Consider the following 56,170-nt stretch of genomic DNA (forward strand, 5'->3'; position numbering starts at 1 on the left):
GTGGGGCTTCCCCATGTGAGAGTAGGTCATCGTCAAGATTCATTTCGCAAAACCCCTATCTGCGCGAGCAGGTAGGGGTTTTGTCTTTTCCGCGTTCCAGGCGCGAATGCCGCGCTCCCTGTAGGAGCGGCCTTGCCGAGGCGTCGGACCGGTCGGAAAGGCCGTTCCTACAGGGGCCGCACAGGTCTTTACGCGAGTTGTGTCGCCAGTTCGTTGAAAGATGGACGGGCCAGTACATCGGGTTGCTGGCAGCGTTCAGCCAGTTCCCCTAACACTGTATCGGGCTTGTCGCAGCGCACCAGCAGTTCCTCGACAAGAATGCCGAAAGCCCTTGTTTCCAGGCGTTCGAGCGCGCGTGCGGGGAGACTGTCGTCCTGTGGATGGAACGAGGCGGCGCCGAAGTCGCCCAGCAGGCACTGGCCATTCGCATCGAACAGGATGTTGTGGGCATACAGGTCGCCGTGATTCAAGCCTCGACTGTGCAGGTGGGCGCAGACCGAGGCAATACCGGCAACGAGGTGTCGCAATGCTGGCAAGGTCAGTTCTCGTGTGCCGGGGTAACGGTCACGGGTGCAGCTGTCTAGGCTGGGTGGGCCGGCCAGGTTCGACCAGTGTGCATCGATCAATTGCATCACCAGCGCCGGAAGCTGCTGCGGGTGGTCGTCGATGCGCCCGGCCAGGCGTACCAACTGGGGGTGGTCACCGGCGGCGATACAGGCGCTCATCTCCGCCAGCGGCGAACCATCGCTGGTAATCGCGCCTTTGTACAGCTTGACCGCCACCGGTGCCGCCTGGCCGTTCCAGTGCGCACGGTGGATCACTCCAGAGGCACCACGGCCAAGCTCTTCTTCCAGGCGGATATCCTTCCAGTGAAGGGAGGGGCAGTTCTCCTGCGTTACAGGGGCGACAAAACCTGGCGGCAGGGGATTGTCGGCGTAGGCCAACCAAGCCAGGCGCGGCATGCGCAGCAGCCAGTCGGGCAGGGTGTCCAGCCGGTTGCTGGCCACGCGCAGCAACTCCAGCCGTACGCAATTGGCCAGGCCCTCAGGCAGGGTGGTGAGCCGGTTGCCGGCGAGCATCAGCTTCTGCAGCTGTGGGCAATTGCCCAAGGCCTCGGGCAATTGCTCCAGTGCGTTTTCTGTCAGCACCAATGAGCGCAGCGAGCGCGGCAGCGCCTGGGCGTCGACCCGGGTGATGCGGTTGTTCCTGAAACCCACTGTCTGCAGGGCTTGGCAACGGCCAATGGCGTGAGGCAGGTGGGTGAATCGGTTGTTGGAGCAGAACAACACCTTGAGGCGAGTCAGGCGGTGCACGTCTTCGGGCAGTTCGCTCAGCCTGTTGCCGGAGAGGTCCAGTACCTCGAGGCTGTCGGCCAGGTCAAAGATCTCCCGAGGGAAATCGATCAAGTCCTGGCAGAGATTGAGGCGGGTGATGCCGCGCAGGCGGCCGGCGCGTAGGTCGTCGAGGGTATGCATAGGCTGTTCTGTCTTGATGAGTGGCCATTGTAAGCAGACAGGTGCGGCAAATCTGCATATGGGTTGCGACTTAAGTCCGATGGCGGGCGGGCCGCGCCGGTCCATACTCAGGGTTCGCCCTTCAATAACAACAAGTACCGGGTTGCGAACAAATGACTTATCAGCACAGCTACGCCCATTCCATCACCGATCCCGCCACCTTCTGGCAGGCCCAGGCCGAACAGCTGGCCTGGCAGCGCAAGCCTACCCTGACCCTGCAGCAGAACGCCGACGGCACCCACAGCTGGTTCGCTGATGGGCGCCTCAACAGCTGTCACCTGGCCCTCGATCATCAGATCGAGCAGGGCCGCGGCGAACAGATGGCGTTGATCTACGATTCGCCCGTGACCGGCGTGCAGCAGACCTTCACCTACCACCAGCTGCGCGACGAGGTGGCGCGCCTGGCCGGGCTACTGCGCTCGCTGGGCGTGGGCAAGGGGGACGGGGTGATCATCTACATGCCAATGGTGCCCCAGGCGGCGATGGCCATGCTCGCCTGCGCCCGCATCGGCGCGGTGCACTCGGTGGTGTTCGGCGGTTTTGCCGCCAACGAGCTCGCCCTGCGCATCGACGATGCTCGACCGACGCTGCTGCTGACGGCATCCTGCGGCCTGGAATTCGACCGGGTGATTGAATACAAGCCCCTGGTCGATCGCGCCCTGCAGTTGGCCCGTCATCAGCCGCGGCATGTACTGGTGCTGCAGCGTCCGCAGGCGCGCGCCGAGCTGCAGGCCGGGCGCGACCTGGACTGGCAGCAAGCGCTGGTTGGCGTCGAGCCGGTAGCGCCGGTGGCGCTCGACGCGGGTGACCCGCTGTACATCATGTACACCTCCGGCACCACCGGCAAACCCAAGGGCATCGTGCGCGAGAATGGCGGCAACGCAGTCGCCCTGTGCTACGCCATGCGTCATGTCTACGGCATGCAGGCGGGTGATGTGTGGTGGGGGATTTCCGATGTGGGTTGGGTGGTGGGTCATTCACTGATTGTCTACGGGCCGCTGATGAGCGGCTGCACCACGGTGTTTTATGAGGGCAAGCCGATTCGTACTCCGGATGCCTCGGCCTACTGGCGGGTGGTCGAGCAGTACAAGGTCAACGGCTTGTTCTGTGCGCCCACCGCCATGCGCGCGATTCGCAAAGAAGACCCGGAAGGCGAGTTGATCCGTCGCCATGACCTGGGCTCGTTGCGCCAACTGTTCCTGGCCGGGGAAAAGCTCGATTCGAGTACCCATGAATGGCTCGAGCGGGTCAGCGGCAAGCCGGTGCACGACCATTGGTGGCAGACCGAGACCGGTTGGCCGGTGACCGCGCCTTGCGTTGGCCTTGAAGGCAGCGCGGCGCGGCCTGGGTCGAGCAACCGTGCGGTACCGGGTTATCACGTGCAGGTGCTGGACGACGACGGCAAGCCGCTGGGGCCCAACCAGCAGGGCGCGATCGTCATCGCCCTGCCGCTGCCGCCGGGGTGCAGCCAGACGCTGTGGGGCGATCACGAGCGCTACCTGCAGGCGTACCTGCACAGCTACCCGGGCTATTACCACACTGGCGACGGCGGTTATCTGGACGAGGACGGCTTCGTTTACATCATGGGACGCACCGATGACGTGATCAACGTCTCCGGGCATCGGCTGTCGACTGGCGAAATGGAGGACCTGGTGGCGCGTCATCCGGCGGTGGCCGAGTGCGCGGTGATCGGTGTGCACGACGAGATCAAGGGCCAGGTGCCGTTGGCGCTGGTGGTGCTCAAGGACGGCCAGGGCATTGGCGAGACGCAGTTGCAGGGTGAGCTGGTGGCCAGCGTGCGCGAGCAGATCGGCGCGCTGGCTTGCTTCAACCGAGTGCGCTTGGTGAAACGCCTGCCCAAGACCCGCTCGGGCAAGATCCTGCGGGCGGTACTGCGCAAGATCGCTGATGGGCAGGACTACGTGCCGCCCTCGACCTTGGACGATCCGGCGGTGCTGGCGGAGATCGAGGGGGTGCTGTCTGATCTGCCCAGGGCGAGTTGAAGTCATCGCGGCGCAAGCCCGCTCTCACGCAATCCTCAGGGGCAGAACATGACGTGGGAGTGGGTTTGTCGGAGCGCAGGGTCAGGTCGGACCGGCCTGGTGCAACTGCCCCAGCCGGCTGCGGGTGCGCATGAGGTCGGCCAGCGCCCCACCCAGGCTTTGTTCCAGTGACCGCTTGGCGATCACCGTCACTTGGCGATCTTGGTCGTACAGCACGTCCACCAGGTTGACGAAGCGCTGCTGCGCCGCCAGCGAGCACTCGGCCAGATCGTCCAGGCCCTCGATGATCCAGTGGTCGTAGCGCTCGGCCAGGGCTAGGTAGTCGATCACCGCGGTAGGCTGTTCGCACAGGTCGTGGAAGCTGAACACGACCTGGCGTCCGTTGCTGGCCAGGACGCGCAATGGGCGCTGGTTGACCTCCAGTTGCAGCGGCTGCGGCATGGGTAGCCGCAAGCGCTCGCGCTGCTGCGCATCGCCCGGCCAGACATAATGCCCTTGGGTAAATCGCTGATGCGCGCGGTTGGCCGGCAGGCTGCGAAAATCCGTGTCCCCGTCCACCTCCAGCACCTGCATGCGGCGGTTGATCAGGCGGATCACCGGCAGGAAGCGTTGGTGGTACAGCGGGTTGGGCAGCAGTCCCTCAGGGGCGTAGTTGGAGGTGACCAGCAGGAGCACGCCACGGGCGAACAGGGCATCGAACAGCCGGGTGAGCAGCATGGCGTTGCCGATGTCGTGGACGTGGAACTCGTCGAAGCACAACACCTGGCAATCCCCCAGCAGCTCGTCGAGGGTTGCCCCTAGGGCGTTGTCCAGCGCTCGATAGCGATGCATTCCCTGGTGCAGGCGGGCGAAAAAGTCGTGAAAGTGCAGGCGACGCTTGGCTGCAGTCGGCACGGCCTGGAAGAAACCATCGAGCAGCCAGCTCTTGCCGCGCCCGACCGCGCCGTACAGGTACAGGCTGCGTGCCTGGCCTGTCGCGAATGCGGCCAGCTGCGCGGCCATCGCCGTGATCACCCGGCGTTGCCCGTCACTCAGGGTGTAGCCGCGTTCGGTCGCGCGGTCCTGGAAATTGTCCGCAAGGGTGGTATCCGCAGGCGGTTCGTGGCGCAAACGCTGGCCGAGCAGGCGCAAGGGTGCGGGAATCCAGGTGGGCAAGTGGCAGGCTCCTCGGAGCGGAACTGGGGCAGGGCATAGCTTGCGCGACGCCGTGCATTTTGACCAATCGAGAATCCACCGGGCAATGATCGTGAAATGCGATAGGTCATGCCTTGTGCTCCAGCTGGCGTTCGATCATGTACTTGATCGCCAGGCGACGCTCCTTGAGATGGCGCAAGTCGTCGTCCTGGAAGTTGCCCGCCGAGATCGACTCGGCGGCCAGGACCTGGTTGTCGATGTCCATGTACTCGTCGAGCAGGCGGTCGAGCTGCGGGTCGCGTTGGCGTCGCTGCTGGACGATCTCGCGAGGGTAGTGCAAGTCCTGGTAGAGGTCGTGGGAAACGGGCATGGCGTCCTCCTTGTGATGCGCCGACGGGGTCTATCTGATTGGAAGGGAGGAACGTAATTGTGTTGAAGCGAGGCGGGGGAATTACGACGAATGGTCGTCCTGGTCGCTCACGGGCAGAAACCCCGCGAAAAGGTTCGCTACAAGTAACCTGCTGTTTTTCTGCGATTTTTTTAAAAAAAAGCTTTCCACTTCGAAAAAAGGTTGTTAAAGTGCCGGCCATTCCCAAGCAGCAACTCACGGTGCTGCAAGGAGTTGTCAGTGAGGCGGTGATTGATTCACTTGCCAGATCCGATACAGGGGCGTCGCCAAGCGGTAAGGCAGCAGGTTTTGATCCTGCCATGCGTTGGTTCGAATCCAGCCGCCCCTGCCATTTTCAAGCTGTACACTCTCCCCAAATCGCCTTTCGGCGATTTTTTCGTTTCTGCCTATCTATTTTCCAGAAGCTCGGCCAGTGCCTGGGCAAGAGCCTGCTCGCTTACCGGTTTCTGAATCACCAGGCTGCCGGGCAGTTCCAGCCCCTGCAACTCGGCATACCCCGTCAGGAATACCACGGGCAGGTCAGGGAAGCGCTGACGCGCAGCCAGCGCCAGTTGCGCACCATTGAATTCCGGCATGGCAAAATCGGTGAGTAGCACCTCTATTTCATCGTTCAGCAGTGCCAATGCCTGCTCGCTGCTGTGCGCCTGACGCACCTGATAGCCATGGCGCAGCAGAACGTCGCTCATCATCTCGCGTACCAGATGGTCGTCATCCACCAGCAGCACACTGCGCCTGCCGGCAGGCCGCGCCGGCAAAGCCTGCGTACTTTGTTCCTGGGTTGCCGGCGCCTCCGGTTGATGCACCGCGGGCAGGTAGACACTGACCTGTGTGCCGCGCCCCAGCGCGGTATCGATGCGCACGCCACCGCCTGACTGCTTGGCGAAGCCGAACACCTGGGCCAGCCCCAGGCCTGAGCCCTTGCCGATGTCCTTGGTGGTGAAGAAGGGCTCGAACACCTTGGCCAGCACTTCTTCACTCATGCCGCAGCCGGTATCGCGAATCGACAGTACAACGTATTCGCCCGGATCCGGGTCTTCCGGGCGCAGAGGGCGGGCACTGATCCGGCCGTTGCGGGTGGCCAGCGTCAGTTGACCGCCGTCGGGCATCGCGTCACGGGCATTGATGGCAAGGTTGAGGATGATCATTTCGGTCTGGGTAATATCGGTCAACGCCCGCCAAAGGCGGGTATCCAGGTCCAGCCGCACCGAAATGTTGCCGCCCAGTGTGCGTCGCAACAGCTCCTCCAACCCGGACAGGGTGCGGTTGAGGTTCACTGGCACCGGTTCGAGTCGCTGTTTGCGGGAGAATGCCAGCAATTGCGCAGTCAGCTTGGCTCCGCGCTCACCGGCTTCGCGGATGTGCTGAAGGCGGGTGAGGGCCTTGTCCAGTGAGCCTTTGTCCAGATCGCGTTGGAGAAAGCTGGCGCCGGTGAGAATGACCGTCAGCAGATTGTTGAAGTCGTGCGCCACGCCTGCGGTGAGCTGGCCGACAGCTTCCAGGCGCTGCATCTGTTGCAGTGTTGCCTCTATGCGTTCGCGTTCGGCAATTTGTTCGCGCAGGTTCTCGTTGGCCTTGGCCAGTTCCAGCGTAGCTTCGCGTTCGCTGGTTATGTCCCGGGCGACCACGTACAGCAGGCTGTCATCAGGAACCACCACCCAGGACAGCCAGCGTGGTTGGCCATTGGCATGCAGGATACGCCCGACGAAGCGGGCGCTGGTGTTACCCGAGGACAACGCGGCCAGTTCTGCGAGTAGTGCCTGCTGGTCGCTTTCGAGCACCAGTTGCAGAAGCGAAGTCTGGCCCAGGCGTTCGCGGGTGAAGCCCAGGCTGGCTTCCCAGGCCGGGTTCAGGGTGACCGGCGTCAGGTCCTTGTTCAGTACTGCCAGCAGGTCCTGGGACAACTCCCATGCGCGGTCGCGTTCCCGGGTACGCTGCTCGACCCGCTCACCCAGCATTTCGTTGAGCTGTTCCAAGGCGCGCGTGGCCTGGCGTTGCTGGTGAATATCCTGCAATACTCCGGAGAAGCGAACGCATCGGTTGTCGACGAACTGGCTCTGGCCGCTGGAAAGCAGCCAGCGAGGCTCCAGGCCATTGGGCTGGGCGATACGGAACTCTGCGCGGTACAGGCCGTCACTGTCCGGGCGCATGGCCTGCTCGACGGCTGCGCGGACCCTTGCCAGGTCTTCGTGGAAGATACCGTCGTAGAACACCTCGAGGGTCATTTGCGTCTCGGTGGGAAGGCCGAACAGCGTCTTGCAACGGTCATCCCACAGCAGCAGGTTCTCCTGCGGGCGGAAATCCCAGCTGCCCATGCCTGCCGCGTCGATGGCGATGCGCGCCCGGGCCTCGACGTCGGCCAGTGCCTCCTCGGCACGGCGCCGACGCTGGCGCTCGTGTACCTCTGTCAATGCCCGATGCACTGCCTTGGGCAGCAGGGGCAGGTTCTTCTTCAGTACGTAGTCGGTGGCGCCCAGGCGGATCATCTCGACCGCATGCTCTTCGCCATAGATGCCGGAAAGGAAGATGAACGGTATGTCCGGTGCCAGGCGCTGGACAATGGCCAGTACATCAGTGCCCGATGAGCCCGGTAGCACACAGTCGCACAGGATCAGGTCGTAGCTGTCTTCGCGCAGGGCATGCTCGACGCCGACATGGTCGAACACCAGCCGTGACTGGACCTGCAGCCCGCTGCGTTCCAGGCACAAAAGCGTCAGCTCGGCGTCCATCGAGCTGTCTTCGACCAGCAGCAGGCTGAGTGGTGCGCCTTGCATTGCCAGCTGACTCAATTGCTGCCGCGCCTGTTCAGGCGCAGCGAGCCGGGCGGCGGTTCGTTGAGTACCGCCCAGAACACGCCCAGATCGGAGATCGCTGCCACGAACTCCTTGAACTCCACGGGCTTGACCACGTAGGCATTGACGCCCAGTTCGTAGGCGCGCAATAGGTCGGGTTCTTCTCGCGAGGAGGTCAGCATGACCGTCGGGATGCTGCGCAACTCGGCGGTATCGCGCACTTGCTTGAGTACCTCAAGGCCATCAACCTTGGGCAGCTTCAGATCAAGCAGCAGCACCGCCGGGTTGCCATCGTCACGCTCGGCGTAGGTGTTGCGTCGCAACAGGTAGTCCAGGGCTTCGGCGCCATCGCGCAGCACGATGACCTCATTGGCCAGTTGGCTGCGCTCCAGTGCCAGGAGGGTCAACTCCAGGTCCCTGGGGTTATCTTCGACCAGCAGAATGGGTTTGAGCATGATAGGTGCAGACGCCTCAGGAATGCGGTTGATGGCGAGGAAGGGTGAAATGGAAGCTGGCGCCCTGGCCGACCTGGCCTTCAGCCCAGACCCGGCCGTCGTGGCGCTCGATGATGCGACGCACGCTGGCCAGGCCGATGCCGGTCCCTTCGAATTCTTCCATGCGATGCAGGCGCTGGAACACACCGAAAAGCTTGTTGGCATAGGCCATGTCGAAGCCCACGCCGTTGTCGCGCACGTACACCTCGGTCTCCAGTTCGTGCTGCACGGCGCCGATTTCGATACGCGCGGGGCGGCGTCCACGGCTGTATTTGATGGCATTGGCGATGAGATTGTACAGGGCCATGTTGATGAACGCCGGATCCGCGATGACTTTGGGCATGGAGGCGACCATCCAGATGATTTCGCGCCCCTGGTAATCGGGCTCGAACTCCTGGCGGATGGTATCGACCAGGGTGTTGAGGTCGACGTCCGCCAAGCGCAGCGCCGAGCGTCCCATTTGCGAGAAGTTTAGAAGGTTGTCCACCAGTGAACCGGCAAAATGTGCGGCCTCATCGATGTGGGACAGGAAGCGTCGACCGCGTTCGCTCAAGTGTTCGCCCTCGATTTCGCTCAGCAGCTCGGTATAGCCGGCGATATGCCGCAACGGTGCGCGCAGGTCGTGGGAGACGCTATAGGAGAAGGCTTCGAGTTCCTTGTTGGAGCGTTTGAGCTCTCCGGCCAGTTGCGCCAGTTCCTCGGCCTTGCGCAGGACGATGCCCAATACGGCCATGCGCAGTTCGAGCACGCCATCGACGATGAGGGGACTCCAGGGGGCGCTGAAACCACGCACTTCCTCCTCCCAGCGTTCGAAGCTGTGGCGTGGATTGAGGTGTCCTTGGGGGCTGATCGCTTTGTCCGGCCGTCCGGCCCAGTTGACCAGGCGGGTTTGCTCAGGGCGAAACCACACCAGGTAATGCGAGTGCAACTGCGAGATCGCAACGGCCAGTACTCCGCCGACACAGCTGGCGAGCTCCGGCAGAGCTTCGATGTCACGGCTCACGTTATCGGTATGGAACACCTCCTCTTCGCCGCGCTCGCCCAGCCAGTGCACCAGGGCATTGACCTGCGCCGCAGAAGGTGTGTCTCCGATCAGGTCGCAGCGCTCGGCGCTGATGATGGCTGCGCCACTGGCTCCGGCGAAGGCCAGCAGCACTTCGGGCTGGTCGAGCAGGCCTTCGCTCACGCTGTCACGATCGGCCATCGCCGCCAGCATGCGTACGATGCGCTCACGCAGCTCGAGCAGGGTACGGGTGCGGTCGTGGGATTCGCGTGACTCGATCTGCAGCGACAGGACACTGGCAAGCAATTCGCACGCGGTGCGCGTCTGGAAGTCCACCGGTCGGGGGCGCTCGTGGTGGCAGGACACCAGCCCCCATAGTCGACCGTCGACCACGATGGACAGCGACATGGAGGCCAGGGTGCCCATGTTTCGCATGTATTGCAGATGCACGGGCGACACGCTGCGCAGGGCCGCAAAGCTCATGTCCAGCGGCTTGCCGGTCATCGGGTTCAGCGGCGGCAACAAGGGAGAGGGCTGATAGTTGGCATCTTCGATCAGGCGGATGCGATTGACCCGGTACAACTCCCGGGCCTGGCGAGGAATGTCAGACGCAGGGAAGCTCAGCCCCAGATAGCTTGGATAGCCAGGGTCGGCCTCTTCGGCCAATACCGTGCCGTTGCCCTCGGGATCGAAACTGTAGGCCTTGACCCGTCCGAAGGCGGTGAGGCGTTTGATCTGCCGCACCGAATGCTGCAGCAGTTCCTCGACGCTGGTGGCTTTGTGCACGGTGCTGACGAAAGCGCGCACCAACGGATAGTAGTCCCCCTGATAAACGCCCTCGGACTTATGGCTCGATTCGAATTCGAGAATCAGCACCTGATCATGCCGATGGGCGAGCACGCGCAGCAATGACTGGCTGGGTGCGTCCTGGCGCAAGTGCACGTCGCCAATGTGAAAAGGGAAGACGTCTCCTTGCGGCAAATAGCCCAGCTGGCCGCTCAGGTCGAAGTCAGCGCTGACCAGATCCGGGAAGGCCTGGCCGAGCAGTTCGCCTGCGGGTATGCCGAACCATCGCTCGGCGTTCTCGCTCGCCTGCAGGACGCGCAACGTGCTCTCGTCAACAGCCAGCAGGAAACCCTGGGGCTGAATGCTGCCCGGAACCTGGATCGGCTCCTGGGCGCAGCGCTCGATCGCCTGGTCGAGCGGGGTCTGGTCGGTCGTCACGGGACTCTCCTGTAGGTTCCGTCCATGCATGAGTCATGCGCTAGCACAAAATATTGCGGATGAACGGTACCAGAATGGTGGCCGCCATGCCGGAGTCTGGTCATTGGAAAGTGGGCGGGCGCCGAGGTTTCGTTCCAGACCGGAAAATTTCCTTCTGAGCCCTGCCGGTGATGGGCTGCGCGGCAGCCCCGGTGACACAAACCGGCAAGCACAGGTCCAGCCCTGCCATTTTCATTAATGCCAAAGAGGGGTAGGCCTTCCCCAGCTCGGATCCAATCGCGCTGCTACGCTCAAGCTCAATCCATACGCACAAGGATCGACCGGTGACGGAGCGCTTTGTGGCCCTGCTGTTGGGCCTGTGGTTGAGTGGCAACGCCATGGCAGCGGATTTCCTCGTCGAAGTGCAGGTGCGCGTGCAGCGTGGTTGCATGCTGGTCAACCAGCAACGCGACGCCGGTTCGCAGGCGTTGGGGCGCATCGACCTGGGCAGCGCGGCGCGCCTGGATGGCCCGGCTGCGCCGGTCAGTGGCGTGCTGCTTGCACAGCGCCCGCCGCGGTTGGAGTGCAACCCGGACACCCCGTACCAAGTGCGTGTCGATGGCGGCCAGCACGGCGGCGTCGGCGAAGTGCGCTACCTCGTAAGCCCCGATGCCCAGGCCCGGCCGATACCTTACCGCCTGTACCGGGATGCCGCCTGGCATCAGCCGCTGGCGGTGGACGTGGCGCAATCGGCGCGGGTACCGGACAGCGGCTCGGTGGAGCTGCCCCTCTACGCACGGATCGACAAGCTGGCCTGGGCCCCCCGCGCCGGGCTGTACGCCGACCTGCTCAAAGTTACGGTCACCTGGTAGGGAGGCTGCATGCTCATGGACGTGTTGCACCGTGGTTCGATCCTGCTACTGACCCTCGGCCCGCTGCTGCTGCCCAGCGGCGCGGCCCACGGCACCACCACCGGCTTCATCCAGGCACGGCTGGTGATCAGCGCCGCCTGCCAGATCAGCAGCGACCCGCAACCGGCCACCCTGGGCAACCCGGGCCTGATGGACTTCGGTGCCCGCGGGCCGACCTGGGACCAGCCGCTGACCAGCCGGGTCGACGAGGCCGGCGGCGAGGGCAGCCTGCAGATCAGTTGCTCGCCGCAGGTGCGTGCCTTCAGCGTGCGCATCAACGGCGGGCAGAACGGTGGCGACGGCGTGCGCCGCCTGCGCAACGGCCGCGAGCTCATTCCCTACCAACTGGCCATCGATCCGGGCGGCAACAGCCGTTATGGCATCGGCCAGGCCCGTACCTTCACCATCAGCGGCACCCAGCAGGTGCCCGTGCCCATCTATGGCGTGGTGGTCGCGCAACCGCGCGCGCTGCCCGCCGGGCTGTATCGCGACACCCTCAGGGTGACTCTGGACTGGTAACACGCAAGGAGACTCCGATGCCCAAGCACCTCACCCGCTACATCTTCGCCGGTCTTGGTCTGGCCCTGGCCGCCCAGGCCCAGGCGGCCACCGTGACCGGCACCATCAGCTCGACCCTGACGCTGACCGCCGCCTGCCAGGTCAACGGCAGTGGCGGCAGCTCGGGGCTGAACTTCGGCAGCCTCAACTTCGGCACCCAGGATTCGCTGTTCACCACCGCCAATGGCCAGGTGCTCGGTGGCGGCGGCGGGGCCATGAGCATTCTCTGCTCGGCAGGCACGGTGCCGACGATCAAGGTGCGTGCCGGCGCCCATGACTCGCAGTCCGCCGGGGGCACCCGGGCACTGGCCGATGGCGCGGGCAATTTCGTGCCTTACGACTTCTACACCGACGCCGGGCACACTCAATTACTGGCGATCGACGGCACCATCACCCTGCCGACCAGCACGGGCGTGGCGCAGACTGTCAACCTCTACGGGCAGGCCCGTGGCAAGGCCGGCCTGCCGGCCGGGGTGTACACCGACACGGTGGCGGTCGAGCTGAGTTTCTGAGCCATGCCGGGCGCGGTGCGGCTGCTGGCCGTCGGGCTGTGCCTGGCGCTGACCCAGGGTGCCCACGCGGTGACCACCAGCACCTTCCAGGTGACGGCACAGATCGTCGCCGGCTGCCTGGTGGTCGGCGGCGTGACCGCCTATGGCGTGCTCGACTACGGCACCAGCTCGGCGCTGTCCACCGCCACCCTGAGCACTTCGCTCGGCGGCAGCACGGTGACCTTCCAGTGCACCCCCGGCGTGGCCCTGAGCATGAGCCTGGACGGCGGCCAGAACAGCGCCAGCGGCACGCGCAATCTCAAGCGTTCGGGGGGGGCGCAACTGTTGGCCTACCAGCTGTACCGCGACGCCGCGTTCAGCCAGAGCCTGGGCATCGGCAGCAGCGTGGCGGTGAGCTACAGCGACCCGACGGCGATCAAGCTGCCGGTCTATGGCCGTACCACCCTGACCGGCACCTTGCCGGCGGGGACCTACACCGATGTCGTACAAGTGACGGTGACCTGGTGAAAGGCCACTGCGGATAACAGAGAAGGAGAGGGGCATGGGGGCAGGCGCTAACTGGGCGCGTGGGGTCATCGGGCTGCTGCTGTTGGCCAGTGCACCGGCCTTCGCGGCCACTTCGGTGCTGATCTGGCCGATCGACCCGGTGCTGGAGGCCGACCAGAAGGCCGGCGCGCTGTGGCTGGAAAACCGTGGTTCTGCGCCGACCAGCCTGCAGGTGCGGGTGTTCGCCTGGCGCCAGGGCGAGTACCAGGAGCAGTTCCAGGCCCAGCGGGAGATCATCGGCAGCCCGCCGGTGGCCAATATCCCGCCGGGGCAGAAGCAACTGATCCGCCTGACCCGCACCGGCAGCTCGCCCGCGGGCCAGGAGCAGGCCTACCGCATCATCATCGACGAGATCCCTTCGCCGCTGCCGACCGATGCCGCCAGCGAGGGGCCGAAAGCGGCAATCCGCCTGCAGATGCGCTACTCGGTGCCGCTGTTCGTCTACGGCGAGGGGCTGTGGGGCAAGCCCGACCCAGAGGGCAGGCGCAGCGCAGAGGGCGTGGGCAAGCCGCAGTTGAGCTGGCGCGCGGTGACGGTGCAGGGCAAGCCCTATGTCGAGCTGCGCAACACGGGGCCGGTGCATGCGCGGCTGACCGACGTGGTGTTGCAGCAGGCCGGCCCGGACCGGCCGCTGGTAGAGGGGCTGCTCGGCTACGTGCTGCCCGGCGCCAGCATGCGCTGGCCGGCACCGGCCACGCCGGGCGCGGCCAGCGTGCTCAAGGGACGGGTCAACGGCCAGGAGGTGGCCCAGGCCATCAAACAGGGGCAATAAGCCGCGCTTGAACGGATCACAGGGGCCAGGGAGGACCCGGTAATGGTTGGAAGTCGTGTGTGAGCTGGGTGTGGGTGGCAACGCACCGGTTGTGCCTGGGCCTGGCGGTACTGGGGCCCGGCCTGGGCGTGGCCGACGAGCTGCCGCCGCCACCCTCGGAACAGGCCGCCATCGCCGACGCCACGCTGTACCTCGACCTGCAGGTGAACCAGGTGGCCAAGGCTGAGCTGGTGCCGGTGCAGCAGCGCGCCGGGCGCCTGTACCTGGCCAGCGAGGTCTTGCGCGAGGCGGGCATCAGGCTGCCGGGCGAACCCCAGGGCGAAGTGGCCCTGGACGAGATCCCCGGCTTGCACGGCGACTACGACAGCCAGAACCAGCGCCTGCTGCTGCAGGTGCCGCCGGCTTGGCTACCCGACCAGCAGGTCGGCGAGCGCAACCTGTACCCGGCCAGCGACGCCCGCAGCAGCTTCGGTGCCTTGCTCAACTACGACGCCTACCTCAACGACACCGATGAGGGCGGCAGCTACCTGGCTGCCTGGAACGAGCTGCGCCTGTTCGACGACTGGGGCACTTTTTCCACCACCGGGCAGTGGCGCCAGTCGTTCAATGGTGCCCAAGCCCAGGGTCGCCAGGGTTTCCTGCGTTACGACACCACCTTCCGCTACACCGACGAGCTGCGCCTGCTCACCTATGAGGCGGGCGACCTGGTGACCGGCGCGCTGCCCTGGACCACCTCGGTGCGGGTGGGCGGCCTGCAACTGTCCCGCGACTTCGGCGCCCGTCCCGACCTGGTCACCTATCCGCTGCCGGCCTTTGCCGGCGAAGCTGCCGTGCCGACCTCGCTGGACCTGTTCATCAACGGCTACAAGAGCAGCAGCACTGAACTGCAGCCGGGTCCCTATACCCTGACCAACGTGCCGTTCATCAACGGCGCCGGCGAAGCGGTGGTGGTGACCACCGACGCCCTCGGCCGGCAGGTGTCGACCACCTTGCCGTTTTATGTCACCAGTAGCCTGCTGACCAAGGGGCTGTCGGACTTTTCGGTGGCCGCCGGCAGCCTGCGCCGCGACTACGCCGTGCGTGATTTCGCCTATGGCCCGGGGGTCGCCTCGGCGACCTTGCGTCACGGGGTGTCCGACTATTTCACCCTGGAAACCCATGCCGAGAGCGCCGAGTCGCTGATGCTCGGCGGCTTGGGTGGCAACCTGCGCCTGGGTACCTTCGGCGTGCTCAACGCGGCGCTGACCCAGAGCCGTTTCGAAGGCGATACGGGCCAGCAGGTGGCGCTGGGCTACCAGTACAACAGCCGGCGCATCGGCTTCAACTACCAGCGCGTGCAGCGCCACGGCGACTACGCCGACCTGTCGCTGGTCGACAGCCCCTTCACCCGCCTGAGCCAGCGCAGCGAGCAGGCCACCCTGAGCCTCAACCTGGACCGCTACGGCAGCCTTGGTGCCGGCTATTTCGACGTACGCGCCGGCGACGGCACGCGCACGCGGCTGATCAACCTGAGCTGGAGCAAGCCGCTGTGGCGCAACAGCAGCCTGTACCTGTCGGCCAACCGCGAGGTCGGTGACAGCCAGTGGGCGGTGCAGGCGCAGCTGGTGATCCCCTTCGACCTGCGCGGCACCCTGGCCTTCAGCGCCGAGCGCAGCAAGGACGGCCAGGACCTGCAGCGAGTCAACTACAGCCAGGCGGTGCCGGTGGGCGGCGGGGTGGGCTACAACTTGGGCTATGCCACCGGCGGCAACCGCGACGACTACCGCCAGGCCGACCTGACCTGGCGTCTGCAGTCGGTGCAGTTGCAGGTGGGCGCCTACGGCAGCAGCGGCGAAATGACCCGTTGGGCCGACGCCAGTGGCTCGCTGGTGCTGATGGATGCAGGCCTGTTCGCCGCCAATCGCATTGACGACGCCTTCGTGGTGGTCAGCACCAGCGGTTACGCCGACGTGCCGGTGCGTTACGAGAACCAGCAGATCGGTCGCACCGACCGCAACGGCCACCTGTTGGTGCCGTACAGCAGCGGCTACTACCGCGGCAAGTACGAGATCGACCCGATGGACCTGCCTGCCGATGTGCTGGCGCCGCAGGTGGAGCAACGCGTGGCGGTGCGCCGTGGCAGCGGCTACCTGCTGGAGTTCCCGCTCAAGCGTGTGCTGGCGGCGAGTCTGGTGCTGGTCGATGCTGACCAGCAGGAACTCAAGCTGGGCAGCCGGGTACGCCATCAGGAAAGCGGCGGCGAGGCGGTGGTGGGGTGGGATGGGTTGGTCTACCTGGAGAACCTGGCACCGCACAATCGCTTGCAGGTGGACAAGGCCGATGGCGGGCAGTGCCAGGTAGCCTTCGACCTGCCTGAAGGGCAGGGGCCGATTCCGCTGATCGGCCCGTTGGAGTGCCGATGAACTGGCTGATCCGCGGATGCCTGGCGGGTCTGCTGTCGCTGCCGGGAGCGGCCTGGGCGTTGTGCGCGTCGGTGGCCACCGCGCCGGCGGCCTTCGGCTCGGTCAACTCGACGCTGGTGCGCACCACCGTGCAGAGTGCCTCGACCACCAATGCCGGCCTGCAGTGCACCGGTTCGCTGTTGTCGCTGTTGACCAGCAATGATCATTTCTATGCCACCTTCACCTCGTCCAGCAGTGGGCTGGTGGGCCCGACCGGCGATGTGATCCCCTATACGCTCTACGCCGACAATACCACCACTTATCCGATCAGCCGTGGCGTGCAGTTCGACTTCGCCCGCAATGGCATCATCGATGCCCTGGGCCTGCTCAACGGCACCACGCCCAAAGCCGTGCCGCTGTACCTGAAGACCGTGGTCGGTGCCAATGTCGCCGCCGGCCTGTACCAGGAAACCCTGAACATCGCCTGGAGCTGGAACTACTGCTCGGGGATTGGTATCGGTGCCATCTGCCTGGGGCGCGACATCGGCAGCGGCAACCAGACCCTGCTGGTCAGCCTCACTGTGACCAACGACTGCCAGATCACCACGCCCAACATCAGCTTCGCCAGCGCGCCGGTGGTGGCCGGATTCGGCACGGTGAACCAGAGCGTGAGCGTGTCGTGCACCAAAGGCAGCAACTACACGGTGGGGCTGGATGACGGGCAGAATGTCTCGGGCGGGCGGCGGCGTATGAAGTCCAGCGCCAACAACTACCTGGCCTACGATATCTTCAAGAGCGCCGGCGCGGTGCGCTGGGGCTCGGTGGGCGCGGCGCGGCGCTCAAGCAGCGATGCCGAGGTGAACCCCGGGGCGGGGACCGGGACCGGGAGCCAGGTGTTCAACTACAACGCCAAGGTGTACACCGACCAGGCCACGCCGCCGGCGGCGACCTATACCGACAGTGTGATTCTGGATGTGCAGTTCTGAGTAACACCACACCTGTGGGAGCGGCCTTGTGTCGCGAAAGGGCCGCTCTCACAATGGGACCGGGTTGCTCAGCGCAGATCGCCGACCATCTTCAGCAACGTCTCCAGCACCGCCCCGGCCAGCGCCTTGGAGCGCTCGCCCGACCAGCCGGTGCGCGGGTTCGGCGCATCGTCGTGGTCCTTGAACGGCATCTCCAGGGTCAGCGACAGGCAGTCATGGGCCTGGCCCACGGCATTGCAGGCCAGGGTCATGTTGGCCTGGCCCGGCTCGTCGCGGGTGTAGCCGTATTTCGTCTGGAAGTCCGGGGTCAGGCTGCACAGGGTGCTGCGGAACTGCTCTTCCAGTTTGGCGAGGCGCGGCGTGTAGCCGGGGTTGCCTTCGCAGGCCGCGGTGAACACATGGGGGATCTCCTCGTCGCCATGGGCGTCGATGAACGCATCCACGCCATGCAGCTTCATCTGGCTCTGGGCGAAGAACACTTCGGGGCTCAGTTCGACGCTGGCGTCCTGCCAGGCGCGGTTGAGGTCCTTGCCCTTGAAGTTGGTGCGCAGGTGGCCGAGGAAGGCGCCGTCCGGGTTCATGTTGGGGATCAGGTACAGGTCGGCCTTGGCCAGCAGTTGCTGGATGACCGGGCCGTTGGCTTCGAGGGCGTCGATCACGCCTTCCATGAACCACTCGGCCATGTGCTCGCCCGGGTGCTGCTGGGCGATGATCCATAGCTTGCGCTTGCCGGTCGCACCACTGCCCGCACGCAGCAGGGGAATGTCGCGCCCTTGCACGCTGCGCCCGCTGGCCAGCAGCTCGACGCCGGGAATCTGCTTGGCGCGCTCGATCAGTTGGTTGTGCCGGGCGCGCGGGTAGGGCTCGAAGTAGGCGAACCAGGCCTGCGCCTGTTCAGCCTTGAAGTCGAAGCTCAGGGCCTTGCCGTCGAACTGGCTGGGCACGCGGAACCAGGTCTGCTGGTCGTACGAGGCCACGGCATGGTAGCCGGTCCAGGCGTTCTTGTAGGAGGACTGGTGGGCGTTGTCCAGGCTGAAGCGATGGACCTGGCCCGGGGTCAGGCCGCTGGCCTTGAAGTGGAACCACTGGAAGTGGTCGCTGTGGGTATCGGGGCGGATGTTCAGGTGGACGTGCGCAGGGTCGCTGGCGTCCAGGACCAGGATATTGCCGGAGTCGAAATCGCAGTCGATGTGCAGCGGGGAGAGCGTCACGGTCATTGCCAGCCTCCTGTTGGCGTTGTTGTGGGAGGTACTCTACACCGCGAAAGGTGTTCAGGGTGTCACTTTGTTCGTGGCCTGTGAGTCGGTGGAGGGCTCAGGGGCGGTGCGGGATTCGCGGTCTATCGCCTCTGGCCACTTGACCTCTGCTCCCAGACGCTTGGCGAACTGATACCAGAGGAGAAGGTTGTGATCTTCATTGTGTGGGGCAGGTGAAACAGCATCGAGACCATGTTGCATGTAAGTGCAGATGTAGGCCCAGATGGACTCTTCCCCATACGTATTACTCAAGGAGAACCGGTCGATGACCTTGTTGGTGCCCGGTTCGACGACGGACAACATGATCCCTGTCTTCACGAGGTGCGAGCCTTGGTGGGTGACAGCCTGTTTTCTCCAGCGTTCGGCGCGTACATCCTTCCAGTCGTAGCTGACGATTTTTATTGGCCATGGGATGAAGGGGTTCCACCAACAGAACGTAAAGTTGTAAGCGTAGACTTTTTGACGGGCACGGTTGAATCGTATGGGTTCGTCGCGAGGGGCGGAGCGAATTGGGCGAGCAAATGAGGTTGCCTGCCAGGTTGCGAATAATAGTGCCGCAAATCCAATAGGTAAGAAGCTGTAAGCGCTATCCTGAATGCTGTCTATTATTATTGTTATAGATATAAATAGTGAAAATATGCTGGGCGGTAGGCATAGAAATAGCAGTCCTCCCGTGTTAACCGAGTTTCGAGGTATCTCTAGATAGATGTTGTCTTGATGATTGGAGATTATTAGGTTGGGAGAAGGCTCGACTCTACGGGGCGACCCCGGAGGATTGAAATCTTCTTTCCAACCAGAGCACGGGGGGATTAGGGTAGGTCGTTTCATTTATATTCCCTTGTATCTAGTTTGTCTTGTTTTTTTATGAGCCTCGCGAGATTTATGGTGTCGTCCTTGTCGGGCCAATAGCTGACTGTTAACTCAAAAGCGTCTATGGTTTTTAAGTTCGCAGTTGATGTGCTTCCTTCTATTCTTAGGGTCTTTCCTTGGCGAGAACTATTCTCTGGAATGTCAGTGTTCTCATATGGCTCGGTTTTTTCCTTGTCGCTGTCTCCTGAGTACACGGTCGGTACAGTGTTTCTACCCGGCGAATAAACTACCAGCGTCCATTCGTACCTTGCCTGTCCGTGAACAAAGTTAGGAATGGTGATTGTGTAGTTCAGGCGTGTTTCGAGTGGAACCGAGAAGCTATCCCTGAGCGTAACGAACGGCTCTATCGTTTTCGGAGGGTGTGTTTCTTTGAATGTTATATCTATTGAGGCATGCGCAGTGATGCCCAATAGGGCAGCATTGAGAGCACCTATAGCGTTGTCGTAGTCTTCCGCGACCTGCCATTCACGATGCGAAGCTGGCAGCCCCCATCTGGACTGGCGCGCCCAGGTTTCCAGTGGAGATGATTCGTTTTTCTTGGCGATCGTAGCAAGCGTGTAGGCTGAAAGTGCAAGTACTAGTGCTATACCTACAGGTCCCAGGAATGCGCTACCAAAGTAAAGTGTGCTAACTCCTGCAGCTCCCGAGCCTATTGAAAGAAATCCCGCTGTGATGTAAAGGAGTTTAGATGCTGAATCACCTTGTAAGTCTGTTCGTTGAGCAGCTAATGCATAATTAGCTCCATCAGCAAAGCCGGCCACGGCAGCAATGGCACCACCGTACTTCACCAGTTGCGTCCCCTGCATCAATGTCGAACCCGCCGTCACGGCGGCCCGGGCAGGCCGCAATATCTCGATCGCTTTCCCTGTCGCTTCAATACTCAACCCCAAAACCCCAATGGACGACGACCACACCGCTGCCAGCGCTTCGGCCTCCGCATTGCCTGGGGTCGCGTTCAGCGCGTCATGATTCCTGCGCAGGCTGTCCTGCTGGAACCACAACCCACCCAGGCTCAACATCAAGTCCGCGCGGCCCGGCCCCAAGCCAGACAAGCCACTGCGCAGGTTGCCCATGGCCTCACGGGCCAGGGCACGGGTCTGCTCCGCACTCAGGTTGAGCAGGCGCAGGCTGTGGGCGGCCTGGTATTGCAGGCTGTCCGCCCCTATGCGCACGCTGCGCAAGGCCTCGCCAGCGCCGCTACCCGCGCTGGCCTGCAGGTGCTGCAACCGGGCCTGCAGGTCCTCGGCGCTTTCCATAGTCCACAGCACCAGTTCCACGACCTTGCCGTGCTTGCCGGACACCGCCGCAGTGATGGCGCCGCTGAGCAGCATGGCGTTGACCTTGTGCGCGGCGGGTTTGCGAAAGGCCTGGTCCAGCTGGCCCAGCAGGGCATCGGTGCGCGCCTGCAGGCCTTCGTTGAGCAGCTTCAGGTATTCGCCCGCCCTGAGCGGCACGACGAGCTGCGTCATGTGCTGCCCGGCAAAACGCAGCAGCGCCGCGCTGTGCACGTAGCCGATCATCTGCTGGGCGCCGGCGGACAGGTGTTGGTGGAGGGTGTTGCCGGCATTGGCGGTGGCGGCGAGCAACTGGCCGATGGCGTCGCGCACCGGCTTGACCATCAACTGCTGGCCCTCGTAGCTGGTGGTGAGGCCCTTGACGGTGTCGTAGACCTTGCTCAGGTCCTGGCTGGTCAAGGCCTCCAGCAGTTGCCGGAGCAGCCCTTGGTGCTTGGCGACCAGGGCCTGGTACAGCAGGCTGTCGGGGTTTTCCAGTTCCTGTTGCCACAGCCGTTGGCTCGCGCCGAGCGCGGCGCCGTCCTGCGGTTGGGTTTCGCTGGGGCCGCCGTACAGGCAGGTGCCCAGCATGCTCACGAAGTACTCCACCGAGCGCCAGTCGATGGCGCTGTAGTCGTTGTAGGCGATGCGTTGAAACGCCGGGGCGGCGTAGAGCTCCGCGTACAAGGTGGCGAGCTGGTCGATCAGCTGTTGGCGGTTGTGCAGTTCGGTCTCGTAGGCGCTGGCGAAGGCGCCGCGCTCACCTTCGTCGTAGCGTTCCTCGAAGCGTTCCCGTGCCTCCTGCTGCTTGCGTTCGATCCTGCGCGGCAACTGGGCCTCGACATCCACGGCGGGGAGGGGGGCCTTGGCGGCGAGCAGGGGGCTGCTGTTCCAGCGCTCCACCTCCCGTGCTTCTCGCTCGACTTCGGCGGCGGCCTCGCCGGCGGCCAGCGTGGCGTTCAGCTCGCGGATGCCGAGCAGGGCCAGGGAGGTGAAATGCTCGAAGTGCCGTTGCGGCTCGGCGCGCCAGGCCTGCAGGGCCTGGACCCAGGCGAGGCGTTGCGCGTTGCACTCCTGGACCATGCCGACGGGGTCTGGCACCGTCAGCGCGAGCACGCCGTCGGCGAGCTCTTCGCGTTGTATCAGGGCAGCGATGTACGTGCGCGTGGCCGCCAGGCGCTCGAGGCGAGGGTAGAAGCCATGGACGCTGGTGAAGGGGCCGGTGCTTGGCACGGCGTATTCCAGGACCTCGTCGAGTTGCAGGCGGTCTGCGTGCATGGCCCGTCCCACGCTGCCGGGCGCTTCGCGGGCCGCTTTCAGGTCGAGTGCCTGGAAGCGGCTGGTGAACTCGGGGTCGTTGTTCGCGATGGCATGCTTGTACTGGTCCAGCACGGGCTTGGGCCAGGGATCGTTGGCGAAGGCGATCCAGGCGGTCGAGTACAGCAGGGTGTTGATGTTGATGAACGACGCGATGACATCGTGATGTTCTTGCCGGCAGGCCGTGGACAAAGGTTTGCCGGCTTGCGGGGGTGGCTGGAAGGCCGGGAACTGGCGCAGTGCCCCTTCGGGGGTGACCTGGTAGGCGTGCCAGACCCGTTGGTCGAGCAGCACGTAGACATAGCCCTGGCGCAGGATGCGCAGTTGCTCGCTGTGCATGGGAATGCCGGCGACACCGTTGTAGTTGGGCAGGTTGCGCGTGCTCAGGGTCTTGGGGCTGGGGGCGTAGGCGGTCCGCAGCAGGAGGATGGGCAGGCCGATACGCTGGCAGGCGGAGCAGCGGGGCTTGGGGACGGGGATGGCTTGGCGTTGTGCGTCCAGGATGGACTGACTGAGGCTGAGGGTCATGGGCGTACCCCCTTTGAGTATCGTTGGGGCAGCATGAGTCGCTGGCGCGGATAGCAGGAAGGCGCAATCTCGCAGTTGGTTGTAGCGATGACGGGGTTTGACCTGTAGCGCAGGTAGGAATGGTTAAGCATGGCGGTCCCTGTCCATTGTTCTCGGGCGCCTCAATGTGGAGAAGCGCGCTCGATGCGTGGCACAAGGCTAGGACCATAGGGGGCGTGCGGGAGGAAGTCTTGCCAACGGCTTCCTACATTGCTGTAGGAAAGTTCTCTTTGAGGGGCTGTTATGACTTCAAACCACCGGCTAGAGCGGTCGGGGCAGGAATTTCCGTGGGGCTGAGCCCCGGGTTCAGGTCAGCAGTCCCAGCGCCACGAGGGCGGCAACACCAAGCCCGACGGCAATCGAGCAGCCACCCAGCGACAGCGCCGCACGCCCTTGCCGGTACCAGCCGTCGTGGCCCAATTGCCGGGCAGGGGCGAGCAGGCTGCGCCAGCGCAGTTCGGTTTCGTGGAAGGCACGCAGGTGGTCGGGGGCGGCATCCAGCCAGCGGCGGAAGTCGATGCGTTCGCTGGCGGTCACCTGCGGGCTCTGCAGGCGCACGTACCACTGGCCGGCGATGCTGGCCAGCGCGTCGCCTGGGGCGCGGGCGGTCTGCAGGGCCTGGTTCATATGGCGTTCGATGCTGATCAGCGGCAGGTCCAGGCGTTCGGCGATGGCGGCGAAGCCCAGCTGGTCGAGGCGGTTGAGCAGGAACACTTGCTGGACCCGGCGCGGCAGACGCTTGAGCGCATGCAGCAGCGCGTCATCGCCATGCTGTTCGGCGGTGTGCGGGTCGTGCTCGAGGGGCAGCAGCAGGCGGGTCATGGACAGCTCCTTGCTCATTAAGGAAAGGGGTGGGGGGCGTCTTCCTTGACGCGAAATCAGCTTAGGCTTTGTACGAAAAGGGCCTGCGCGACGATCATGCTGCGTTGAAAACAGGCTCGGAATGCTCATTTACAACCCGTAAACTCCGCTTCCTCGCCTGTTTTCGCCTTGCCTGATCGCCGCTCGGCTCCTTTTCGTACAAAGCCTAGGCTAAACGAGATTGATTCTCAAGTGCTGATTCCGCAAAGGTTTGTAATGAGCATTCACGTCCTGACACAGTTTTGCTATCATCGCGGCCATTAAACGATCTTCATTAGCCTGAAGAGCCAAAAAAAATGACCCGGCAAAAAGCCGGGTCAAAAACCGTGATTAGCCTGATGAGGAGATAATCTGAGCGTCCGACCTGAGGACGTTGCAGGTTATCCAGCGGGTCTCGCGACCTGCTGAGTGCAATAATAATCGTTATCATTTGCCAGTCAAATGATTTTTCAGCGATTGACTAAAAAATTCTTCCTGACACACGCCTCATCCCCGGCAATCGGGGCTTTTGCCGTTCGTCGGCTATCACGTGCTCCCTTCAGATCGATGCCTTTTCCGTGGCGTGGCACTGCTCCAGCAGGGCGCGGGCCATGTTGACCATGTGCATCAGCGCAAATACCACTTCCCGCGTCGTGCCCTGCAGATGGTTGCCGGTTTCCTGTGCCGTGGCCGACGCGCAGCGCAGCAGTGCCATGGCATGGTCGCAGGCCTGGGCGTTGCTGACGCCTTCACGCAGGGTCCATAGCGAACGCTCCAGGTCGCGAGGCGTGGGGGTGGGGTTGAGGTAGAAATCGAGGGCGCGGCGGGCTGCTTCTTCGTCGAGATCTGTTTCTTCTTTTGTCGAATTGCTCATGACTGCTCCTGTGAAATCCCTTCGAGGACAATGAGCGTTGATGTTAGGTCAATTTGTATTATTTTTGAGTCCTGAGATAATTCAGGATGTGTATTGATGCCGTTCATCCAGTCCGTATCGTTCACAGCCATGGAAAACTGGATCGAATTTCTCTCGCGCTACCAGCGCGAGCACAACCTCAAGCAGCATCAATTGGCCGAGCGCCTGGGCATGACCCAAGGCGGTGTTGGCCATTGGCTGCGTGGCACGCGCAGACCCACCCTGGTGACAGTCAACGAGAAACTGGAAAAGCTCGGGCTGGTTTACCTCGAAGCGCGGGTGATGGTGGTCGAGCGTGACACCACGGTTCGCGAGACCAGAGGTGTCTATGCCGTGGAGCGGCCTCTTTCAGTCAATGCCTTGCGCCATGCCAGTTTTCGCTTTCCAGTGTTGGGCTGGGCCGATCTGGATGGGCCTTTGCCACAATCCAGTGAAATTCATGAGCTTACCGACTACATGCCTGCGGGCAATGCGTTCTGGTTACCGGTCGAGAACGATTCGATGAATGCCGCCAGTGGCAGGAGCGTGCCGCTGGGGGTGCGGGTATTGGTGGATGCCGGGGTCGAGGTGACGCCGGGCAGGCTGGTGGTGGCTCGGCAGCCCGGTAAGCCGGCGGTGTTGCGTGAGTTGATCGAGGAGGGTGGGCAGCGGATGCTCAGGCCGCTCAATACCTTGTATCCGACGGTGTTGTGCGAGGAGGGGTGCGAGTTCCTTGGTGTTGTGGTGCGGATGCACGGGGTGCTCTAGGTTCGCGCGCAGACCGTGTTGGGGCTGCGAGGTGCCAGGCGGGGGCCTTGCAGCGCTCTTGAGATCGAGCGCCGCCCGCGCGGCGCATCGCGACGCAAGGCCGCTCCCACATCTGTTTCGGGCCAGTCAATCCTGTGCCATTACCTGGTCCGCCTCGTTGGTCCGACGCGGTCCCAGCATAGACACTGCTGCCGCCCCGCCTGTCTCAAGACATGCGCCAGGGCGGGCAACCATGGCCTGACAGGTTCGGCACGTTGCAACAAATGTGGGAGCGGCCTTGCGTCGCGATGCGCCGCGCGGGCGGCGCTCGATCTCATAGGCGAAACAACCCTTTCGGCGAACACATTGCCGCCGTTACTCCGCCTCCAGCTCGACCAGCACTGTCCCCTCGCTGACCATATCCCCCTCCTGGCAAAACAGCGCCTTCACCGTCCCGGAGTGGGGCGCCCGAATGCTGTGCTCCATCTTCATCGCCTCCAGCACCACCAGCGCGGTACCGGCCTCGACCACCTGCCCCGGCTCGACCAGCACCCGCACGATGCTGCCGTTCATGGGCGCGCCCAGCCCGCCCTGATGGCTGTGGCTGGCTTCTGCCGCCGCAATCGGGTCATGGGCGCTGATGGCGTGCAACTCGCCGGCCCACTGCAGGTAAAGCGTGCCCCCCCGACGCACCGCCAGGTGACGACGGCGCAGGCCGTCCTGGTCATGACACAGCTGCTCCCCCTCCAGCCGATAGGCCGAAGGCGCGCTGCGTTCCAGCGCCACCGCCTGCTCATTCCCTTCGCACTGCAAATGCAGGCTGCTGCGCGCCGGCAAGCCCAGGCGCAGGCCATCGCGAGCCGCCCATGGCGAAGCGCGGTCGTCCTGGCGCTGCAACGCAGGCTCGCCTTGCAGCCACGCCTCGGCGGCCGCCTCCCAGAACTGCGCCGGCAGCGCCTGGGGCGCAGGCAGCAACACGTTCTGGTGACGCGGAATGAACCCGGTATCCAGCTCCGCCTCGGCAAACGCCGGGTGTGCAAGTATGCGGCGCAGGAAGGCGATATTGGTCTTCAGCCCGCCAATGGCGAACTCATCGAGCATCGCCAGCAAGCGCAGGCGCGCCTGCTCGCGGTCCTGGCCCCAGGCAATCAGCTTGCCCAGCATCGGGTCGTAGAACGGCGACACCACGTCGCCCTCGCTGACGCCGCTGTCCACCCGGCGGCCTTCGCCCGGCGCCGACTCGCGGTACAGCGCCAGGGTGCCGGTGGCCGGCAGGAACTCGTTGGCCGGATCCTCCGCATACAGCCGCACCTCGATGGCATGGCCGATCAGCGGCACCTGCTCCTGGGTGAGCGGCAGCGGTTCGCCGCAGGCCACGCGGATCTGCCAGGCCACCAGGTCGAGCCCGGTGATGGCTTCGGTGACCGGATGCTCCACCTGCAGGCGGGTGTTCATCTCCATGAAGAAGAACTCGCCGCGGGCATCGAGCAGGAACTCGACGGTGCCGGCGCCCACGTAGCCGATGGCCTGGGCGGCGCGCACCGCGGCCTCGCCCATGGCCTTGCGCAGCTCGGGGGACAGGCCCGGCGCCGGGGCTTCCTCGACCACCTTCTGGTGGCGACGCTGGATCGAGCAGTCACGCTCGTTGAGGTACAGGCAGTTGCCGTGCTGGTCGGCGAACACCTGGATCTCCACATGACGCGGTTTGAGCACGTACTTCTCGACCAGCATCCGCGCATCGCCGAACGACGACTGCGCCTCGCGCTGCGCCGAGGCCAGGGCGTCGGCCAGCTGGCTCTCGTCCTCGACCACCTTCATGCCCTTGCCACCGCCCCCGGCACTGGCCTTGAGCAGTACCGGGTAGCCGATACGCTCGGCGGCGGCGCGGAAAGTCTCCAGGTCCTGGGCCTCGCCGTGGTAGCCCGGCACCAGCGGCACCCCGGCTTGCTCCATCAGTGCCTTGGCCGCCGACTTGCTGCCCATGGCATCGATGGCGCTGGCCGGTGGGCCGAGGAAGATCAGCCCGGCCTGCTCGATGGCGCGGGCAAAACCGGCGTTCTCCGACAGGAAGCCATAGCCCGGGTGGATCGCCTGGGCGCCGCTGGCCTTGGCCGCGGCGAGCAGCTTGTCGATCACCAGGTAGCTTTCGGCGGCCTTGGTGCCACCGAGGTCGACACGGATATCGGCCTCGCGACTGTGGCGCGCATCGCGGTCGGTGGCGCTGTGCACGGCCACGGTGGTCAGGCCCATGGCCTTGGCGGTGCGCATTACCCGGCAGGCGATCTCGCCGCGGTTGGCGACCAGCAGGGTGGTCAGCGTGGGTCGGCTCATGGGCGCGGCTCCTTGTTGTCTTGCCAGGCGGGGCGGCGTTTTTCCAGGAAAGCGCGCAGGCCTTCCTGGCCTTCGGCGCTGACGCGGATGCGGGCGATGGTGTTCTCGCAGTAGCGGCGCAGGGCCGGGCTCAGCTCGCCAGCGTCCACCTCGCGCAGCAGGTCCTTGGTGGCGCGCAGCGCCTGCGGGCTGTTGTGCAGCAGGTTGTCGACCCAGGCCTCGACCTGGGCGTCCAGCTCGCTGGCAGGGTACACCTCGGCCAGCAGGCCCAGCTCACGGGCGCGCACGCCGCTGAAGCGCTCGGCGGTGAGGGCGTAGCGGCGGGCGGCGCGCTCGCCGATGGCCTTGACCACGAACGGGCTGATCACCGCCGGGGCCAGGCCGATGCGCACTTCCGACAGGCACAGTTGCGCATCCTCGGCGCCGATGGCCATGTCGCAGCAGCTGATCAGCCCCAGCGCACCGCCGAAGGCCGCGCCTTGCACCACGGCCAGGGTCGGCGCCTTGAGCCGGTGCAGGGCATACATCAGCTCGCCCAGCTCGTGGGCGTCGTCCAGGTTGGTGTTGAAGTCCAGTTGCGCCGACTGCTGCATCCAGGCAAGGTCCGCGCCGGCACTGAAATGCCGGCCGCGGCCGCGCAGCACCACGAAACGCAGGCTGGCGTCCTCGGCCAGGCGGTCGAGGGCGACGATCAGTTCGCGGATCATCTGCGCGTTGAAGGCGTTGTTCTTGTCTTCCCGGCTCAGCCACAGGGTGGCGAAGCCGCGAGGGTCCTTGACCAGTTCAAGGGTGGCGAATTCGCTCATGGGTCACATCCGGAAAATGCCGAAGCGGCTCTGTTCGATCGGGGCGTTCAGCGCGGCGGACAACGCCAGGCCGAGCACATCGCGGGTCTGCGCCGGGTCGATGACGCCGTCGTCCCACAGCCGGGCGCTGGAGTAGTAGGGGTGGCCCTGGCGCTCGTACTGGTCGAGGATCGGCTGCTTGAGCTTCTTCTCGTCTTCGCTGCTGAACACTTCGCCACTGCGCTCGCTCTGTTCGCGCTTTACCTGGGCCAGCACGCCGGCCGCCTGCTCGGCGCCCATCACGCCGATGCGCGCGTTGGGCCACATCCACAGGAAGCGCGGGTCGTAGGCGCGGCCGCACATGCCGTAGTTGCCGGCGCCGAAGCTGCCGCCGATGATCACCGTGAACTTCGGCACCTGCGCACAGGCCACGGCAGTCACCAGCTTGGCGCCGTGCTTGGCGATGCCGCCTTCCTCGTACTTCTTGCCGACCATGAAACCTGTGATGTTCTGCAGGAACAGCAGCGGGATGCCGCGCTGGCAGGCCAGTTCGATGAAGTGCGCGCCTTTTTGCGCGGCCTCGGCGAAGAGGATGCCGTTGTTGGCCAGGATCGCCACCGGGTAGCCGTGCAGGTGGGCGAAGCCGCACACCAGGGTAGTGCCGAACAGTGCCTTGAACTCATCGAACACCGAACCGTCGACCAGGCGAGCGATCACCTCGCGCACGTCGAACGGCTGCTTGGCGTCGGCCGGGACCACGCCGTACAGCTCCTCGGCGTTGTACAACGGCGCGATCGGCGCCTGGCACTGCAGCTTGCCCTGCTTGTGCCAGTTGAGGTTGGCGACGCTGCGCCGGGCGATGGCCAGGGCGTGCTCGTCGTTGTCGGCATAATGGTCGGCCACGCCGCTGGTGCGGCAGTGCACGTCGGCGCCACCGAGGTCCTCGGCGCTGACCACTTCACCGGTCGCGGCCTTCACCAGCGGTGGGCCGGCCAGGAAGATGGTCGCCTGCTGGCGCACCATGATCGCCTCGTCGGCCATGGCCGGCACATAGGCGCCACCGGCGGTGCAGGAGCCCATCACCACGGCGATCTGCGGGATCCCCAGGGCACTCATGTTGGCCTGGTTGAAGAAGATCCGCCCGAAGTGCTCGCGGTCGGGGAACACTTCGTCCTGGCGCGGCAGGTTGGCGCCCCCGGAGTCCACCAGGTAGATGCACGGTAGGCGGTTCTGCAGGGCGATGGTCTGGGCGCGCAGGTGCTTTTTCACCGTCAGCGGGTAGTAGGAGCCGCCTTTGACCGTGGCGTCGTTGGCCACGATCATGCACTCCACGCCTTCGATCCGGCCGATGCCGGCGATCACGCCGGCGGCCGGCACGTCTTCGCCATAGACTTCATGGGCGGCCAGCTGGCCGATCTCCAGAAACGCCGAGCCTGGGTCGAGCAGGCGGTCGATACGCTCGCGGGGCAGCAGCTTGCCGCGCGAGGTGTGCCGCTCCTGGGCCTTCGGCCCGCCGCCCTGACTGACCTGGGCGAGCAGGCCGCGCAGGGCCTGGACCTGTTCGAGCATGGCCGCGCTGTTGGCGGCGAATTCCGCCGAGCGTGGGTTGATCTGGGTATGCAAGGTAGCCATGGACGCCGGTTCCTTGTGCTCAGCGGGTTTCGTTGAACAGTTCGCGGCCGATCAGCATCCGGCGGATCTCGCTGGTGCCGGCACCGATCTCGTACAGCTTGGCGTCGCGCAACAGGCGCCCAGCCGGGAATTCATTGATGTAGCCGTTGCCGCCAAGGATCTGGATGGCCTCCAGGGCCATCTGCGTGGCGCGCTCGGCGGTGTAGAGGATCACCCCGGCGGCGTCCTTGCGGGTTGTTTCGGCGCGGTCGCAGGCCTGGGCCACGGCGTAAAGGTAGGCGCGGCTGGCGTTGAGCTGGGTGTACATGTCGGCGATCTTGCCCTGGATCAGCTGAAACTCGCCGATGCTCTGGCCGAACTGCTTGCGATCATGAATGTAGGGCACCACCAGGTCCATGCAGCTCTGCATGATGCCGGTGGGGCCGCCGGCGAGCACCACGCGCTCGTAGTCCAGGCCGCTCATCAGCACGCGCACGCCGCCGTTGAGCTGGCCGAGGATGTTTTCTTCCGGCACTTCGACGCCGTCGAAGAACAGCTCGCAGGTGTTGGAGCCGCGCATGCCGAGCTTGTCGAACTTGTTGCTGCGGCTGAAGCCTTTCCAGTCGCGCTCGACGATGAACGCGGTGATGCCGTGGGGGCCCTTGTCCAGGTCGGTCTTGGCGTAGATCACGTAGGTGTTGGCGTCGGGGCCGTTGGTGATCCAGGTCTTGCTGCCGTTGAGCACGTAGTGGTCGCCGCGTTTTTCGGCGCGCAGCTTCATCGATACCACATCAGAGCCGGCGTTGGGCTCGCTCATGGCCAGGGCGCCAATGTGTTCGCCGCTGATCAGCTTGGGCAGGTATTTGAGCTTCTGCTCGTGGGTGCCGTTGCGGTTGATCTGGTTGACGCACAGGTTGGAGTGGGCGCCGTACGACAGGGCCACCGAGGCCGAGGCGCGGCTGATCTCTTCCATCGACACCACGTGGGCCAGGTAGCCCAGGCCGGCGCCGCCGTATTCTTCCGGCACGGTGATACCCAGCAGGCCCATGTCGCCGAACTTGCGCCACATGTCGGCGGGGAACAGGTTGTCGTGGTCGATCTGCGCGGCACGCGGCGCCAGTTCGGCGGCGACGAAGGTGCGCACCTGGTCGCGGAGCATGTCGATGGTCTCGCCCAGGGCGAAGTTCAGGCTGGGGTAATGCATGTGCGGGCACCTTCTTGTTCTTGAAATGGGAGCGGTTGCTGCGGCGTTGTGGGAGCGGGCTTGCCCCGCGATGCCCGTCAGAACGGCCAGCGGTATTGCCTGGTCCGGCCTCATCGCGGGGCAAGCCCGCTCCCACAACGCCGTCATGTCTGCGGTTGACGTTAACGTAAACCTGCCTTCCGGGACTGTCAATCGCAACGTCACCTTTACGTAAACGTAAATCTGCGCCAGAGTAACGACCGCCTGCTTCAGTCATGCCCAGAACAACCACAAGAAGGGACAACCATGCCTCAACCAAGCTACACGCGCGGCCGTCAAGACAAACCCTTGCTCACCCTGACCATCGGCCAGGCCTTCGATGCCACCGTCGCCCTTCACGGCGAGCGCGAGGCGTTGGTGGTGCGCCACCAGGGAGTGCGCTACAGCTGGCGCGAGCTGGCCGCCGAGGTCGATGTGCACGCCCGGGCCTTGATGGCGCTGGGCGTGGAGGTGGGCGAGCGGGTCGGCATCTGGGCGCCCAACTGCGCCCAGTGGTGCATTCTGCAACTGGCCAGCGCCAAGGTCGGCGCCATCCTGGTCAACATCAATCCGGCCTATCGCGTGGGCGAGCTTGAATACGTGCTGCGCCAGTCCGGCTGCCGTTGGCTGGTGTGCGCCGATGCCTTCAAGTCCTCCAACTACCACGCGATGGTGCAGGAGTTGGTACCTGAGCTGGCGCTACATGCCGTGGGCGAGTTGGCCAGTGAGCGCCTGCCCGACCTGCGCGGGGTGATCAGCCTGGCCGCCGAGCCGCCCATGGGCTTCGTGCCCTGGACCGCGCTGGCTGGGCGGGCAGGGCAGGTGGAACCCGCCGTCTACGAATCCCGGCAGCAGGGCCTGCAGTTCGACCAGCCGGTGAACATCCAGTACACCTCCGGCACCACTGGCGCGCCCAAGGGCGCGACCCTGAGCCACTACAACCTGCTCAACAACGGCTACATGGTCGGCGAGAGCCTGGGCCTGACCGAGCAGGACCGCATGGTGATCCCGGTGCCGCTGTACCACTGTTTCGGCATGGTCATGGGCAATCTCGGCTGCATCACCCACGGCAGCACCCTGATCTACCCCAACGACGCCTTCGACGCCGAACTCACCCTGCGCGCAGTGGCCGAGGAGCGCGCCAGCATCCTCTATGGCGTGCCGACCATGTTCATCGCCATGCTCGATCACCCCAGCCGCCCCGTGCTGGACCTGTCCACACTGCGCAGCGGCATCATGGCTGGCGCCACCTGCCCGATCGAGGTGATGCGCAAGGTCATCGAGCAGATGCACATGGCCGAGGTGCAGATCGCCTACGGCATGACCGAGACCAGCCCCGTGTCGCTGCAGACCGGCCCGGACGATGGCCTGGAGCTGCGCGTGACCACCGTGGGCCGCACCCAGCCGCAGCTGGAGACCAAGCTGGTGGACGCTGAAGGGCGCATCGTTGCCCGGGGCGAGATCGGCGAGCTGTGCACCCGGGGCTACAGCGTGATGCTCGGCTACTGGGACAACCTGCAGGCCACCCATGACGCCATCGACCCGGCCGGGTGGATGCACACCGGCGACCTGGCGGTGATGGACGACGAAGGCTACGTGCGCATCGTCGGGCGCAACAAAGACATGATCATTCGCGGTGGCGAGAACATCTATCCGCGCGAGCTTGAGGAGTTCTTCCACACCCACCCGGCGGTGGCCGAGGCGCAGGTGGTGGGGATTCCGTGCAGCAAGTATGGCGAGGAGGTGGTGGCGTGGATTCGCCTGCATCCTGGGCACAGTGCCACGGCGGACGAGTTGCAGCAGTGGTGCAAGGCGCGGCTGGCGCATTTCAAGACGCCACGGCATTTCCGTTTTGTCGATGAATTTCCGATGACGGTGACGGGGAAGGTGCAGAAGTTCAGGATGCGTGAGATCAGCGTGGAGGAGCTGGGGGGCTAGGCATCGCCTTGTAGACCAGGTCGACCAGCTCGGCAAAGGTGGTGTAGGTCTGGACTTGATCGGGGATCAAGATGCCGAATGTTTCCTCCACGATGGCTTGCAGTTCCACCACGTCGAAACTGTCGGCGCCCAGTTCGTCCATGGCGATGTTCGGCCGGATCCGGTGCAGGCTCTGTTCGAGGAGGCCAGCGAGGATCCATTGCAGGTGGAAGGCGATGTAGAGGCGCGAGCGCATGCCGGAGGTGACCGTCAGAGGGTGGTGCTTCTCTGTACTTGGCTTCGTGATCGGGCGCCACTGGCAGAAATACCAGGTGTATCGGGCGCGGCTTTGTGCTTGTCAGGACCGGCCTCATCGCGGTGCACACCCGCTCCCACGCAGGCGACACGGCACTTGTGGGAGCGGGCTTGCCCGCGAGGGGCCAGTTCAGGCGGTCAACCTCTCACAACCTTGTCTATCCTCAAGCTTTCACTGGCGGCTCTTGGCTCGGCGGATCGCCCACGGTCGGCGGCACGGTTGGCTTGATCGGCAGCTCGTCCGGATCCTCCTCGGGCACCGGCGGCGGCAAGGTCGGGTCGTCGATGTTCGGGTCGGGTGTCTCCGGTGGAATGGGAATGTTCATGGGCCTGGCCTCGCGGGATGAATGAAGCGTTGTCGCAGGCTTTGACCCAGGCCTGCGCCCGACGCTCATTTTTTTTGAACCCCCGCGCGCCAACAGGGCTCTGAACCCTTACCGCCACCAGCCCAGGGGAGCAGGTCGATGTCTGGTAAAGAGCCGTTCGAAAGCGTGGCCATGGCTAACGATAACCCGGACCAGGCCATCAGCCTGGCCCAGGCGCTGCTGGCCCCGCGCATCGTGATCGAGGACGCAAGCCCGGTGCTCGACGGCGGCACCTTCGCCGCCAAGGCGGTGCGCGGGCACAAGGTCGAGGTGAGCGCCAAGGTCTACACCGACGGCCATGACCGCTTGGCGGTGAGCCTGAACTGGCGCCAGGCCCACAGCAGGCGCTGGCACTGCGTGGCAATGCACTCGCCGGGCAACGATCTGTGGCAGGCAGAGTTCACCCCCGCCGATCTGGGCTTGCACCTGTTCAGCATCGAGGCCTGGATCGACCCGTTCGCCACCTTCTGCCACGACCTGGAGAAGAAGTACGCCGCCGGTGTGGACGTGAAGCTCGAACTGGAGGAGGGCCGGCTGCTGCTGGGCCAGGGCATCGAGCGCAGCGACGGGCTGTTGCGCGAGCAGCTTGAACGGTTGCAACAGCGCCTGCCGGATTTGCTGGTGGATGACCAGGTGGCGTTGCTGTTGCATCCTGATGCCGCCCAGCTGATGGCCGAGGCCGAGCACCGCAGTTACCTCACCCGAAGCCGCGAATTTGCCGTGGACGTGGACCGCGAGGCGGCGCTGTTCGCCAGCTGGTACGAGCTGTTCCCGCGCTCTGTCACCGACGATCCTGAACGTCATGGCACGTTCAATGACGTGCACCAGCGCCTGCCGATGGTCCGCGACATGGGCTTCGACGTGCTGTACTTCCCGCCGATCCACCCCATCGGCATGAAGCACCGCAAGGGCCGCAACAATGCCTTGCAGGCCGAGCCCGGTGACCCCGGCAGTCCCTACGCCATCGGCAGCCCCGAGGGTGGGCACGATGCCATCCACCCGCAGCTGGGCAGCCGCGAGGACTTCCGCCGGCTGGTCGCCGCCGCCGCCGAGCATGGGCTGGAGATCGCCCTGGATTTCGCCATCCAGTGCTCCCAGGACCACCCCTGGCTCACGCAGCACCCCGGCTGGTTCAGCTGGCGGCCCGATGGCAGCATCCGCTACGCCGAGAACCCGCCGAAGAAGTACCAGGACATCGTCAACGTCGACTTCTACGCCCCTGAATCGGTGCCGAGCCTGTGGCTGGCCTTGCGCGACGTGGTGGTCGGCTGGGTGGAGGAGGGCGTGAAGACCTTCCGTGTCGACAACCCGCACACCAAGCCGCTGCCGTTCTGGCAATGGCTGATCGCCAATGTGCGTAGCCAGTACCCCGAGGTGATCTTCCTCGCCGAGGCCTTCACGCGCCCGGCGATGATGGCGCGCCTGGGCAAGGTGGGCTACGCGCAGAGCTACACCTACTTCACCTGGCGCAATACCAAGCAAGAGCTTCGTGAATACGTCGAGGAGCTCAACCAGCCGCCGTGGAGCCAGTGCTACCGGCCCAACTTCTTCGTCAACACGCCGGATATCAATCCGTTCTTCCTGCAGACCTCGGGCCGTGCCGGCTTTCTTATCCGCGCCGCGCTGGCGACCATGGGCTCGGGCCTCTGGGGCATGTACTCGGGTTTCGAGCTGTGTGAAGGCACGCCGCTGCCGGGCAAGGAGGAGTACCTGGATTCGGAGAAGTACGAGATCCGCCCGCGCGAATTCACCCAGCCCGGCAACATTGTCGCCGAGATCGCCCAGCTCAACCGCATCCGTCGGCAGAACCGCGCCCTGCAGACCCACCTGGGGGTGGTGTTCCTCAACTGCTGGAACGACAACATTCTCTACTTCGCCAAGCGCACGCCCGAGCGTGACAACTTCATCCTCGTGGCCATCAGCCTCGACCCGCACAATGCCCAGGAGGCCAGCTTCGAGTTGCCGCTATGGGAGCTGGGGCTGGACGATAACGCCGATACCCAGGGCGAGGATCTGATGAATGGCCACCGTTGGACCTGGCATGGCAAGACCCAGTGGATGCGCATCGAGCCGTGGCACCAGCCGTTTGGTATCTGGCGCATAGAAAAGCTGCGCTAATCCCCTGTAGGCGCGGCCTTGCCGAGGCGTCGGACCAGTCGGAAAGGGGCGCAAAGCGGCCTCAGGTTCTTAGCGACATGACAGATTGCTGGGGCTGCTACGCAGCCCTTTCGCGACACAAGGCCGCTCCTACAGGGTGCGTGTCGAAACGGAAATGAAAGGAGTCCCCAATGGCCAAGCGTTCCCGCCCGGCAGCCTTCATCGACGATCCGCTGTGGTACAAGGACGCAGTGATCTACCAACTGCACGTAAAATCGTTCTTCGACGCGAACAACGACGGCATCGGCGATTTCGCAGGCCTGATCGGCAAGCTCGACTACATCGCCGAACTGGGCGTCAACACCCTCTGGCTGCTGCCGTTCTATCCCTCGCCACGGCGCGACGACGGCTATGACATCGCCGAGTACAAGGCCGTGCACCCCGACTACGGCAGCATGGCCGACGCCAGGCGCTTCATCGCCGAGGCGCACAAGCGCGGCCTGCGGGTGATCACTGAGCTGGTCATCAACCACACCTCCGACCAGCACCCCTGGTTCCAGCGCGCCCGGCATGCCAAGCGTGGGAGCAAGGCCCGGGACTTCTACGTGTGGTCGGACGATGACCAGAAGTACGATGGCACGCGGATCATTTTCCTCGACACCGAGAAATCCAACTGGACCTGGGACCCGGTGGCCGGCCAGTACTTCTGGCACCGCTTCTACTCGCACCAGCCGGACCTCAATTTCGACAACCCGCAAGTGCTCAAGGCAGTAATCGGGGTGATGCGCTTCTGGCTCGACATCGGCGTCGATGGCCTGCGCCTGGACGCCATCCCCTACCTGATCGAGCGCGACGGCACCAATAACGAGAACCTCCCCGAAACCCACACCGTGCTCAAGGCCATCCGCGCCGAGATTGATGCCAACTACCCCGACCGCATGCTCCTGGCCGAGGCCAACCAGTGGCCCGAGGACACCCGCCCGTACTTCGGCGAGGGCGACGGCGACGAATGCCACATGGCCTTCCACTTCCCGTTGATGCCGCGCATGTACATGGCCCTGGCCATGGAAGACCGCTTCCCGATCACCGACATCCTGCGCCAGACCCCGGAGATCCCGGCCAACTGCCAGTGGGCGATCTTCCTGCGCAACCACGATGAGCTGACCCTGGAGATGGTCACCGACCGCGAGCGCGACTACCTGTGGAACTACTACGCCGAGGACCGCCGCGCACGCATCAACTTAGGAATTCGCCGGCGCTTGGCACCGCTGCTGCAACGCGACCGGCGGCGCATCGAGCTGCTCACCAGCCTGCTGCTGTCGATGCCCGGCACGCCGACGCTGTACTACGGCGACGAACTGGGCATGGGCGACAACATCTACCTGGGCGACCGCGATGGCGTGCGCACCCCCATGCAGTGGTCGCCGGACCGCAACGGCGGTTTCTCCCGGGCCGATCCGCAGCGCCTGGTGTTGCCGCCGATCATGGACCCGCTGTACGGTTACCAGACCATCAACGTCGAAGCCCAGGCCCACGACCCGCATTCGCTGCTCAATTGGAACCGCCGGCTGCTGGCGGTGCGCAAGCAGCAGAAGGCCTTTGGCCGTGGCAGTCTGAAGATGCTCACGCCGAGCAATCGCCGGGTGCTGGCGTACATCCGCGAATACACCGATGCCGACGGCAACAGCGAAATCGTGCTGTGCGTGGCCAACGTCTCGCGGGCGGCCCAGGCGGCGGAGTTGGAACTGTCGCAGTACGCCGACAAGGTGCCGGTGGAGATGCTTGGCGGCAGCGCCTTCCCGCCCATCGGCCAGCTGCCGTTCCTGTTGACCCTGCCGCCCTATGGCTTTTACTGGTTCGTGCTGGCCAGTCACGACCGCATGCCCAGCTGGCATGTCCAGCCTGCCGAGGGGCTGCCCGAGCTGACCACCCTGGTGCTGCGCAAGCGCATGGAGGAACTGCTCGAGTCGCCCTCCCGCGAAACCTTGCAGGCGTCGATCCTGCCGCAGTACCTGCCCAAGCGTCGCTGGTTCGCCGGCAAGGAAGGGCCGATCGACCAGGTGCGCCTGCGCTATGGCGTGCGCTTCGCCACCCCGGCGCTGCCGGTGCTGCTGGGCGAGCTGGAGGTGCACAGCGAAGGCGTGGTCACCCACTACCAACTGCCCTTCGGCCTGTTGCCAGAGGAGCAGATCAATGCCGCGCTGCCTCAGCAGCTGGCGCTGTCGCGGGTACGCCGCGGCCGCCAGGTGGGGCTGATCACCGATGCGTTCGTGCTTGAACCCTTCATCCGCGCCGTGCTCCAGGGCTGCCAGGACGGCCTGCGGCTGGGCTGTGGCGATGGCCTGGGCGAGTTGCGCTTCCACAGCACCGAGCAGTTGGCCGCGCTGCAGCTCGATGCGCAGAGCGAGGTGCGCTACCTGGGCGCCGAGCAATCCAACAGTTCGGTGGTGGTCGGTGGCAGCCTGGTGCTCAAGTTGATCCGTCGGGTCAATCCGGGCACTCACCCGGAGCTGGAGATGAGCGCCTACCTGACCGCCGCCGGCTTTGCCAATATCTCCCCGTTGCTGGCCTGGGTCAGTCGCGTGGATGAGAGCGAGCAGCCGCACCTGCTGATGATCGCCCAGGGCTACCTGAGCAATCAGGGTGATGCCTGGGACTGGACGCAGAACACCCTGGAGCGGGCGATCCGCGACCAGATGGAGCCCGGCAACGTCGAGCCGGAGGCGCATACCGATGCCCTGGCCGAGCTGACGGGGTTTGCCGCCTTGCTCGGCCAACGTCTGGGCGAGATGCACGTGCTGCTGGCTGCGCCGAGCGACGACACAGCGTTCCAGTCCCGCCCGAGCGATGCCAGGGACAGCGAGCGCTGGAGCCGGCAGATCAGCGCCGAACTGACCCGCGCCCTCGACCTGCTGGCCCAGCACCGTGACACCCTTGACCGCGACAGCCAGGCGCTGGTCGACGATCTGCAGCAACAGCGCGACGGCCTGCGTCAGCACGTCGACAACCTCGCCCGTCAAGCCCAGGGCGGCTTGCTGATGCGCGTGCACGGCGACCTGCACCTGGGCCAGGTACTGGTGGTGCAGGGCGATGCCTACCTGATCGATTTCGAGGGCGAGCCGGCGCGCCCGCTCGACGAGCGTCGGGCGAAGCACAGCCCGTACAAGGATGTCAGCGGCGTGCTGCGCTCCTTCGACTATGCTGCTGCGATGATCCTGCGCAGCGCCTCGGCGGTAGACCTCTCCGAGGCGGCGCGCCAGGCCCGCCAGCGGGTCGCCCGGCAGTACCTGCACCAGTCGCGTCACGCTTTCGTCGAGGCCTACGGGCTGGCCACCGCCGCCATGCCCCACGCCTGGCAGCAGGCCGAGGGCGAGCGCGCCGCGCTGGAACTGTTCTGCCTGGAGAAAGCCGCCTACGAAATCACCTATGAAGCCGAAAACCGGCCTAACTGGCTGGCCGTGCCTTTGCATGGCCTGCATGGACTGATCAGTACCTGGGGAGAGTCTTAGATGAATGCAACCACGCGTGACAACGGCGGCCTTCGGCAACGGGACCTCGATGCCCTGGCCCGCGCCGAGCACGCCGATCCATTCGCCGTGCTGGGTCCCCATGACGATGGGGCGGGCGGCCTGTTCGTCCGCGCTTTCCTGCCCAATGCCCTGAATGCACGCCTGCTGGCGCGCCATGACGGGCAGGTGCTTGCCGAAATGGTGCAGGGCAGCGTGCCGGGGCTGTTCACCGCGCACCTCGATGAGGCACGGGCCTACCTGCTGCAGATCGGCTGGGCCGGTGGCGAGCAGGTCACCGAGGACCCTTACAGCTTTGGTCCGCAACTGGGCGACATGGACCTCTACCTGTTCGCCGAAGGCAATCACCGCGACCTGTCCGGGCGTTTCGGCGCCCAGCCGACCGTGGTCGACGGTGTCGCGGGCGTGTGCTTTTCGGTGTGGGCGCCCAGTGCCCGGCGGGTCTCGGTGGTCGGCGACTTCAACAACTGGGATGGCCGCCGTCACCCCATGCGCCTGCGCCACAGTGCCGGGGTGTGGGAACTGTTCGTGCCCAGGCTCGGCGTGGGCGAGACCTACAAGTTCGAGGTGCTGGGCGCGGACGGCGTGCTGCCGCTCAAGGCCGACCCCCTGGCCCGCGCCACGGAGCTGCCGCCGAGCACCGCCTCGAAGGTGGCCGGCGCCCTGGCCCACGACTGGCGCGACGGCCAATGGATGGAGCAGCGTGCCCAGCGCCACGCCTACAGCGCGCCGCTGTCGATCTACGAATTGCACGCCGGCTCCTGGCGTTGCGAGCTGGACGATGCCGGCGAAGTCGCGCGCTTCTACAACTGGCGCGAGCTGGCCGAGCGCCTGGTGCCCTACGTGCAGGAGCTGGGCTTCACCCATATCGAACTGATGCCGATCATGGAACACCCTTTCGGCGGCTCCTGGGGTTACCAGCCGCTGTCGCTGTTCGCGCCGACTTCGCGCTATGGCAGCGCCGAGGACTTCGCCTTCTTCGTCGATGCCTGCCACCAGGGTGGCATCGGCGTGATCCTCGATTGGGTGCCGGCGCATTTTCCCACCGACGAGCATGGCCTGGCGCGTTTCGACGGCACCGCCCTGTACGAGTACGACAACCCGCTGGAAGGCTTCCACCAGGACTGGAACACGTTGATCTACAACCTCGGGCGCAACGAGGTGCGCGGCTTCATGCTGGCCTCGGCGCTGCACTGGCTCAAGCACTTCCACATCGACGGCCTGCGCGTGGACGCTGTGGCCTCGATGCTCTACCGCGACTATTCGCGCAAGGCCGGCGAGTGGGTGCCCAACCGCCACGGCGGGCGCGAGAACCTCGAAGCCATCGACTTCATCCGCCACCTCAATGGTGTCGCCGCCCACGAAGTGCCGGGCGCGCTGATCATCGCCGAGGAATCCACTGCCTGGCCCGGGGTCAGCCAGCCGGTGCAGCAGGGCGGACTGGGTTTTGCCTACAAGTGGAACATGGGCTGGATGCACGACACCTTGCACTACATCCAGAACGACCCGGTGCACCGCACCTATCATCACAACGAGATGAGCTTCGGGCTGATCTACGCCTATTCCGAGCATTTCATCCTGCCGATTTCCCACGACGAAGTGGTCCACGGCAAGCACTCGCTGATCGACAAGATGCCCGGCGATCGCTGGCAGAAGTTCGCCAACCTGCGGGCGTACCTGGCGTTCATGTGGACCCACCCGGGCAAGAAGCTGCTGTTCATGGGCTGCGAGTTCGGCCAGTGGCGCGAGTGGAACCACGACCAGCAACTGGACTGGTACCTGCTGCAGTACTCCGAGCACCAGGGCGTGCAGAAGCTGGTGGCCGACCTCAACCGGCTGTACCGTGAACGGCCGGCGCTGCACGAACAGGACTGCCGGGCCCAGGGCTTCCAGTGGCTGATCGGCGACGATGCGCACAACAGTGTGTACGCCTGGTTGCGCTGGAGCAGCCAGGGCGAGCCTCTGTTGGTGGTGGCCAACTTCACCCCGGTGCCGCGGGAGGGCTACCGGATCGGCGTGCCGTTCGGTGACCGCTGGCAGGAGCTGCTCAACAGCGACGCCGGGCTGTATGCCGGATCGAATGTGGGGAATCTCGGCGGGGTGGCCAGCGAGGCGATCGCCAGCCATGGCCAGCCGTTATCGCTGGCGCTGAACCTGCCGCCATTGGGGGTATTGGTGATGAGCCCCGCCTGATGGCGGCGTCGCCAGTAGAGAGAGGGGCCATACTGAAACATCAGGACCCAAATTCATCCTTTTGCCATCAGGCCGGCGCGTCCTAGGCTAACCCACCTAGGCGCGCGACCTTTCCTACCAGAGGTGAAGCATGAATCCTACCTTGCCAATGCTGGGCCTTGGCTGGTTGCTGGCCCTGCCGCTGCAGGCGGCGCCCCTGCCAGGGCCGTTGCTGGCCGCCAATGACAGCAACAATCCATACAACAGCCCGATCATGCGCGCCAACCCCAACAGCCGCCAGGGCAGCGTGCCCGCCACGCCACCGGTGCGCGGCCCCTCCACGCAACCCAATCCGCGCCCGCCGACCCTGGACAACCGCGGTATCGGCAATGGCGACAACCTGCGGCGCGAGCAGCAAACCCCGAATCTGGAACCCACCCGGCCACCACGTGACACCCAGCGCGTGCCGTGAGCCCCTTCGAAGGAGTCGAGCATGACGCCACGCATCTTGATGATCTCCCTGGCGGCCGCCAGTCTGTTTCCCGTATTGGCCCAGGCGGCCGCCGAGCAGCAGTTTCCCAGCGAGGAGGGGCAACTGACCGTCAGTACCGTCGCCGACGGCCTGCGCAATCCGTGGGCCCTGGCCTTCCTGCCGGGTGGCAAGGACATGCTGGTCAGCGAGCGCCCCGGCAACCTGCGTATTGTCAGCGCCGAGGGCAAGGTGGGCCCACCGCTCTCTGGCGTGCCCAAGGTGTGGGCCGAAGGGCAGGGCGGCCTGCTCGATGTGGTGTTGTCGCCGGACTTCGCCAAGGATCGAACGGTCTATCTGTCGTTCGCCGAAGAAGGCCCCGACGGCAAGGCCGGGACTGCGGTCGGCCGTGGCCAGCTGTCGCAGGACCGGGCGCGTCTGGAAAACTTCACGGTGATTTTCCGCCAGCAGCCCAAGCTCTCAGAAGGCAATCACTTCGGTTCGCGGCTGGTGTTCGACCGTGACGGCTACCTGTTCATCGCCCTGGGCGAGAACAACCAGCGGCCCACCGCCCAGGACCTGGACAAGCTGCAGGGCAAGGTCGTGCGTATCCTGCCCGATGGCGAAGTGCCCAAGGACAATCCCTTCGTCGGCCGCGACAACGTGCGCCCGCAGATCTGGTCGTTCGGCCACCGCAACCAGCAGGGCGCGGCCCTGAATCCCTGGACCGGGCAACTGTGGACCCACGAGCACGGCCCCCGTGGCGGCGACGAGATCAACATCCCGCGGCCAGGCAAGAACTACGGTTGGCCGATCGCCACCCACGGCATCAACTACTCGCTGTTGCCGATCCCGGAGGCCAAGGGCAAGCATGTCGAGGGCATGGTAGACCCGCACCATGTGTGGGAGAAATCGCCGGGCATCAGCGGCATGGCGTTCTATGACAGCCCGACCTTCAAGGCGTGGGACCACAACCTGTTCATCGGCGCGCTGGCGACCCGGGAGTTGATCCGCCTGCAGCTTGATGGCGACAAGATCGTGCATGAAGAGCGCTTGCTGGGCGAACTCAAGGCGCGGATCCGTGACGTGCGGGTTGGGCCGGATGGCTATGTGTATGTGCTGACCGATGCCAAGGATGGGGCATTGCTGAAGGTGGGGTTGAAAGACGATTGATGCCGGTGAGGGCCTGTCGCGTGGCAGCAGGCGCGCCCGCGACAAGGCCGAAAGTGTCGTACCATGGCGGGCATGACGCCCGAATCCTTCTACCAGCAAGCACTCATCGAACGCGGTTTCTTTCCTGATCCGGCTCAGGCGGCGGCCGTCACTGCATTGCAGGGCTGCTTCGATGCCCTGGTCCAGGGCAAGCCGACCCAGGGCCTTTACCTCTGGGGCCCGGTCGGCCGCGGCAAGACCTGGTTGATGGACCTGTTCCACCGGTGCCTGCCGCTACCCGCCCGGCGCCAGCATTTCCACCACTTCATGGCCTGGGTCCACCAGCGTCTGTTCCAGCTCAACGGCACCGCCGACCCGCTCAAGGCCTTGGCTCGAGCGTTGGCCGGCGAGATCCGCGTCTTGTGTTTCGACGAGCTGTTCGTCAGCGATATCGGTGACGCGATCATCCTCGGACGGCTGTTCCAGGAGCTGTTCGACGAGGGCGTGGTGATCGTCGCCACGTCCAACCAGCCCCCCGATCAGTTGTATCGCGACGGTTTCAACCGTGAACGCTTCCTGCCGGCCATCGCCGCCATCGAGCGGCACATGCGGGTGCTGTCGGTGACTGGCGAGCAGGACCATCGCCTGCATCCAGGAGCATGGCGGCAGCGCTACTGGGTGGCGCCGGCGGGAGCTGGCGGGGCGCTGGCTGCGGTGTTCGAACAGTTGAGCCCGGATGATCCCGGCAGCGAGCAGACCGTGCAGATCGGTTCGCGCCATGTGCGGGTCGTGCGCCACAGCCCCCGGGCGCTCTGGTGCCGATTCGCCGATCTGTGCGAGCAGCCCCTGGCCGCCATGGACTTCATGGCGTTGTGCGACCGTTTTCCGGCCATTCTGGTAAGTGAGGTGCCGGCCCTGGGCGGCGTGCAACAGGCCGGGCGTATCGCCCGTGGCACCGAGGATGGCGCGGCCCGGGTCGAGGCCGGCGATCGCCAGCTGCCGACCCTGGCGCCCAAGGATGACAGCGTGCGCCGTTTCATCGCGCTGGTCGACGAGTGCTACGACCGTCGGGTGGCGTTGTACCTGGAGGCCGAGGTCCCGCTGGAAGCGCTCTACACTCAAGGGTATCTGGCGTTCCCGTACCAACGGACCCTGAGCCGGCTACGGGAGATGCAACTGCAACGCTTCGCCTGAAGGAGCCGACCATGGAGCCGCTGTCGCATCATCTGCTGACCCAGGCCTACAACAATGGCTGGGCCAACCACCGCCTGTACAAGGCTTGCCTGCAACTGACCCAGGACGAGTTCGTCGCCCCCCGTTGCAGCTTCTTTCCCTCGATCAAGGCTACCCTCAACCACCTGTTGACGGTGGACTGGTTCTACCTGGATGCCCTGGAGTGCGAGCAGCGCGGTGAAGCTCCCGATCCGGATGGCGAGCGTTTCTTTGTGCCTGAGCAACCCTTTGCCACCTGCACCGACCTGCAAGCTCAGCAGGTTCAGGCCGATCAGCGACTGATCACCTATTGCCGGCAATTGCGTGACGACCAGCTCGGACGTTATGTCAGCATCGTGCGGCCAGAACGGATGCAGCATGAGTCGCGTCTGCGCTTGCTGTCGCACCTGTTCGAGCACCAGATCCACCACCGTGGCCAGGTCCACGCGATGCTCAGCGACACGGCGGTAAGGCCTCCGCAACTCGACGAGTTCTTCTGCGAGGAGGAGGCGTCGCTGCGCGCCGAGGACTTTGCCGCTCTGGGATGGAGCGAGGCGCAGATCTGGGCGCAGCGCTGAACGCTGCTCAGGGCGTTTCGCTGTCGGCCAGGTCGTGGGCGCCCTGAACCAATTGTTCCAATTGGTGATGCACCATGGCGCGGTCCATTTTTACCAGGGGCTGGCGGTTCCATAGCACATGCATGCCCGTGAGCGGATCGACTCCGAGCATGGGTTTGCAGAGTTCCTGGCAGAACAGGTTCTGCTGACCCCAGCATACGCCATCGATGGCGGGAAGTTCGATGAACATCAGTAACTGGTCGGCAGGGTGCTCGGTCACGTTGCACACATGGGGGCCTACCCGCAGGCTGATCACGGGCTCGAAGGCCACAGGGGGCTCCAGTTTCAAGGCCGCGTACAGCTGGGTCAGTGCATAGTCATAGTTCTTGCCTGGCATGGCGAGTTCTCGTTGGAGGGGGCCGCCACGGTAACGATCATGCCGCATGCTCGACTATCGGAGGCTGTCGTCGTTTTTTAGCTGTTGGCTTGCGTCCGCCTTCTGCCGTGCGCCAGGTTCCGTGAACTTCCTACAAGCAATGGCGAAATACCTCCACCCATACGAGGACAATCCCTGCGTTCAAGCATGGGAGGGCATTGTAGCCTATGGCCATGTCTACACCCGTTGAGCTTCGACGTGGTGTGTAAAGGGCTCTACGGGAAGTAAGGCCTGGTGCGAGAGGGATTTCTCCAGTTGAGGACTGGTGAGTGCAAGGGCGGCAGTTGGATGTTGTCGGGGCGGGTTTTGCATCCCAAGGGCAGGAAGGCTTCTACGCGATCATGACCGGTGAGCTGGCCGTACGCGAAAAAGACAATGTCATCGATCTACAGGCCGGCGAACTGCTATTCGTCAAGCGCGGCACCTACCTGGTGGCGATCCGATGGCAGGCGTGCCAAGTCCTGTGGCTGCCGCTGGATGTGAATTTCGTGCAGGCGTTCATGCAGCGTCACGGTAAGGAATTGAGCCATCTCGAGCGCTACGATAAACCCTGTGTGAATGCCCTGCGCCTTCAGCCCTGCAGCATGGCGCGGGAGTGCGTGACCCGTCTGGCGGCGCTCGGTGGCGAAGGGCCTGCGTCGATGCTGGCAATGCTGCGTCTTGAGGAGCTGCTGCTGTTGCTGGTGTTCGGGGCGCAAGGTCGGACGCTGCTGGCGGCTCTGCGCCAACAGGGCAATCGCCATGTTGATCGGCTGCACGCCTTCATGGAGCAGAACTACCTGCGCGAGTGGCGCCTGGACCAGTACGCCGAGGCCTTCGGGCTGGGCCTGACGGCGTTCAAGAGCCTGTTCTGCTCCTTCTACAACTGCTCGCCACGCGCCTGGATCACCGAACGTAGGATCGTCCATGCGCATCACCTGTTACTTAACACGCGCATGAGCATTGTCGACATCGCCATGGAAAGCGGCTTTTCCAGCCAGTCGTATTTCAGCCAGAGCTACCGTCGGCGCTTCGGTTGCACGCCCAGCGACGCCCGTCGCTAGACGCCCCCCGATCTCGCATGGACAAGACCCGCATGAACAGACTTCCAATGCAGTTGGCCCGCCGCCTGGGCATGGCGCCCTGGCTGGCCGATGACGCTGGCAGCTACCACCTGTGCATCGATGGCCATGGCCTGTGGCTTGAACCGCGGGGCGTACAGCTGATGGTCCGCAGCTCGCTATCGTCGGTGGTCGGGCATGGCGCCAGTCTCGATCATCAGGCGCTGAGCCGCCTGATGGGCATGGTCACTGCCTGGGCTGCGCATTGCCCACAGCGGTTGGCGCTGACGCCTGACTCAGAGCTCATGCTCGAGGCTTGGATCGACGTGTCACAGGGCGATGTCGACACCCTCGAGCAGGTGCTTGGGGTTCAGGTCGCCCTGCTGAATGTCCTGTGCGCGCAACGCTGCAGCCAAACACCTGTGATTATCCGAGGGCCCAGCGTATGGCTGCCATGAGATCGCTTGCCACCGGTTTGGCAGTCCTGCTGGTCAGTTTATTCGCCGAGGGCGAGCCGCTGGATTGGGCTGACGAGCCGTTCCACTATATCGCTCAGGGCGAGAGTCTGCGTGACGTGCTGACCAATTTTGCCGCCAACTACCAGGGTTCGGTGGTGGTCAGTGACAAGGTCAGGGACCAGGTGAGCGCCACGTTCGAGCAGCCGGATCCGCAGGCGTTTCTCGAGCAGGTCGCGGTGCTCTACAACCTGGCCTGGTACTACGACGGCGCGGTGCTGCATGTCGACAAATCGAGCGAAGTCCAGACACGGCTGATCCACCTGGACAAGGTGCGCGAGCCGCAACTGCGCGTCGCGCTCCAAGAAGGTGGTGGCTGGACCTCGCGCTTTGCCTGGCGCGCCGCAGCAAGTGGACGGCTGGTGTACGCGTCAGGACCGCCCCGCTATCTGGACCGGGTCGAGCAGACGGTCAAGGCCCTGGAGCAGCAGGCGAGTCTGCAGGACGAACTGGGCGGCAACCTCAGCGTCGAGGTGATCCCGCTCAGGCATGCGATGGCCGAGGATCGTGAGATCGACTATCGCGATCAGAAGGTGGCGGTGCCTGGCGTGGCCACGATCCTCTCCCGGGTGCTGGCCGATGCCAATGTGGTGTCGGTGGAAGGCCAATCCATGGGGGAGGGGGCACAGGTTCGCGCAGGTCGGGCCGTGGTCCAGGCCGAGCCGTCGCTCAATGCCATCATCGTGCGTGATCACGCCGAGCGCCTGCCCATGTATCGACGGCTGGTGATGGCGTTGGACCGGCCTGCTGCTCGGATCGAGGTAGGCCTGACAATCCTCGATATCAACGCTGAACACCTGGATGAGCTGGGCGTGGAGTGGCAGTTCGGTATCGGCAAGCATCAGCTGGTGGACCTTCGTACCCGAGCGGGCGTATCGGAAACCACGTTGACCGGCAGCCTGGTAGATAGTCGGGGCTTGAACCGGCTGTTGGCCAAGGTGACCCTGATGCAGGGCGAGGGCCATGCCCAGGTGGTGTCGCGACCGACCTTGCTGACCCAGGAAAATACCCTGGCGGTGATTGATCACAGTGAAACCTACTATGTACGGGTGATGGGTGAACGCGTTGCCGAGCTCAAGGCGATCACCTACGGCACCTTGCTGAAGATGACGCCACGTCTGATCCGCAGTGCGGACCGGCCGGAAATCAGCCTTAGCCTGCATATCGAGGACGGTAGCCAGAAGCCCAACAGCACCGGGCCCGACGGCATCCCCACCATCAGCCGCACGGTCATCGACACGCTGGCCCGGGTCGATCTCGGACAGAGCCTGATGATCGGCGGCATCCATCGCGACGAGACCAGCGAAAGCATCCGCAAGGTCCCGCTGCTGGGTGACATTCCCTTCCTGGGCGCCTTGTTCCGTTATCAGTCGAGCAACACCCGTCGTTCGGTCCGGCTGTTCCTGATCGAGCCGAGGCTGATTGATTCCGGGCTTGGCGAGCGTGCCTGAAATGACCTGGAAATTGCGGATCTACAGTGGTCTGAATGCCGGCGCCGAGGTGTCCTTGATGTCGGGGCGGGTGGTCATCGGTGCCGATCCTGCCCTGGCCGACCTGGTCCTGGTGGATACAGGCATCGCTGCCGTGCACCTGGTGCTGATGGTCGAGCCCCATGGCGTGCGCCTGCTGGAGTGGGGGTCGGCTGAACCACCTACCCAGGACGGGCGGGAGGTGGCTGCGGATGTCGAGCTGCAGGCCTTGGCGATTCAAGGTTGTGGTCCGTTGCGCTGGGCATTTGGCAACCAGGACGAAGTGTTCAGCGAGCGGCTTGTGGTGCAGGCCCCTGCGCCCTGGATAGGGCGCGGCTGGTTCATGGTGCCCGGCGCCGGTCTGATCTTACTGCTCGTTTTGCTTACCCGATTGTTGGTGCCCGAGGCAGAGGCACAGGACACGCCGGCAGCAGTGATTGCCCCAGTCGAGCAACCCGCTCAACCCCAGGAGCAAGCCCGGACGCGGCTGGCGCAGCTGCTGCGCGACTGGCGACTGGAGGATGCCTTGAGCGTGTCGGACCAGGGGCACGCCCTGGTGTTGCGCGGGGCGCTGCGCGAGCGCCAGCTTCAGGACTACCAGAACCTTCAGCGACAGTACCGCGAGGCATTTGGCGACTACCCGTCGTTGCGGTTGGTCGACGAGGGCAGGGCACCTTCCGCGAAACTCGATTTCCCTGTTCGAGGCGTTTCACTGGGGCGGTTGCCTTACGTGACGCTGACCGACAACCGCCGTTATCCAGTGGGGGCACTGATGCCCTCCGGCATTCGCATCCTGGCCATCGATGGGCAGGCGATCACGCTGAGCAAGGGCGGTCGGGACTATGTGATCAACCTGAAGGAGAGACCGGCGGATGATGGATGAACTCATGCGGGAGGTGCGTGACCGACGCAAGCAGGCACGCATGTTCTCCGTGCTGGAGCACGCACGGCAGGCCTGCGCCAGGCAGCTGTCTGAGCCGCTGCCACCCCCTGCGTTCCAGCGCTTGCACCACCAACTGGCAGCCCTTGACGCAGCCTTGAAGATACTCGAAAAACTGGAGGAATACTGAAATGACAACGATCAGCAGCGGGTTCCACGACGGTACCAGCAACACCATGGACATGGTCCACGAGGGCATGGTCAAGCAGGCAAGGCAGGCCAACAAGGCGGTTCTCGACTCCCTGCAGAAGCTCAACGAGAAAAGTGACGATCCCGCTTTGCTGGCTGATATGCGTCATCGCTCGAACATCTGGTCGAACGTGTTCCAGGTCGACGCGACCCTGGGCCAGACCTTCAAGAACACCATCAGCAGCATTCTGCAGAAGTTCTGAGCATGAACCATTCCGTGAACAATCTGCTGGCCCGCCTGGGCCTGCTGGGTGTCGAGCATCGTCACCATGAAGAGGCGCTTTGCATCGCGCAGTGGCTGGCCCGGGAGCCTGAGACAATGGAAGCTGCCTGTGCGATACGTACTGCCTGCCTGATGGGGCTGGGGCGTTGCGAAGAAGCCTTGGCGCAGGGCAACCAGGCGCCTTGGCCATCGCTGGGGCCTTGGTTGGCGCTGTGTGAGCGTCAGTTGGGCTATATGGCAGCCCTCGAGCGGCGGCTTGAGGGCATGGCGCAGAGCGGTAATCCTGATCTGGTTCACTTTGCCCAGGGCATGCGCGCCCAGGTGGTGGCATGAGTCCGCTGGCCTCGACGCTTGTGTTTGCTGGACAAGTTGCACAGATCGCGATGCACGTGCACAGCGATCAGGATGCTGCCGAGTTCCAGGCAAGCCTTGTTGAACATCAACCTCGCGAGCAGGTGTATTCGGAACTGACACAGCAAACGAGGCTGCAAGTGTTCGCCATGGCGATGGACCTGCTGAATGATTCCTTCACGGTGGAGGGAGGCTCATGAGTGGTATCACCGAGGTGACCCAGATGGTCACCGATCTGCAGTCGCTGGCGGCACCGGCTGCCGACTCCCGGCAGGTGGCCGAGTTCGAGCAAGCGCTATCCGGCGCCTCCGGCAGCCCCGGGGATGGACTGCTGCACCAGATAGGTCAGCTCCACCAGCAGCATGCAGAAGCCCGGCTGAGCGCGCAGGCCAGTCTGGTCTCGCGCACGGGGGATCCCGTGGCACTGATGGATGCTCACTGGGCACTGATTCGCACAAACCTGCAGGTGGAGTTGATCGCCAAGGGCGTGGGGCGCACCACGCAGAACATCGAAACTCTCATGAAAGCCCAATAGGTGCCCTGTGAAAAGATCATGGCAGTGCGTGCTGCTTCTGGCGGTGCTGGCGCTGGGGGGATGCAGGGTCGAGCTTTACCTCGGCCTCGGCCAGCGCGAGGCCAACGAGATGCTCGCGGTGTTGGACAGCGAGGGCATCGACGCGGTGAAGGCCCAGGACAAGGATGGCAAGGTGAAGATCCTAATCGACGAAGCCGACATCGGCCACGCGGTGGCGGCGCTCAAGCGTCAAGGCTATCCGCGGGAAATGTTTTCCACGGTCAATGATGTGTTCCCCCGCGACAGTCTGATCTCCTCGCCGTTGGAAGAGCAGGCGCGGCTGACCTATGTGAAGTACCAGGAGCTGTCGCGGACCCTGTCGGAGATCGATGGCGTGTTGGTGGCCCGGGTGCATGTGGTGCTTCCGGAGCCCCGTGATGGACTGCGCACGCAGAACGGAGCGGCGTCGGCGTCCATCTTTATCAAGCACGCGGCGGATGCGGCGCTGGGGATGTACATCGGGCAGATGAAGCAGCTGTTGAGCAACAGTATCGAAGGCCTGGACTACGAGCGCATCAGCGTGGTGCTGGTACCGTCTACCCAGGCGCGTCAACCACTGGCGGGCCCGCGCCATGTCACGCTGTTGTCGATTCAGGTTCTGGAAGGCTCGCGCTGGCGCTTGCTCACGCTGCTGGGTGTGCTGCTGGGGATGCTGGTGCTGAGCAACCTGGCGCAGTACCTGTGGTGGCATCAGCGGGCACGCAGATGACCGAATTCCAGCTTCGCTATTGCCCGGCGAATTACTTGCACTTGAACCATTGTCCTGGAGCCCTGAGCCAGGTAGCCCCGGCATTGCCGCTTTGGCGGGAGAGTTGCACGCTCAACGGTTGGCTGATGTCTGTGCTGGGACTGTCCGAACCTTTCGACGTGCCAGAACGGCTCGGTAAGCTGGCTTATTATCCGCAGCCGGTGTTTGAGCGGGTGCTGTCAAGTTTGGGGGGACTGCTGCATGGTCGGGCCATCAAGCAGCTGCTCGACCCTGAAGGTCAGACGCGGTTGCGCCAGGCGCTCGACCTGCAAGACCTTCGCTATTGCCTGGAAAAGTGGCCTCTGGTCATCGGCCCTTGGCCTGCCGGCTGGCAACAGGTATTGCCAGCCGGCGACCTGGATGCGTACCTGCCCGGTTGTGGATTGGCATTCTGGCTGCAGGCATGCGGCGAGGTCGATCCAGGGTTCGCTCGGCGCATGGCCATGCGCCTGCCAGGCATGACTGCTGTGCCAACTTGGCCGATGGACGCTGAGCAACGCGACTTGGCCCGCACCCTTTGCCTGAAAGTGGCCCGAGACAGGAGCCCGGAATGTTGCCATTTATTGAATTGAATGAGGCCCGGCCGATGATCGACCCGAGCCTGAACGTATTGCGCAGCGCTGACTATCAGCAGTACCTCGATGCCCGCGGACTGACCGACAACGCATGTCAGCGTGCCCGTGATATCGATGCTCGGGCCGATGCGGTGCTTGAGGAGCATCAGCGGCTCGGACGGGAGGTCGGGCTGGAAATGGCCGCCATCGAGCAGGCGGCGTTGCTGCACGGGACACGTTTGCACTGCGACGCGTTCTATCGCCAGGTCGACCGGCAGATGAGCGAGGTGGTGCGCCAGGCCGTGTGCAAGGTGCTGGGGGAATACCCTGATATCGAGCTTACATTGGCTGCGACCCGTCAGGCGCTGGCGCAGGTTCAGCCACGGGAAGCACTGTTGCTGCACGTAAGGCCCGATCAGTTGTCCGAGGTTAGCCAGCGTTTGGATGAAGTGCTCGCGCTATATCCCGAGGTCGGGTCTGTCGAGGTATGCGCCGATGCCAGGCTTGCGCGAGGCGGATGTCGTCTGGAGACCGCAGGCTGCGTGATCAATGCCAGTATCGAAGGGCAGTTGGCCGCGTTGCAGCGGGCGCTGACGCAACGGAACCTTGATGATGAGGCTGGAGCGCCATGAACGAAGCCGTGCTGGCCGCAGCCGCGCGGGCGCTCCATGATGATCAGGAGCGTGATGCGTTACTCCAGGTGTTTTGGAAACAGCTTCGCCAGCCTGCTCGGAATCTGGCGAGGGAGAGAGCAGAAGCCATGCCTGTTCGCCGGCCACTGCCTCAGCGAGGGATCCTGGTCTAGTGTGGTGTATCACAAATAGTGACCATAACTCACGGCGCTTTTTGCGCTCATGCGGGGTTGAAAACAGGCTCGGAATGTTCATTTACAACCCGTGAAATCGAGCACGACTTCGGCCGTTCCTCGCCTGTTTTCGCCTTGTCTGATCGCCACTCGGCTACTGTTCGTACAAACCCCGGGCTTCCAACTCCGATTGTCCTGGACCTGTGGGATAGGGGTTGCCAGTGGTTTGCGGTTATCTATGCAATCTTCTCTTGCGCCTGCAACCAGCGAATCACCTCAGCGACCGGCTGGATCAAGTCACCTGGAATGTACTGCTCCACCAGGCTATCCGCGAACAGCGCCCGGGCCAGGGGAATACGTTCGAGCACCGGTATCCCTTCCTCTTCGGCGATCCGCCGGACCAGCAGGGCCTGTTCGTCGGTGTACTTGAGGGTGACCAACGGCAGGGGCGTTTCCCCGGGCCTGTAGCGCAGGCCCACGGCGATATGGGTCGGGTTGGCGACGATGACCGACGAGCGCCTGACGTCCGCGCGCAGCGTGCCGTTGTGTATCTCGCGATGGCGCTTGCGACGCTCGCGCTTGAGCTCCGGGGCACCCTCCATCTCCTTGTGCTCGCGCTTGACCTCTTCCTTGCTCATGCGCAGCTGTTTCAGATGTTGCCAGCGTTCAAGACCATAGTCGGCCGCCGAGATCGCCAGGAAACCCACGGCACAGACCCCGATAAGGTTGCCCATCAGGCTGCCCAGCAACGGCAGGATGCACTCGATGCCGCACGACGGCACCCGCAGCAGCGTGCGCAGCTGATCGCTGAGCAGGCCAATCACCAGCGCGCCGAGCAGCAGGACCTTGAGCGCCGACTTGAGAAAATCGAGCAGGTTCCTGATCGAGAAGATCCGCGTCACCCCCTCCAGCGGGCTGACTTTTTTCAGGTCAGGTGTGAGCGATTGGCCGCTGAAGACGAAACCGGTCTGCAGCAGGTTGCCGGCGATGGCGGCCAGCACCGCGGTCAAAAGGAACGGCAAGGTGAGCCATAGCAACTCATGCAGCAGTTGCTTCAGCATCAGCTCCAGCGCTTGGCGAAAGGGCAGATGGAGCAGGGGGGCGGGCAGCATCATCAGCTCACCAAGATGCCCGAGAAAGTAGTCGGGAAAGCCCATGGGCAACGCGACCAGGCTCAGGATGAGTACAGTGGAGACCAGCTCCTTGCTCTTGGCCACCTGGCCGTTGCGGCGCGCATCGCGCAATTTCGCTTGCGTGGGTTGTTCGGTCTTTTCGGTGCTCATGGCTGCTCCAGCAAAGGGCCGAGCAGGCGTACCTTGGACAGTGCGATGAAAACCTGGCTTTCGGCCTGCGTCATCAGCAGGAACAGGTACGGCACCAGCAGCGCGCTGCAGACCAGGCTTTTGATCGGCATGGACAGGATGAACACGTTCAGTGACGGTGCGAAGCGGCTGACCAGGGCGAGGCCGAATTCGGCGAGGAACATGGCAATCAGCAATGGCGCTGCGAACAGCACGCAGAGACTCAGCAGGTAGTCGAACTGGGCCAGGAAGAACGTATTCCACTGGTCGCCGATGTACGGGTAGAAGCTTGCCACCGGCCAGCTGGCATAGCTGCCCAGCAGCGCCCCCAGCAGCCCCAGAAAGGCGCCGCCGGTGAAGAACAAGGTAACGAGCGTCTGCGCCAGGAAGGCGCCGGTGGGGCTGGTCTGGCTGCCCAGAAGCGGGTTGAGGGTGGAGGCCAGGGTGGCGCCGCGCTGGTTGTCGATGAGAAAGCCGCAGGCCTCCAGGGCCCAGAACGGGATGGCCACCACGAAGCCCAGCAGCAGGCCGAGCAGCACTTCCTTGCCGATCAGCAGCCCCAGCTGTAATCCGTCCAGCGCAACGGGTAGGGTACCGGCCACGCTGGGGTAGATGAACAGGGCCAGCGAACAGGCCACGCCATTGCGCACCAGCGCGCCGCCCAGTACCTGCTTGCCGAGGATCGGCAGCAGCAGAAAACAGCCGAACAACCGGGGCAGGATCAGGCTGAAGCCCAGCAGCATCTGTTCAAGCGTCTGGACCGTCATCGTGCCGAGGAAATTCGGTTGAGCATCAGATCGGTGTAGCGGTACAACTCGCTGCCCATCCAGTCGGCAGTGACGAACAGGGTGACGACCACCGCCACCAGCTTGGCGACAAAACCTAGGGTCTGCTCCTGTACCTGGGTCAACGCCTGTACCAGGGAAACCAGGGTACCGACCAGCGCGGCCATCAGCACCGTCGGCAGCGACAGGACCAGCACCAGCCACAGCGACTGGGTGGCGAAGTGCAGAACTTCGGTATTGCCCATGTCAGCCTCCGTAGCTCAGCACCAGGCCATGGGAAAGTCGCCCCCAGCCGTCGAGCAGGACGAACAGCAGCAGCTTGAAGGGCAGTGAAATGGTCACAGGCGACACCATCATCATGCCCATGGCCAGGAGGATGTTGGAGATGATCAGGTCGATGGCGATGAAGGGCAGGTAGATCAGGAAACCTACCTCGAAGGCCCGGCTCAGCTCGCTGATGGTGAACGCCGGCAGCAGCACCAGCAGGCTGTTGCCGTCGACCCGCTCGGCATAGTGCTGGGGCCAGAGTTGGCGGGTGCTGTCGAGGAAGAAAGCGCGTTCGCGCTCGTTGACCTGGCTGTCGAGAAAAGCGCGAAACGGCGCCATGCCTTCGTCGAGAAAGCGCTCGACCGAACGGGCATCGCCGAGGGTGGTCTCATGGGCGTTCAGGTAGTCGTAGGTGGCCATGCCCACCGGGGCCATGACATAGAGGCTGAGGATGATCGCCAGGCCATACAAGGCCATGTTTGGCGGGATCTGCTGGACACCCAGGGCATTGCGCAGCAACGAGAAGACCACGGCCATCTTCAGGAACGAGGTGGCCATGACCGCGATGAACGGCACCAGTGACAGCAGCGCCAGACCGAGGATCAGGCTCAGTTCGTCCGGCAGCTGGATCATGTCGGTTGCTGCTCCAGCAGGCGGTCGACTCGCACCCCGAGGCGGCCGTCGATCTGCACCAACAGACCGGTGCCGATGCAGCGCTGGTTGGCGAGGATGCGCACCTTGGCATCCACAGGGCTGTGCAGTTCAATCAGCGCTCCAGGTTGCAGGGTCGACAGTGTGTGCAGGTCGAGAGTCTGGCGACCGACTTCGAAGCTGACCGGGATGGGCAGTTGCTCCAGCGCTTGCAGCGTAGTGTCGGCCACAGGGGGGGTATCGTGCATGCGGACTAGCTCCAGATGTGTGTCTTCGAGTTGCAGCTCGGCCCAGGGGTGGCCATCGAGCACGCCCAGCAGTCGCGGGGAACTTGGCGTACCGGCAGGCAGTAGCAGGATGTCGCCCGAGCCCAGGTCGCGCAGGTCGTGCAACGTCAATTCGAGGGCGCGCCACTGCAGCGAGAGGTTGAGCTGGATGTTCAGGCGTTCGCGTAGTGGACGCCGTGGCAAGGCCGCCAGCATGTGCTCGCTGTCGCCTTGTACCCAGCAGGGCAGCAGGCCCTGCGCGCTTCTCAGCGTCACCTGCAGACCGGGTGTGCGGTCGATGGTGTCTGCCGGCTCGATGCCCAGGCATTGCAGGCCGGGTAGGCGA

Annotated in this window: 52 protein-coding genes and 1 tRNA gene (1 of these 53 cut by a window edge); 30 read left to right on the forward strand and 23 right to left on the reverse strand. The window is 64.3% G+C overall.

What is annotated here, in order from left to right:
* Nucleotides 1-188: 188 nt before the first annotated feature.
* Nucleotides 189-1,475, reverse strand: a complete 1,287-nt coding sequence (locus tag AC25MA_RS18905) for a leucine-rich repeat domain-containing protein (RefSeq protein ID WP_486972300.1) — start codon at nt 1,473-1,475, stop codon at nt 189-191.
* Between the two features lie 152 nt (nt 1,476-1,627).
* On the opposite strand from AC25MA_RS18905, the gene AC25MA_RS18910 reads away from it, so the two are divergent.
* The gene (locus AC25MA_RS18910; RefSeq protein WP_028692216.1) at nt 1,628-3,517 is read left to right on the forward strand and encodes a propionyl-CoA synthetase; all 1,890 of its coding nucleotides are present in this window, start codon (nt 1,628-1,630) and stop codon (nt 3,515-3,517) included.
* Between the two features lie 81 nt (nt 3,518-3,598).
* Here the strand turns inward: AC25MA_RS18910 and zapE (AC25MA_RS18915) are convergent, their stop codons facing one another.
* A complete protein-coding gene (zapE, locus tag AC25MA_RS18915) occupies nt 3,599-4,672 on the reverse strand; it encodes a cell division protein ZapE (RefSeq protein WP_486972301.1) in 1,074 nt (357 codons plus the stop codon).
* 106 nt (nt 4,673-4,778) lie between these two features.
* Nucleotides 4,779-5,021 (reverse strand): hypothetical protein, encoded by a 243-nt coding sequence (locus tag AC25MA_RS18920; protein WP_028692214.1) that lies wholly within the window; start codon nt 5,019-5,021, stop codon nt 4,779-4,781.
* A gap of 295 nt (nt 5,022-5,316) precedes the next feature.
* Here AC25MA_RS18920 and AC25MA_RS18925 point away from each other — a divergent pair.
* Nucleotides 5,317-5,391, forward strand: a tRNA-Gln gene (locus tag AC25MA_RS18925).
* 55 nt (nt 5,392-5,446) lie between these two features.
* Here AC25MA_RS18925 and AC25MA_RS18930 read toward each other — a convergent pair.
* The 3 genes from AC25MA_RS18930 to AC25MA_RS18940 are packed head-to-tail and all read right to left on the reverse strand — an operon-like array spanning nt 5,447 to nt 10,570.
* A complete protein-coding gene (locus tag AC25MA_RS18930; protein WP_486972302.1) occupies nt 5,447-7,831 on the reverse strand; it encodes a response regulator in 2,385 nt (794 codons plus the stop codon).
* An 11-nt stretch (nt 7,832-7,842) separates the two neighbouring features.
* Nucleotides 7,843-8,304, reverse strand: coding sequence for a response regulator (locus AC25MA_RS18935; protein ID WP_028692212.1), 462 nt, complete (start codon nt 8,302-8,304; stop codon nt 7,843-7,845).
* Nucleotides 8,305-8,320: 16 nt separating this feature from the next.
* Nucleotides 8,321-10,570, reverse strand: a complete 2,250-nt coding sequence (locus AC25MA_RS18940) for an ATP-binding protein (protein ID WP_069017068.1) — start codon at nt 10,568-10,570, stop codon at nt 8,321-8,323.
* A 323-nt stretch (nt 10,571-10,893) separates the two neighbouring features.
* Between AC25MA_RS18940 and AC25MA_RS18945 the strand changes: the two genes are divergently transcribed.
* The 7 genes from AC25MA_RS18945 to AC25MA_RS18975 all read left to right on the forward strand — a co-directional run bounded on the left by AC25MA_RS18945 (nt 10,894) and on the right by AC25MA_RS18975 (nt 17,215).
* The gene (locus AC25MA_RS18945) at nt 10,894-11,421 is read left to right on the forward strand and encodes a Csu type fimbrial protein (protein WP_069017069.1); all 528 of its coding nucleotides are present in this window, start codon (nt 10,894-10,896) and stop codon (nt 11,419-11,421) included.
* 24 nt (nt 11,422-11,445) lie between these two features.
* Nucleotides 11,446-11,979: a Csu type fimbrial protein gene (locus AC25MA_RS18950; protein WP_028692209.1), complete on the forward strand. Its 534-nt coding sequence runs from the start codon at nt 11,446-11,448 to the stop codon at nt 11,977-11,979.
* 17 nt (nt 11,980-11,996) lie between these two features.
* Nucleotides 11,997-12,530, forward strand: coding sequence for a Csu type fimbrial protein (locus AC25MA_RS18955; protein ID WP_028692208.1), 534 nt, complete (start codon nt 11,997-11,999; stop codon nt 12,528-12,530).
* Between the two features lie 3 nt (nt 12,531-12,533).
* Complete coding sequence (locus AC25MA_RS18960) at nt 12,534-13,037, forward strand: Csu type fimbrial protein (protein ID WP_028692207.1); 504 nt, start codon at nt 12,534-12,536, stop codon at nt 13,035-13,037.
* 34 nt (nt 13,038-13,071) lie between these two features.
* Complete coding sequence (locus AC25MA_RS18965; RefSeq protein WP_486972303.1) at nt 13,072-13,848, forward strand: fimbrial biogenesis chaperone; 777 nt, start codon at nt 13,072-13,074, stop codon at nt 13,846-13,848.
* A gap of 68 nt (nt 13,849-13,916) precedes the next feature.
* A complete protein-coding gene (locus tag AC25MA_RS18970; protein ID WP_486972324.1) occupies nt 13,917-16,250 on the forward strand; it encodes a fimbria/pilus outer membrane usher protein in 2,334 nt (777 codons plus the stop codon).
* A complete protein-coding gene (locus tag AC25MA_RS18975) occupies nt 16,247-17,215 on the forward strand; it encodes a Csu type fimbrial protein (RefSeq protein ID WP_486972304.1) in 969 nt (322 codons plus the stop codon). Before AC25MA_RS18970 ends, AC25MA_RS18975 begins: the two co-directional genes overlap by 4 nt.
* A gap of 68 nt (nt 17,216-17,283) precedes the next feature.
* Here AC25MA_RS18975 and AC25MA_RS18980 read toward each other — a convergent pair whose 3' ends face one another.
* From AC25MA_RS18980 to AC25MA_RS19000, 5 genes are all read right to left on the reverse strand, one after another.
* Entirely contained in the window at nt 17,284-18,432 is a 1,149-nt protein-coding gene (locus tag AC25MA_RS18980; protein WP_280060407.1) for a M14 family metallopeptidase, read from the reverse strand.
* A gap of 54 nt (nt 18,433-18,486) precedes the next feature.
* Nucleotides 18,487-19,299 (reverse strand): DUF6708 domain-containing protein, encoded by an 813-nt coding sequence (locus AC25MA_RS18985; RefSeq protein WP_336196574.1) that lies wholly within the window; start codon nt 19,297-19,299, stop codon nt 18,487-18,489.
* A complete protein-coding gene (locus tag AC25MA_RS18990; protein ID WP_486972305.1) occupies nt 19,296-22,460 on the reverse strand; it encodes a T6SS effector BTH_I2691 family protein in 3,165 nt (1,054 codons plus the stop codon). Before AC25MA_RS18990 ends, AC25MA_RS18985 begins: the two co-directional genes overlap by 4 nt.
* A 345-nt stretch (nt 22,461-22,805) precedes the next feature.
* Nucleotides 22,806-23,321 (reverse strand): DUF4880 domain-containing protein, encoded by a 516-nt coding sequence (locus tag AC25MA_RS18995; protein WP_197866615.1) that lies wholly within the window; start codon nt 23,319-23,321, stop codon nt 22,806-22,808.
* Nucleotides 23,322-23,898: 577 nt separating this feature from the next.
* On the reverse strand, nt 23,899-24,213 hold the full coding sequence (locus tag AC25MA_RS19000) for a DUF6124 family protein (protein WP_062361083.1): 315 nt from the start codon (nt 24,211-24,213) through the stop codon (nt 23,899-23,901).
* A 129-nt stretch (nt 24,214-24,342) separates the two neighbouring features.
* Here AC25MA_RS19000 and AC25MA_RS19005 point away from each other — a divergent pair, with 129 nt between their 5' ends.
* A complete protein-coding gene (locus AC25MA_RS19005; protein ID WP_062361195.1) occupies nt 24,343-24,999 on the forward strand; it encodes a LexA family protein in 657 nt (218 codons plus the stop codon).
* A 354-nt stretch (nt 25,000-25,353) separates the two neighbouring features.
* Here the strand turns inward: AC25MA_RS19005 and AC25MA_RS19010 are convergent, their stop codons facing one another.
* From AC25MA_RS19010 to AC25MA_RS19025, 4 genes are read right to left on the reverse strand one after another with little or no spacing between them, the layout of a single operon-like run.
* Nucleotides 25,354-27,309 (reverse strand): acetyl-CoA carboxylase biotin carboxylase subunit, encoded by a 1,956-nt coding sequence (locus AC25MA_RS19010; protein ID WP_088851399.1) that lies wholly within the window; start codon nt 27,307-27,309, stop codon nt 25,354-25,356.
* On the reverse strand, nt 27,306-28,115 hold the full coding sequence (locus AC25MA_RS19015; RefSeq protein WP_028692514.1) for a gamma-carboxygeranoyl-CoA hydratase: 810 nt from the start codon (nt 28,113-28,115) through the stop codon (nt 27,306-27,308). Before AC25MA_RS19015 ends, AC25MA_RS19010 begins: the two co-directional genes overlap by 4 nt.
* 3 nt (nt 28,116-28,118) lie before the next feature.
* The gene (locus AC25MA_RS19020) at nt 28,119-29,726 is read right to left on the reverse strand and encodes a carboxyl transferase domain-containing protein (protein ID WP_069016852.1); all 1,608 of its coding nucleotides are present in this window, start codon (nt 29,724-29,726) and stop codon (nt 28,119-28,121) included.
* Between the two features lie 19 nt (nt 29,727-29,745).
* A complete protein-coding gene (locus AC25MA_RS19025) occupies nt 29,746-30,909 on the reverse strand; it encodes an isovaleryl-CoA dehydrogenase (protein WP_028692512.1) in 1,164 nt (387 codons plus the stop codon).
* Between the two features lie 285 nt (nt 30,910-31,194).
* Between AC25MA_RS19025 and AC25MA_RS19030 the strand changes: the two genes are divergently transcribed.
* Nucleotides 31,195-32,865 carry an AMP-binding protein gene (locus tag AC25MA_RS19030; RefSeq protein WP_486972306.1) on the forward strand — a complete coding sequence of 557 codons (1,671 nt, stop codon included), beginning with the start codon at nt 31,195-31,197 and terminating at the stop codon, nt 32,863-32,865.
* On the opposite strand, the gene AC25MA_RS19035 is transcribed toward AC25MA_RS19030, so the two are convergent.
* Nucleotides 32,840-33,100, reverse strand: coding sequence for an acyl carrier protein (locus tag AC25MA_RS19035; protein ID WP_062361090.1), 261 nt, complete (start codon nt 33,098-33,100; stop codon nt 32,840-32,842). The genes AC25MA_RS19030 and AC25MA_RS19035 overlap by 26 nt on opposite strands.
* 223 nt (nt 33,101-33,323) lie before the next feature.
* Complete coding sequence (locus AC25MA_RS19040; protein WP_167388392.1) at nt 33,324-33,485, reverse strand: hypothetical protein; 162 nt, start codon at nt 33,483-33,485, stop codon at nt 33,324-33,326.
* A 138-nt stretch (nt 33,486-33,623) separates the two neighbouring features.
* Here AC25MA_RS19040 and AC25MA_RS19045 point away from each other — a divergent pair, with 138 nt between their 5' ends.
* The 7 genes from AC25MA_RS19045 (at nt 33,624) to AC25MA_RS19075 (ending at nt 44,731) form a co-directional block, all read left to right on the forward strand.
* Nucleotides 33,624-35,642: an alpha-1,4-glucan--maltose-1-phosphate maltosyltransferase gene (locus AC25MA_RS19045; protein WP_486972307.1), complete on the forward strand. Its 2,019-nt coding sequence runs from the start codon at nt 33,624-33,626 to the stop codon at nt 35,640-35,642.
* Between the two features lie 170 nt (nt 35,643-35,812).
* Nucleotides 35,813-39,130, forward strand: a complete 3,318-nt coding sequence (gene treS / locus AC25MA_RS19050) for a maltose alpha-D-glucosyltransferase (RefSeq protein ID WP_232853819.1) — start codon at nt 35,813-35,815, stop codon at nt 39,128-39,130.
* Nucleotides 39,131-41,341: a 1,4-alpha-glucan branching protein GlgB gene (gene glgB / locus AC25MA_RS19055; RefSeq protein WP_486972308.1), complete on the forward strand. Its 2,211-nt coding sequence runs from the start codon at nt 39,131-39,133 to the stop codon at nt 41,339-41,341. It begins immediately after the preceding gene.
* Between the two features lie 130 nt (nt 41,342-41,471).
* Nucleotides 41,472-41,792, forward strand: coding sequence for a hypothetical protein (locus AC25MA_RS19060; RefSeq protein ID WP_028692506.1), 321 nt, complete (start codon nt 41,472-41,474; stop codon nt 41,790-41,792).
* A gap of 21 nt (nt 41,793-41,813) precedes the next feature.
* Nucleotides 41,814-42,962: a PQQ-dependent sugar dehydrogenase gene (locus AC25MA_RS19065; RefSeq protein ID WP_486972309.1), complete on the forward strand. Its 1,149-nt coding sequence runs from the start codon at nt 41,814-41,816 to the stop codon at nt 42,960-42,962.
* Between the two features lie 72 nt (nt 42,963-43,034).
* Nucleotides 43,035-44,135, forward strand: a complete 1,101-nt coding sequence (gene zapE / locus AC25MA_RS19070) for a cell division protein ZapE (protein ID WP_486972310.1) — start codon at nt 43,035-43,037, stop codon at nt 44,133-44,135.
* 11 nt (nt 44,136-44,146) lie between these two features.
* Nucleotides 44,147-44,731: a DinB family protein gene (locus AC25MA_RS19075; protein ID WP_028692503.1), complete on the forward strand. Its 585-nt coding sequence runs from the start codon at nt 44,147-44,149 to the stop codon at nt 44,729-44,731.
* A gap of 7 nt (nt 44,732-44,738) precedes the next feature.
* Here the strand turns inward: AC25MA_RS19075 and AC25MA_RS19080 are convergent, their stop codons facing one another.
* Nucleotides 44,739-45,107, reverse strand: coding sequence for a CesT family type III secretion system chaperone (locus AC25MA_RS19080; RefSeq protein ID WP_028692502.1), 369 nt, complete (start codon nt 45,105-45,107; stop codon nt 44,739-44,741).
* 308 nt (nt 45,108-45,415) lie between these two features.
* Here AC25MA_RS19080 and AC25MA_RS19085 point away from each other — a divergent pair, with 308 nt between their 5' ends.
* Genes AC25MA_RS19085 through AC25MA_RS19140 form a run of 12 tightly spaced genes read left to right on the forward strand, consistent with a single transcriptional unit; the run spans nt 45,416 to nt 52,381 of the window.
* A complete protein-coding gene (locus AC25MA_RS19085) occupies nt 45,416-46,189 on the forward strand; it encodes a helix-turn-helix transcriptional regulator (RefSeq protein WP_028692501.1) in 774 nt (257 codons plus the stop codon).
* Between the two features lie 32 nt (nt 46,190-46,221).
* Complete coding sequence (locus tag AC25MA_RS19090) at nt 46,222-46,644, forward strand: CesT family type III secretion system chaperone (protein WP_486972311.1); 423 nt, start codon at nt 46,222-46,224, stop codon at nt 46,642-46,644.
* Nucleotides 46,641-48,152, forward strand: a complete 1,512-nt coding sequence (gene sctC, locus AC25MA_RS19095) for a type III secretion system outer membrane ring subunit SctC (RefSeq protein ID WP_088851405.1) — start codon at nt 46,641-46,643, stop codon at nt 48,150-48,152. The genes AC25MA_RS19090 and sctC overlap by 4 nt, the downstream gene beginning before the upstream one ends.
* Before the next feature lies 1 nt (nt 48,153).
* Nucleotides 48,154-49,053 carry a type III secretion system inner membrane ring subunit SctD gene (gene sctD / locus AC25MA_RS19100; RefSeq protein ID WP_062361107.1) on the forward strand — a complete coding sequence of 300 codons (900 nt, stop codon included), beginning with the start codon at nt 48,154-48,156 and terminating at the stop codon, nt 49,051-49,053.
* The gene (locus AC25MA_RS19105; protein ID WP_028692500.1) at nt 49,043-49,240 is read left to right on the forward strand and encodes an EscE/YscE/SsaE family type III secretion system needle protein co-chaperone; all 198 of its coding nucleotides are present in this window, start codon (nt 49,043-49,045) and stop codon (nt 49,238-49,240) included. The genes sctD and AC25MA_RS19105 overlap by 11 nt, the downstream gene beginning before the upstream one ends.
* 1 nt (nt 49,241) lies before the next feature.
* On the forward strand, nt 49,242-49,502 hold the full coding sequence (locus AC25MA_RS19110; protein ID WP_028692499.1) for an EscF/YscF/HrpA family type III secretion system needle major subunit: 261 nt from the start codon (nt 49,242-49,244) through the stop codon (nt 49,500-49,502).
* A gap of 2 nt (nt 49,503-49,504) precedes the next feature.
* Nucleotides 49,505-49,855, forward strand: coding sequence for a YscG family type III secretion system chaperone (locus AC25MA_RS19115; RefSeq protein WP_028692498.1), 351 nt, complete (start codon nt 49,505-49,507; stop codon nt 49,853-49,855).
* On the forward strand, nt 49,852-50,073 hold the full coding sequence (locus AC25MA_RS19120) for a hypothetical protein (RefSeq protein WP_182323335.1): 222 nt from the start codon (nt 49,852-49,854) through the stop codon (nt 50,071-50,073). Before AC25MA_RS19115 ends, AC25MA_RS19120 begins: the two co-directional genes overlap by 4 nt.
* Nucleotides 50,070-50,408, forward strand: coding sequence for a type III secretion system inner rod subunit SctI (sctI, locus tag AC25MA_RS19125; RefSeq protein ID WP_028692496.1), 339 nt, complete (start codon nt 50,070-50,072; stop codon nt 50,406-50,408). The genes AC25MA_RS19120 and sctI overlap by 4 nt, the downstream gene beginning before the upstream one ends.
* Nucleotides 50,409-50,415: 7 nt before the next feature.
* Nucleotides 50,416-51,156 (forward strand): type III secretion system inner membrane ring lipoprotein SctJ, encoded by a 741-nt coding sequence (sctJ, locus tag AC25MA_RS19130; protein ID WP_486972312.1) that lies wholly within the window; start codon nt 50,416-50,418, stop codon nt 51,154-51,156.
* Nucleotides 51,153-51,767 (forward strand): SctK family type III secretion system sorting platform protein, encoded by a 615-nt coding sequence (locus tag AC25MA_RS19135; RefSeq protein WP_349738432.1) that lies wholly within the window; start codon nt 51,153-51,155, stop codon nt 51,765-51,767. The genes sctJ and AC25MA_RS19135 overlap by 4 nt, the downstream gene beginning before the upstream one ends.
* Nucleotides 51,746-52,381 (forward strand): HrpE/YscL family type III secretion apparatus protein, encoded by a 636-nt coding sequence (locus tag AC25MA_RS19140; protein ID WP_028692493.1) that lies wholly within the window; start codon nt 51,746-51,748, stop codon nt 52,379-52,381. The genes AC25MA_RS19135 and AC25MA_RS19140 overlap by 22 nt, the downstream gene beginning before the upstream one ends.
* 409 nt (nt 52,382-52,790) lie before the next feature.
* Here the strand turns inward: AC25MA_RS19140 and sctU are convergent, their stop codons facing one another.
* The 5 genes in view from sctU to sctQ are tightly spaced (at most 1 nt apart) and all read right to left on the reverse strand, a layout consistent with a single transcriptional unit that may run on beyond the window.
* Nucleotides 52,791-53,837, reverse strand: coding sequence for a type III secretion system export apparatus subunit SctU (gene sctU, locus AC25MA_RS19145; RefSeq protein ID WP_062361113.1), 1,047 nt, complete (start codon nt 53,835-53,837; stop codon nt 52,791-52,793).
* On the reverse strand, nt 53,834-54,622 hold the full coding sequence (sctT, locus tag AC25MA_RS19150) for a type III secretion system export apparatus subunit SctT (RefSeq protein ID WP_028692491.1): 789 nt from the start codon (nt 54,620-54,622) through the stop codon (nt 53,834-53,836). Before sctT ends, sctU begins: the two co-directional genes overlap by 4 nt.
* Nucleotides 54,619-54,885 carry a type III secretion system export apparatus subunit SctS gene (sctS, locus tag AC25MA_RS19155; RefSeq protein ID WP_486972313.1) on the reverse strand — a complete coding sequence of 89 codons (267 nt, stop codon included), beginning with the start codon at nt 54,883-54,885 and terminating at the stop codon, nt 54,619-54,621. The genes sctT and sctS overlap by 4 nt, the downstream gene beginning before the upstream one ends.
* A 1-nt stretch (nt 54,886) precedes the next feature.
* Entirely contained in the window at nt 54,887-55,540 is a 654-nt protein-coding gene (sctR, locus tag AC25MA_RS19160; protein ID WP_028692489.1) for a type III secretion system export apparatus subunit SctR, read from the reverse strand.
* A protein-coding gene (sctQ, locus tag AC25MA_RS19165; RefSeq protein WP_062361115.1) for a type III secretion system cytoplasmic ring protein SctQ crosses the window boundary here: on the reverse strand, nt 55,537-56,170 show its 3' portion. It continues 290 nt past the right edge of the window; 634 of the gene's 924 nt are visible here — the last part of the coding sequence; its start codon lies beyond the right edge, outside the window; its stop codon occupies nt 55,537-55,539. Before sctQ ends, sctR begins: the two co-directional genes overlap by 4 nt.

The organism is Pseudomonas sp. P65(2024) (assembly GCF_057480955.1).

Coding starts and splice junctions, on each gene's coding strand:
- AC25MA_RS18905 (WP_486972300.1), bottom strand. CDS start 1,475: ATGCATACCCTCGACGACCTACGCGCCGGCCGCCTGCGCGGCATCACC.
- AC25MA_RS18910 (WP_028692216.1), top strand. CDS start 1,628: ATGACTTATCAGCACAGCTACGCCCATTCCATCACCGATCCCGCCACC.
- AC25MA_RS18920 (WP_028692214.1), bottom strand. CDS start 5,021: ATGCCCGTTTCCCACGACCTCTACCAGGACTTGCACTACCCTCGCGAG.
- AC25MA_RS18930 (WP_486972302.1), bottom strand. CDS start 7,831: ATGCAAGGCGCACCACTCAGCCTGCTGCTGGTCGAAGACAGCTCGATG.
- AC25MA_RS18935 (WP_028692212.1), bottom strand. CDS start 8,304: ATGCTCAAACCCATTCTGCTGGTCGAAGATAACCCCAGGGACCTGGAG.
- AC25MA_RS18955 (WP_028692208.1), top strand. CDS start 11,997: ATGCCCAAGCACCTCACCCGCTACATCTTCGCCGGTCTTGGTCTGGCC.
- AC25MA_RS18960 (WP_028692207.1), top strand. CDS start 12,534: ATGCCGGGCGCGGTGCGGCTGCTGGCCGTCGGGCTGTGCCTGGCGCTG.
- AC25MA_RS18965 (WP_486972303.1), top strand. CDS start 13,072: ATGGGGGCAGGCGCTAACTGGGCGCGTGGGGTCATCGGGCTGCTGCTG.
- AC25MA_RS18975 (WP_486972304.1), top strand. CDS start 16,247: ATGAACTGGCTGATCCGCGGATGCCTGGCGGGTCTGCTGTCGCTGCCG.
- AC25MA_RS18980 (WP_280060407.1), bottom strand. CDS start 18,432: ATGACCGTGACGCTCTCCCCGCTGCACATCGACTGCGATTTCGACTCC.
- AC25MA_RS18985 (WP_336196574.1), bottom strand. CDS start 19,299: ATGAAACGACCTACCCTAATCCCCCCGTGCTCTGGTTGGAAAGAAGAT.
- AC25MA_RS18990 (WP_486972305.1), bottom strand. CDS start 22,460: ATGACCCTCAGCCTCAGTCAGTCCATCCTGGACGCACAACGCCAAGCC.
- AC25MA_RS18995 (WP_197866615.1), bottom strand. CDS start 23,321: ATGACCCGCCTGCTGCTGCCCCTCGAGCACGACCCGCACACCGCCGAA.
- AC25MA_RS19000 (WP_062361083.1), bottom strand. CDS start 24,213: ATGAGCAATTCGACAAAAGAAGAAACAGATCTCGACGAAGAAGCAGCC.
- AC25MA_RS19005 (WP_062361195.1), top strand. CDS start 24,343: ATGGAAAACTGGATCGAATTTCTCTCGCGCTACCAGCGCGAGCACAAC.
- AC25MA_RS19010 (WP_088851399.1), bottom strand. CDS start 27,309: ATGAGCCGACCCACGCTGACCACCCTGCTGGTCGCCAACCGCGGCGAG.
- AC25MA_RS19015 (WP_028692514.1), bottom strand. CDS start 28,115: ATGAGCGAATTCGCCACCCTTGAACTGGTCAAGGACCCTCGCGGCTTC.
- AC25MA_RS19020 (WP_069016852.1), bottom strand. CDS start 29,726: ATGGCTACCTTGCATACCCAGATCAACCCACGCTCGGCGGAATTCGCC.
- AC25MA_RS19025 (WP_028692512.1), bottom strand. CDS start 30,909: ATGCATTACCCCAGCCTGAACTTCGCCCTGGGCGAGACCATCGACATG.
- AC25MA_RS19030 (WP_486972306.1), top strand. CDS start 31,195: ATGCCTCAACCAAGCTACACGCGCGGCCGTCAAGACAAACCCTTGCTC.
- AC25MA_RS19035 (WP_062361090.1), bottom strand. CDS start 33,100: ATGCGCTCGCGCCTCTACATCGCCTTCCACCTGCAATGGATCCTCGCT.
- AC25MA_RS19040 (WP_167388392.1), bottom strand. CDS start 33,485: ATGAACATTCCCATTCCACCGGAGACACCCGACCCGAACATCGACGAC.
- AC25MA_RS19045 (WP_486972307.1), top strand. CDS start 33,624: ATGTCTGGTAAAGAGCCGTTCGAAAGCGTGGCCATGGCTAACGATAAC.
- treS (WP_232853819.1), top strand. CDS start 35,813: ATGGCCAAGCGTTCCCGCCCGGCAGCCTTCATCGACGATCCGCTGTGG.
- glgB (WP_486972308.1), top strand. CDS start 39,131: ATGAATGCAACCACGCGTGACAACGGCGGCCTTCGGCAACGGGACCTC.
- AC25MA_RS19060 (WP_028692506.1), top strand. CDS start 41,472: ATGAATCCTACCTTGCCAATGCTGGGCCTTGGCTGGTTGCTGGCCCTG.
- AC25MA_RS19065 (WP_486972309.1), top strand. CDS start 41,814: ATGACGCCACGCATCTTGATGATCTCCCTGGCGGCCGCCAGTCTGTTT.
- zapE (WP_486972310.1), top strand. CDS start 43,035: ATGACGCCCGAATCCTTCTACCAGCAAGCACTCATCGAACGCGGTTTC.
- AC25MA_RS19075 (WP_028692503.1), top strand. CDS start 44,147: ATGGAGCCGCTGTCGCATCATCTGCTGACCCAGGCCTACAACAATGGC.
- AC25MA_RS19080 (WP_028692502.1), bottom strand. CDS start 45,107: ATGCCAGGCAAGAACTATGACTATGCACTGACCCAGCTGTACGCGGCC.
- AC25MA_RS19090 (WP_486972311.1), top strand. CDS start 46,222: ATGAACAGACTTCCAATGCAGTTGGCCCGCCGCCTGGGCATGGCGCCC.
- sctC (WP_088851405.1), top strand. CDS start 46,641: ATGAGATCGCTTGCCACCGGTTTGGCAGTCCTGCTGGTCAGTTTATTC.
- sctD (WP_062361107.1), top strand. CDS start 48,154: ATGACCTGGAAATTGCGGATCTACAGTGGTCTGAATGCCGGCGCCGAG.
- AC25MA_RS19105 (WP_028692500.1), top strand. CDS start 49,043: ATGATGGATGAACTCATGCGGGAGGTGCGTGACCGACGCAAGCAGGCA.
- AC25MA_RS19110 (WP_028692499.1), top strand. CDS start 49,242: ATGACAACGATCAGCAGCGGGTTCCACGACGGTACCAGCAACACCATG.
- AC25MA_RS19115 (WP_028692498.1), top strand. CDS start 49,505: ATGAACCATTCCGTGAACAATCTGCTGGCCCGCCTGGGCCTGCTGGGT.
- AC25MA_RS19120 (WP_182323335.1), top strand. CDS start 49,852: ATGAGTCCGCTGGCCTCGACGCTTGTGTTTGCTGGACAAGTTGCACAG.
- sctI (WP_028692496.1), top strand. CDS start 50,070: ATGAGTGGTATCACCGAGGTGACCCAGATGGTCACCGATCTGCAGTCG.
- AC25MA_RS19135 (WP_349738432.1), top strand. CDS start 51,153: ATGACCGAATTCCAGCTTCGCTATTGCCCGGCGAATTACTTGCACTTG.
- AC25MA_RS19140 (WP_028692493.1), top strand. CDS start 51,746: ATGTTGCCATTTATTGAATTGAATGAGGCCCGGCCGATGATCGACCCG.
- sctU (WP_062361113.1), bottom strand. CDS start 53,837: ATGAGCACCGAAAAGACCGAACAACCCACGCAAGCGAAATTGCGCGAT.
- sctT (WP_028692491.1), bottom strand. CDS start 54,622: ATGACGGTCCAGACGCTTGAACAGATGCTGCTGGGCTTCAGCCTGATC.
- sctS (WP_486972313.1), bottom strand. CDS start 54,885: ATGGGCAATACCGAAGTTCTGCACTTCGCCACCCAGTCGCTGTGGCTG.
- sctR (WP_028692489.1), bottom strand. CDS start 55,540: ATGATCCAGCTGCCGGACGAACTGAGCCTGATCCTCGGTCTGGCGCTG.